Genomic DNA, 57,671 nt, shown 5'->3' on the forward strand with positions numbered 1-57,671 from the left:
CAATCTCGAGCGGATGGGGGAAAAATCGACCGACAACTTATTGAAGTCGATTGAAAAATCGAAGGAGAATTCATTGGAACGGCTTCTCTTCGGACTCGGCATCCGCTTCATCGGCGCCAAAGCGGCCAAGACACTGGCGATGCATTTTGAAACGCTTGACAGACTCAAAAAAGCGACAAAAGAAGAATTGGTGGAAGTCGATGAAATCGGCGAGAAGATGGCGGACGCCCTCGTCACTTATTTTGAAAAAGAAGAGATTTTAAAGCTGTTGGATGAGCTTGAAGAACTCGGGGTGAACACCGAGTATAAGGGCCCGAAAAAAGCGGCCGCTGAAGCGAGCGATTCGTATTTTGCGGGAAAAACGATCGTCCTGACCGGGAAGCTCAACGAAATGTCGCGGAACGACGCGAAAGCGGAAATCGAAGCGCTCGGCGGAAAAATCACAGGCAGTGTAAGCAAAAAAACCGATCTCGTCATTGCCGGCGAAGCGGCAGGCAGCAAACTGGCGAAAGCTGAAGAGCTGAACATCGAAGTATGGGATGAAGCAAGACTGATCAGTGAGCTAAAGAAATAAGAGGAGTGTTTTCTATTGAAAAAGATATTATGTTTGGCGGCTGCTGCGGGTATGCTCATGCTCTCAGCCTGTGCGCCGAATTTTGGGGGAGAAGAAGAGCAGGAGATGGTGCAGAAAACGGATAAGTCGAAAGAAAAAGCCATCATTCCGAAATACAACATCTCCGATTCTTATTATAAAATGGTTCTTCCTTTCAAGGCGGGGAAAGCCCGCGGCTTGACGACCGAACGCCTGAATACGCGGCTGGATATCGATGAATTTGAGACAGGCATGATGCGCCTTGCGCAAGATTCATTTTCTACTGACGATTACCTTTTTCAAGAAGGACAATACCTGGATGAGGATACAGTTACGAGCTGGCTCGCCCGCAAAAAAACGGGAGACGACCTGAAAAAAGCGGAGAAAGACGATAAAAACTTCAAAAACCTCGGACTGAACCCCGCCCTTTCCGGAAGCGGGTCAACAGAGAAGCAAAACGAAGAAAGCCCGGTATACCTCGCCCATATGCTTGAGCATGACTACCTCGTCCGCAAAGACAAGGATACGATTGAGCTCGGCGGCGTCGTGATCGGCCTTGCGCTGAACTCTGTCTACTACTACCGCGAAAATGTCGGCGACCCGCAAAAAGAAGTGACCATCAGCGACAAAAAGCTGAGGCAGGAAGGCGAAAAAATCGCCGAGGAAGTGGCGAAACGGATCAGAAACATGGATGATTTGAAAAACATTCCGCTGACCATCATGCTCTACAAGCAGGCGCCTAAGTCATCGATCGTCCCTGGAAACTTTATCGCCAAAACCGATGTGAAATCAGGGACAAGCGAGCTCGGCGGCTGGGATAAAATCAATGAAGAGTACACGTTCTTCCCTTCAACAGAAGGTTCAGAGAAACATCCGGATGACGCGGAGCTTTTCAAACGCTTTAAAAACAAAGTCGATACGTATTTTCCAAACTACACAGGGGTTGTCGGCACGGCTCTCTATAAAGACGACCAAATGCAGGACATGAAAATCAACATCCCGATGCAGTTTTACGGCAAAAGCGAAGTCATCGCCTTTACCCAGTTCTTGACCGGTGAAGTAATGGATTACTACGGCAAAAGCGGACTGAACGTTGAGATCAACATTAATTCGTCAGCCGGGCAGGAAGCCGTTATCCTGAAAAAGCCGGGAGACAAGGAACCGACTGTTCATATTTATGATTCATAAAAAAGAAGCAGCCTTCTCGGCTGCTTCTTTTTGTCACGCGGAAAAAGGAATAAGGAGACCTATCATTCATTCACGGTGCGCCAACAAAATATTTTTTTATAGTATTCTGAATAAAATACTATTGCAAAATTAGGATACAACTCTTATAATTGATTATACAGAATATAGTATATTGTTTTGAGGAAGATGAATTATGTGGGAAAAATTTTACTCTAAAAATGGTTTGGCTGCTAAAAATATTGCTAAAGAATTGATGAATATCAAAGCAGGTGAAAAAATTCCCCGCATCTCAGACTACTGTCATAAGTTATCCATCGGCAGGGGGACTGTCCAAAGTGCGCTGAATTTATTGGTTGATATGAAAGCGATTCATTTGGAGGCTAGAGGCCATTTAGGAACGTTTTTGGTAAGTAAGGATAACAATTTATTACTTGAGATTGCAGGTATTGCACCATTAATCGGCTCAATGCCACTTCCGTATTCAAGGAAATATGAAGGGCTGGCAACAGGGATTGTGGAAGGGTTTGAATCAACCGGAAAAACAGTTAACTTGATCTACATGCGTGGCGGAGTGAATCGAATTGAAGCAGTCCGAACAAAAAGAAGTGATTTTGCAATTGTTTCTAAGATGACGGCAGATCATATCATAGCAGAATATCCAAATTTGAAAATTTTCAAGAAATTCGGGGAAAGCAGTTATGTATCTTCCCATAAAATCTTCTTAGCTCATCCAGATGAGGAAATAGGTAAGGATGTCATAAGAGTAGGTGTTGATTTGGAGTCCCTAGATCAGAAACAATTAACATTGGCTGAATTTGAAAATAAAAATGCTGAGTTTGTCAATATGAATTATATGCAGCTTTTCGATATGCTTCTTTCAAAACAAATTGATGCAGCAGTTTGGAATGCCGATGACAAAAGAATGATTCAAACGTTTAAAGCAATCGATTTTTTTTCACCGAAAGCCAAGAAAATTTCCAAGGATACAACTGAAGCCGTTATTGTTATTGAAGGAGACAGAGAAAAAGAAATAGCAGAAAAGTGGCATTTGGTTAATGAGAAACAAATATTAGACACTCAAAAAAGTGTAGAAAAAGGAGAGAAAATACCGCGCTACTAAAATGCCGGCCCATCCGACTTGTCATTCAATACATGAGGCGATGGGTCAGCATTTGAAATTTAAAATACTAAATACAGTATATTGGAGGAACTGGCGTGAACCAAATACAGCTGGAAGAAAAGTTGTCTATTTTACTAACGAGTCGAGTGATTACAAAAAATGCTTTCAACACAACTTTGAACACATTTGTTTTCTTATCAAAAAAGCTGAAAAAGGAGGTGATCAAAGACTCTGAAATGTTTTGGACGCACATGGCGATGGCTTTAACTAGAATTGAGAGGGGAGAAAGCGAAGAAAGTCCTGCAATTGCCATCATCAATGAAGTGTACGAAACACCATATAAAAATGCTATAGAAGAAGTGATAGATTTTATACATTCACTGGCAGGTTTAGAACTTCCAGAAGGTGAGCGTGTCTATTTTTATCTTCATCTTCATAAAGTCATAGAATCTAATGAATAGGAGGGTTTTATTATGGTGAGAATCGTAATAGGCGGACAGTTGAAAAAACAAGCGATTGAAAAACTTGTTAAAGAAATTGGGGGAAGCAATGTAGAAGTTTTGGTTAAAGGTGATTTGGACGCTGTTATGGCTGTGAAAAACAATAAGGTAGATTATTATATTGGCGCCTGTGAAACAGGATCCGGTGGTGCGCTTGCAATGGCAATTGCATTATTAGGCAAAGATAAATGCGTCACCTTGGCTTCGCCAAGTACCATAAAAAACAAGGAAGAGATCGAGAAGGAAGTAGAAAGCGGCAAAATTGCCTTTGGTTTTACAGCTTCGTCTTCACAAAATATATTAAACATTTTAATTCCTTATTTATTAAAATAAATGAATTTTTTTCTTTATATTTTGTTACACCGGCTTCAACTGTATACATTTTTTTCAGTTAAAGAAAGCGCTTTCTTGAATGATTTAAGAAGCACGGATGACATGATGTACAGAAGATGAGAAAAATCATAGAGGTGAATAATGAATGGACCTTTCTTTAATTCAATGTCTTGTCATAGCGGCTGTTGGTGCATTAGGTTCTATACTAGTAAATCGCGGAGTAGCTGTGTTTAATGATGGTTTGCGACCGATTATGCCCGAATACCTTGAGGGGAGAATGACAAGAGGGGAGCTTGCTGCAACAAGTTTTGCATTAAGTTTTGGCTTAATCATAGGGTTTGGTATTCCGCTTTCAATAGGAGCAACAATCATTATTGGACACAGCATTTTATTGGCGTGTGACATTATTGGCATTTGGACTCCGGAAAACAAAATAGGCATGGTAACTGCAGGGGTTATTGGAGCCGTTTATAGTATTGGAATCGTTTTAGGACTGCAATTTGTAGTAGATTTATTTGGCATGTTTCCCGTAAATTTTATAGATTCTTTAAGTCTTATTGGTCAGCCTATTATTATTGCATTTACAGTATTTCCAGCTGTAGCGGTTGGATATCAGCACGGTTTAAAAAAAGCCGCCGTCACTGCAATCGTCACTTTGGCTTCTTATCTCTTATTCGAGAAGTTTGGAACATTTCAAGCGGCAGGATATAAAATTTCGCTCAGTCCTGAAGGAATGGCTTTATTAGCAGGAATGTTAATGATGATTTATTATGCAGCGAGAATTAGAGGCGGAGATGAATCTACTAATGCAAATTTAGTGAATATATTTAATGAGCGTGTAAATCGAATTAAGAAAAACCGCTGGTTATTAGCTCTTATGGGAGGACTTGTTTCTTTAACATCATCCATGCTGATTTTAGCAGTGGATGCAATGCCTCAAGCATTGATTAATAAAGAGCTTTACACAGAGGCGGCAATCGCTACATTTGCACGTGGAATTGGCTTCATCCCTTTAGTTTTTTCAACTGCGATCGTAACAGGAGTTTATGGTTTAGCTGGTACCACTTTGGTATTTGCAATCGGTCTTATTTTCAGGGATATACCGATTTTAGCATTTCTGTTGGGCTTTTTAGTCATGTATTTAGAGGTCGTATCATTATCCGCAGTATCAAAAAGTATGGACAAACTGCCTGGTGTAAGGGAGATGGGGGAGCATATTCGCACTTCGCTGTCAGATGTTCTAGGAATGGCTATATTAATTGGCAGTGCGATGGCAGGGGAAAAAATTGCTCCCGGTATTGGCTTCTTCTGGGTGATTGGATTTTATTTAATAAACCGAATTGCATCAAAACCACTTGTTGAATTGGCTGTCGGCCCTATTGCAGTTATATTGTTGGGGATTGTTGCCAATCTTCTCTATGCAGTCGGTTTATGGCAGGTTGGCTAAATCATCGAAAGAGGGGAAGTTTCCGAATGTTGAAAGACGGAATGACCTATATGCATGAACATACAACGATAGACCTTTCCGAAGTAAAAAACAATGAGGATTGTAAGTTGGATGTATTTTCTGAAACCGTTAGAGAATTTAAAAGTTTATACGAAAAGGGCGTACGCAATATTGTGGATGTCACGAATATTGGAATGGGGAGAAATATTACATACGTTCAAAAAGTAGCAGAAGAAACAGGCATTAATATTGTCTTTTCAACTGGTTTCTACCAAGATTCTTTTTACCCGATCCATGTGTTTCGCGAACCAAAAGAAAAGTTGGCAGAAAGAATGGTAATGGAGATTGTTGAAGGAATTAGAGGAACAGATGCTAAAGCCGAGCTGATCGGTGAAATTGGAACAAGTTACAATAAATGGACGGAAACCGAACAAAAAGTATTTGAAGCGGTTGTTGTGGCGCATAAGAAAACAAAAAAACCAATATCAACCCATACTTCCATAGGAACATTAGGGCATGAACAAGTAGAATTTTTCAAAAAACATGAAGTTGATTTAAACCGAGTGGTGATAGGGCATGTTGATTTATCAGGAGATGCCGATTATATATTGAAAATGCTGAGAGAAGGTGTGTATGTAGAATTCGATACAATAGGTAAAGAAAATTATATGCCTGATCGTGTTCGGGCAGAAATGTTGAAAAAGATACAGGCTAAAGGGTATATAGACAAGGTTCTGCTGTCTATGGACATCACCAGAAAATCACATTTGGTATATAAAGGCGGGGTGGGCTATTCATATTTGATAGACACGTTTATCCCTCTCTTGCAAACCTATGGAATAACTGGTGAATCAATTGATAAGATGTTGATTAAAAATCCTCGCGCTTTTATGAAAGGGGAGAGTGAATGAGCATGGAAACTTATCCTCTATATAGTCTATCTATTGAAGAAGCCATGCATAGACAATTTAAGTTGGTGGATGTCATCACAAGACATTTTCGAGGAGAAGAATTGCTTTCACTTGGCGATTTAGGCGTTGTAAAAGGAATGAATAAACCGCGGTTCACAAAAAAAATAGAAGAGACACTAGCCGATTTCTTTGGCACAGAGAAAGCAATGTTAGTTCGTGGTGCAGGAACAGGGGCATTGAGATTTGGTTTTATGAGTTTTTTAAAGCCAGGTGACGAGATCCTAGTCCATGACGCACCTATATATCCAACAAGTAAAACAACGTTAGAGTCGATGGGGGTCTTGCCAATATACGCGGATTTTCACGATTCTGAACAAATAAAAGAAGCCATCCTCAAACACCCGAAGTTAAAAGGTGTATTGATTCAGCATACGAGGCAAAAAATAGATGACCATTACGATTTGGCTGAAACAATAAAAAAAATACGTTCCATTCATTCTAGTCTAGTCATTATTACGGATGACAACTATGCTGCGATGAAAGCAGAAAAGATTGGAGCGCAAGTCAAAGCCGATTTGTCCACCTTTTCATTGTTCAAGCTACTAGGTCCGGAAGGTATTGGAGTCATTTTAGGCAAAAATGATTTAATACAAAGAATAGAAAATTTAAACTATTCAGGTGGAAGCCAAGTTCAAGGTTATGAAGCTTTAGAAGCTTTAAGGGGTCTGATATATGCGCCGGTTATGCTGGCAATTCAAGCAAGTGTCAATGATCAGTTAGTTCACTCGCTTAATAATGGAGCCATTAAAGGTGTTAAAAAGGCTTATTTGGCAAATGCACAATCAAAAGTCTTACTTGTAGAGTTTGTTAATCCAATTGCCGAAAAAGTGCTTCATCATGCTAATGAATTGGGAGCGGCACCCCATCCGGTAGGTGCTGAATCAAAATACGAGTTTGCACCAATGTTTTATAGAGTGTCTGGTACTTTTTTATCTGCAGATCCATCACTGGCCAGAAAAATGATCCGCATTAATCCATTAAGAAGCGGTTCTGAGACCATTTTAAGAATTCTAAACATATCCGTTCACCGAGCCACAGAAAATCTTAGTGTAAATCCTTCAAGAGGGGATGATATAAATGAATAAAAGAGTCATTATCATAATATTAGACAGCTTAGGAGTCGGTTATATGGAAGATGCAAGCGATTATCACCCTTTAGACGTTGGCGCTAATACTTTCTATCACATACTTGATACGGTGCCTTCTTTAAACATTCCAAATCTCGAAAAATTGGGTATAAACAAAATCTTGCACCATCCTAAATTGAAAAATGTAGACCATATTGCCAGCTATGGTGTTTTGAACCTGATGCATCAAGGAGCAGACAGTTTTGAAGGGCATAATGAAATCATGGGGACAAAGCCAAAAAAGACATATTTAGCTCCTTTTGCAGAACATATCAATCATGTTAAACTCGCTTTGGAAGATCAGGGTTATAAAGTTAACATACCAAATTCAGATTTGCCGTATCTATTAGTAAACGATTTAGTAGTCGTGGCCGATAATATCGAAACAGATTACGGGCAAATTTATAATGTAAGCGCTCCGCTGGATTATATTCCGTTTGATGAAGTGTTGAAAATAGGAAGATGTGTCCGTCATCATGTTAAAGTAAATCGTGTGATTGTTCTTGGAGGAGAAAATGTAACACCCGAACACTTGCAGAGGTCAGTTGAAAGAAGAGAAGACGGATTAGTAGGAGTGAATTCGCCTAAATCTAATGTATACAAGCAGGGGTATCAAGTCCGTCACTTAGGTTTTGGTATCTCTCCCGAGAAGCAGTTGCCAACATTGGCGAAAAATGGGGGAATGGAAGTTTCTCTTATCGGAAAAATGCAGGACATCATTTATTGTAAAGGTGCAAATAGGTTTCCGGGTGTAGATACGGAACAAGTTATGAAGGATATTATACAGGAGATGGACCGTGTCAAAAAAGGCGTGATTGCTGCCACAGTACAAGAAACCGATTTAGCCGGACATGCACAGAATCCTGTGCGTTATGCGAATCGGATTGAAATGGTAGATCAATATTTGCCGGAAATTCTCCGGAAAATGACAGATCAGGATCTGCTGATGATTAGTGCAGATCACGGGAATGACCCTACGATCGGCCATAACCAACACACACGGGAAAAAACGTATTTGCTGGCTTATCACAAAAAGTTATCCCCCGCAAATATCGGGGAAAGAAAAACGCTATCCGACATTGCTGCAACTTCTGCTGATTATCTAGGGCTTCGCAATACTGAAAACGGCAGTTCATTCCTTCATTTAATGCAAAAAGGAAAAGAGGAGACAGACTGATGTTTTTGGAATCTACATTAAAATATAATAAAAAATTAATAGAAGCTGCATTGGATTTTCATCAGCGGGGAATCATTTCACCTAACACTTATGTATTAGATTTGGACACTGTCAAGAAAAATACAAAAGTTTTAAGCGAAAAAGCCAGAAAACAGGATATTGAACTATTTTTTATGACAAAGCAATTTGGCCGTAATCCGTTGGTAGCACAAGCTATCGCCGAAAGCGGAATTGACAAAGCGGTTGCTGTAGACCCGTGGGAGGCAATCACACTCAGCCAAAATGGAATCAAGATTGGGCATGTCGGACATCTTGTTCAAATACCTATTCATATGATTCCGGCTATATTAAAGCTTCATCCTGACTATGTTACGGTTTTCAGTCTTGCAAATGCTCGAAACATTAGTAGAGCAGCTAAGGAAATGGGAAGAAAACAAAAAGTGTTTTTACGTATCGCAAACAAAGAGGATTATATATATAAAGGTCAAGAGGGAGGGTTCACTTTTGAACAAATCGTTAAGGATATCGAATCGATTGAACAGTTAGAAGGAATTGAAATTGCAGGTTTAACAAGCTTTCCTTGTATATTGATTAAAGACGGCCTTCCAACAGTTACTCCGAATGTAACATCCATGCAAACCGTAAAATCTTTTTTAATGGAAAGAGGGTATAAAAGGCTTGAGATGAATATGCCAAGTGCAACATCTTGTGGAACAATCAAATTGTTGAAGGAAAATGGTGCAACTCAAGGCGAACCCGGTCATGCTTTAATTGGAACGACGCCCATTCATGCAACGAAAAAACTCGCAGAAAGACCTGCAATGGTATATGTAACTGAAGTATCCCACATATCTAATCATCATGCTTATGTTTTCGGCGGTGGATTCTATCCGCGTTCACATATGAAAGCGGCGCTGGTTGGAACAAACAAAAATCATCTTAAGAAGGTTCAAGCTATTGAAATGACACCTGATCATATTGATTATTATGGCGCATTAAACACAGTTGAAGCAAAAGTCGGCGATACGGCAATATTTGCTTTTCGTACACAAGTCTTTGTCACGAATGCGCATATTGCAATCTTAAAAAACGTTTCTGAAGATCCTGAACTTATCGGTGTATTTGATTCTAAAGGAAATGTAATCGAGTAAATGATCGTTATCAGCGGAATATCGGAGTTCTTGAATAATGGATTGTCTTACTGAGGTGTAGCGAAGATGCCTTGTCTTTTTGAAGTGCAGTTTAATACAGTAGTCCGTCTTGGACATGTTATTTTGCGGAAAGGAGAACGACGTGAAAATTATTCATGTATCAGGTTATGAAGAAATGAGTGAAAAATCAGCTGATTTAATGACTGAGCTCATTAACAATTCAAAAAATCCTGTTATCGGTTTTGCAACAGGTTCGACACCGCTAGGTTTGTATAAATGCCTGATCAAAAAGTATCGGCAAAAGGAAATATCATTTAAGAATGTTACTGCTTTTAATTTAGACGAGTACGTTGGACTGGCTAAAGAAAATAAAAACAGCTACCATTATTATATGAATGAAATATTATTCAAACATCTGGATATTAGGCAAAGGAATATCAATATCCCAAATGGGATGGCGGAAGATTTGGAACAAGAATGCATCAGTTACGACAGACTTGTTTCCGAAAAAGCAATTGACATACAAATATTAGGGATGGGATTGAATGGTCATATCGGTTTTAATGAACCGGGGACAAGCTTTAAAAGCAGAACCCATATCGTTGATTTGGATAAATCAACCCGGCAGGCAAATTCCCGGTTCTTTCGTTCCTTGGACGAAGTACCGACAAAGGCATTGACCATGGGAATTGAAACAATAATGGAAAGTAAGCGGATCCTTCTGCTCGTGTCTGGAAATGAAAAATCTGAAGCATTGGCACGGCTGCTGAACAGCACCCGTGTCTCCCAAGAGTTCCCTGCTTCAATTTTAAGGAAACATAATGATGTGATTGTGATGGCAGATGATGCGGCCTTAAATAAAACTCAATAACAGACATCGGCTGATGACATTTAAAAATTTCAAGAGATCTCCTAGTGATCAATCAGTAAAAAACGACTGAATATAGCAAATTTCCACCCTGCTGGTAAGGACTTACATATACAGGTTTTGCTTGTCTCATATTGTTTACTCGAACAGTTGAAAAGGGGAGAATGGAGGAAAATGAATAACTCCTCTAGGCGAGAGAAAGCCATCATCCTATAGAACCGACTGTCCATATTTATGATCCACAAAAAAAGCAGCCAAAGGGCTGCTTTTTTTAAAGCGTATCGCATTTTACGCCGACGACGCCGTCGATCGCTTTGATATCGTAATAGACATCGGTGACATACCGTTTCTTATGAACCATGATTTTCGTTTCCATGACCGGAAATTCATTATCGCGCATATCATCGATCCGGACGGAATGAATCCGGATTTTTTTCGCTTTCATTTCCTTGAGGATATCCGTCAGTTTATCCTTGTCATTCAGAGACATGCGGACGCGGATTTCTTTTTCCTGCAAGCGGTTCGGGCCGATTTTGCCGACGATCCACGGCAAAAACTCGACGCTGATTAAAATGAAAATGAGACTGACAAATGCTTCTTTATAAAAGCCCGCTCCGATGGCGACGCCGAGGCCGGCTGCTCCCCAGATCATCGCTGAAGTGGTCAGGCCGGAAATGACGTCGTTGCTTTTGCGTAAGATCACGCCCGCTCCGATGAAGCCGATCCCCGATATGATTTGTGCGGGAAGCCGCAAAGGGTCCATCATAATTCTGTTCGACTTTGGAAAATGGTATGCCGCATCAATGCTGATCATTGTCAGAACACAGGAACTGATCGCAATCACGATGCACGTTTTTAAGCCGAGCGGCTTGTTTTTCAGCTCCCTTTCGAGACCGATGACCATTCCGATTAATGTTGCGATGCCAAGCTTCAACAGTGTTTCTGTTTCAATATGCCAATCCATGCCCATAATCTCCTTTCCGACAATATCTTATATGATTGATATGATTTTCTCACAGACGCTATGGATCGACAACTGTTTTTGAAGGGGATGTCGCGGAACCATTCATCAGCAAGAAAGCCCAATACTCCTACCATTATATTGCCGGTGTGGCATCAAAAGAATTCCGTCTGAGCAAAAAAGCCGCCGGATATCGCCCGGCGGCTTTCATTGCCTGATCATTTAAGAATGTTCTTCCTCATGCGTCTGTTCCATTTCTTCAAACATATCTCTTGCTGCTTTTGCCGGCTTGTTCGTGATCATGCTGACAGCGTAAACGACAATCAAGCTCAGGAAGAAACCAGGGATCATTTCATAGATTCCCGTCTTCTCCTGCAGACCGGTCAGAATGCAAATCAGCACGGTCACGGCTCCTGTGATCATACCGGCCAATGCGCCCCACTGGTTCATCCGCTTCCAGTACAAGCTGAGAAGGATGGCGGGGCCGAATGCGGAACCAAACCCGGCCCACGCATAGCCGACCAAATCAAGGATCGTGTTGTTCGGTGTCAGAGACAGAAGGATCGCGATGACGGCGACAAGCAGAACGCTCAGACGTCCGACAAGAACGAGTTCCTTATCCGTTGCTTTGCGCCGGAAAAACGTCCGGTAAAAATCTTCCGTCATGGCGCTTGATGTGACAAGCAGCTGGGAAGACACCGTACTCATAATCGCCGCGAGCAAAGCGGAAAGCAAAAATCCGGTAATCAGCGGATGGAATAATACTTTTGAGAACACGATAAAAATCGTTTCCGGATCTTTAAGCGCTGTACCCGTTTCATGGACATACGCCACACCGATCAGTCCGACAAGCAGTGCGCCGATTACGGAGATGATCATCCAGCCCATTGCGATGCGGCGCGCAGGCTTCAGCTCTTTTACGGATGAAATCGCCATAAAGCGGACGATAATATGCGGCTGACCGAAATAGCCCAGTCCCCAGGCGAGAAATGAAATAATGCTAATGACGGTCGTTCCTTTGAAGAAATCGAGCAAGCTTGGATTGATTTCTTCGATCACATTGAAAGTCGGCGTAATTCCGCCTAATTGAGTAAAGGCAACGATCGGCACGAGCACTAAAGCGATAAACATAATCAAACCTTGCACAAAGTCAGTCAGACTGACGGCCAAAAACCCTCCGAACAGCGTATAAGCAATCACGACTGCTGCCGTTAAGAAAAGACCCATTTTATAATCGAGGCCGAACGCCGTTTCAAACAGTCTTCCTCCGGACACCATACCCGCCGACGTGTACAGTGTGAAAAACACCATGATGACGATGGCTGATGCCAGGCGCAAGATTCTCGTCGTATCATTAAACCGATTTTCGAAAAAATCCGGAATTGTAATCGCATCGTTTGCTACTTCTGTATATGTGCGCAGCCGGGGAGCGACAACCAAGTAGTTCACATAAGCTCCGATTGTTAAACCGACGGCAAGCCAGGCGCTCGAAAGTCCTGTCACATACATGGCTCCGGGCAGTCCCATCAGCATCCAGCCGCTCATGTCCGACGCGCCGGCCGATAAAGCCGTAACAGCAGGCCCAAGACCTCTGCCGCCGAGCATGTAGTCATTCAAATTGGATGTCTTTCTGTAGGAATACCAGCCGATTAAGAGCATCGCGGCAAAATAAATCCCTAACGAAATAAATATTTCAACACTCACGTTTCATATCTCTCCTCTTTAAAAATAATGTGGCATCACCTCTTTAAAATTTTCGACAATACTGACTTGCGGTACGAAGAAAATTGCAGGGCCCCCTCTTTGAAAAATCAAGTATTGGAATTAAGGCGCTGCCGATTAGATCGTACTTAGTTACCTAACCTATCAAACTATTCCCCATCAATCAACCGTGAAAAACATCCGATTTTATTGAAAAAGAGCGCGATGGTTCTGATAAGCATCATAATGAAAACGCTTACAAATATTATATAAAGTAAAAATATTCTGAATATTAGTACGGGCTATTTTACTGAATTTTTCATGTGCGATAAAATAAAAGCCGCCTAATGGGGCGAAGATCGTGGTTTTGTTGATTTAGAAGGCTAAAATTTGATATGATCAGTATTATGACTAAGCGAGAATAACCTTGGAGGTGTTTTTAGTATGTCGCGTATTTCTATAGAAGAAGTAAAGCATGTCGCCCATCTTGCCAGACTGGCGATTACGGACGAAGAAGCGGCGATGTTTACCGAACAGCTTGACAGCATTATTTCATTTGCAGAAGAGCTGAACGAAGTCGATACAGAGAATGTTAAACCAACAACGCACGTATTGCAAATGAAGAATATCATGAGGGAAGATGTCCCTGATAAAGGCCTTCCGGTTGAAGACGTCGTCAAAAACGCGCCTGATCATAAAGACGGCTACATCCGCGTGCCGTCAATCTTGGACTGAATAAAGGAGGGAGCGAGAAAACATGTCACTGTTTGACCATAAAATATCTGAATTAAAACGTCTCATACATAATAAAGAGATCAGCATATCAGATTTAGTCGATGAATCTTACAAACGGATTCACGAAGTTGACGGAAAGGTACAAGCCTTTTTGCAGCTTGATGAAGAAAAAGCCCGCGCATACGCCAAAGAATTGGACGAAGCGCTAGATACCCGTGATGAGCACGGCCTTCTTTTCGGGATGCCGATCGGTATTAAGGACAATATCGTAACAAAGGATCTGCGGACAACGTGCGCAAGCAAAATTCTTGAGAACTTTGATCCGATCTATGATGCAACCGTTGTTGAGCGTCTTCACGAAGCTGAAGCGGTCACCATCGGAAAGCTGAATATGGATGAATTCGCGATGGGTTCTTCCACAGAAAACTCAGGCTTTAAAAAGACAAAAAACCCGTGGAATCTCGAAACTGTTCCGGGCGGATCAAGCGGAGGCTCTGCGGCTGCGGTTGCGGCCGGGGAAGTGCCGTTTTCACTTGGATCTGACACGGGCGGATCGATTCGCCAGCCGGCATCTTTCTGCGGCGTCGTCGGCTTAAAGCCTACATATGGACGCGTTTCCAGATACGGCCTTGTCGCATTTGCTTCTTCGTTGGATCAAATCGGCCCGATCACAAGATCTGTCGAAGACAACGCCTACCTTCTTCAGGCGATTTCAGGCGTCGACAAAATGGATTCGACGAGCGCCAATGTGGACGTGCCCGACTATCTGTCAGCGTTAACCGGCGACATTAAAGGACTTAAAATCGCCGTGCCGAAAGAATACCTCGGCGAAGGAGTGGGAGAAGAAGCGAGAAATTCCGTGCTTGAAGCGCTGAAAGTGCTCGAAAGCCTTGGCGCGACATGGGAAGAAGTATCGCTTCCGCACAGCAAATACGCGCTGGCGACTTACTACCTGCTTTCTTCATCTGAAGCGTCGGCAAACCTGGCGCGCTTCGACGGCATCCGCTACGGTTACCGCACGGACAATGCCGACAACCTGATCGACCTGTACAAACAAACGCGTTCCGAAGGATTCGGAAACGAAGTGAAACGCCGCATCATGCTCGGTACGTTCGCGCTCAGCTCAGGCTACTATGATGCGTACTATAAAAAAGCGCAAAAAGTCAGAACGCTGATCAAAAAGGACTTTGAAGACGTATTTGCAAACTATGACGTCATCATCGGACCGACAACGCCGACGCCGGCATTTAAAATCGGCGAAAAAACGAGCGATCCGCTGACCATGTACGCCAATGACATTCTGACGATTCCTGTCAACCTTGCGGGCGTACCGGGAATCAGCGTACCGTGCGGCTTGGCGAACGGCTTGCCGCTCGGCCTGCAAATCATCGGCAAACACTTTGACGAAAGCACAGTATACCGCGTCGCCCATGCATTCGAACAGGCGACAGACCACCATAAAGCAAAACCTGAACTGTAAGGGGTGAAAAAACATGAACTTTGAAACGGTAATCGGACTTGAAGTCCACGTGGAGCTCAAAACAAAATCGAAAATTTTCTCCAGTTCTCCAACGCCATTCGGCGCGGCGGCCAACACGCAGACAAGCGTTATCGACTTAGGCTATCCGGGTGTACTGCCTGTGTTGAACAAAGAAGCCGTTAATTTCGCGATGAAAGCCGCGATGGCGCTCAACTGCGAAATTGCGACAGAAACGAAATTCGACCGGAAAAACTATTTCTACCCCGACAACCCGAAAGCTTATCAAATTTCTCAATTTGATAAACCGATCGGCGAAAACGGCTGGATCGAAATCGAAGTCGGCGGAAAAACGAAGCGCATCGGCATCACCCGCCTTCATTTGGAAGAGGATGCGGGAAAACTGACGCATACAGGCGACGGCTACTCCCTTGTCGACTATAACCGCCAGGGAACACCGCTCGTTGAAATCGTCTCCGAGCCCGATATCAGAACGCCTGAAGAAGCTTACGCCTACCTTGAAAAACTGAAATCAATCATTCAGTATACAGGCGTTTCTGATTGTAAGATGGAAGAGGGCTCGCTCCGCTGCGACGCCAACATCTCCCTCCGTCCGATCGGACAAGAGGAGTTCGGCACAAAGACAGAGCTGAAAAACCTGAACTCATTTGCCTTTGTTCAAAAAGGCCTTGAGCACGAAGAAAAACGCCAGGCGCAAGTTCTTTTGTCAGGCGGTGTCATTCAGCAGGAGACGCGCCGCTATGATGAAGCGTCCAAAACGACGATTTTGATGAGGGTCAAAGAGGGATCTGACGACTACCGCTACTTCCCTGAGCCTGATCTTGTCGAGCTTTACATTGACGATGAGTGGAAACAGCGCGTGAAAGACAGCATCCCTGAGCTTCCGGACGAGCGCCGCAAGCGCTACATCGAAGAGCTTGGCCTGCCTGCCTATGACGCGAAAGTGCTCACTTTGACAAAAGAAATGTCCGACTTCTTCGAAGCAGCCGTAGAAAAAGGCGCAGACGCGAAGCTGGCGTCGAACTGGCTGATGGGTGAAGTGTCGGCTTACTTGAACGCTCAGCAACAAGAGCTTGCGGATGTTGCGCTCACGCCTGAAGGCCTTGCCGGATTGGTCAAGCTGATCGAAAAAGGCACGATTTCATCGAAAATCGCGAAAAAGGTCTTCAAAGAATTGATCGAAAAAGGCGGAGACGCAGAAAAAATCGTCAAAGAAAAAGGCCTTGTGCAAATTTCTGACGAAGCGACGCTCAGAAAGCTTGTCACAGAAGCGCTCGACAACAATCCGCAATCGATCGAAGACTTCAAAAACGGAAAAGACCGTGCGATCGGCTTCCTTGTCGGCCAAATCATGAAAGCCTCAAAAGGACAAGCGAACCCGCCGATGGTCAACAAGCTTCTTCTTGAAGAGATTAATAAACGATAAAAAAACAGACTTATGCTACTTAAATGGAGGTCCTCATATTGGGGACCTTTTTTTATTTGTGTAAAGATGTAAATAAATAAAATTAAAATTTATTTGAACTTTATTTAGAGATATATTATCATTAATTTAAGTTTTGTTTTTAAATTTATTGATAAGAGGGGCTGTCTATGGAAAGAAAAGATGTACCCGAGTGGATATTGGCTTTAGAAGAAGAGGATGTAGAATTTATTAAAAACTTTACGCTGAAATCTGGTTCGTTAAAAGAAATTGCAAAGAGTTATCAAGTATCTTATCCAACAGTTAGGGTTAGGTTGGATCGATTAATACAAAAAATTCAACTCATTGATGAATTGGAAAATGAGACTTTTGTTCATTTTATTAAACAGTTAGCCATCGATGATCAGATAAGTCTGGAAAATGCAAAGTTAATCATTGAGAAATATAAAAAAGAGCGGGGTGTTCATAAATGAATACTATATATATACTACTGATCGGATTTGCAATACTGGGAATTCAATATTTTTTATCGACCAGAAATCGTACTTTTTGGGGAGCTATACTGCCAACAGCTTATATCATTTTTCTCGTTGCATTATCCATTCATGAAGGAAAATCTTTCGCATCATTCTATCTTCCTCTTATTGGCGGACTGGCTTTATTGCTGGGGGAATGGATTAAAGGCAGAGAAGCTTTGAAAAAAAAGCAGGAAAGAGAAATGAGAGTTATGAAAGCCATGGATATTAAATAACAGGACCAGCCTCAAAAGGACAGAACAAGCTGCTTAAAAAACCTTGGAGAATAATTCTCCAAGGTTTTTTCGTTATTCCACAACAGGCGTCAAAGAACCGCCGTCCCAGATGTCTCCCTTATTCAGCATCCATGGATGAAGATAGAGGGTGTCCGCTCCCTTATTCACAGCAGGGCTCCACCCATCGTTCCACGCCAGGAAGTACGTCGTATTCGGGTATTTCTCTTTGATTGCATGGATAAACCGCGCGTAATCCAGCCCGCCGTTTGTCGTCTGTGGCCCGACCTCTGTAAAGGCAAACGGCTTGTTCAGAGATGTGAGCTGATCGTAGCCATCAATGGCGTGCGGGTCATCAAAATAAGCGTCAAGCCCGACGATGTCAACATATGATGCGCCCGGATAAAAGTCTGTTTTAAAGTCTCTGTTGGCATCAGGCGCATACACCCACAACAGATGATCCAAGCCTCTTGTCTTTGTCATATAGTCATAGATTTTCACATAGAGCCGTTTGTACAAGGAGATTCTCGCGCTGTCTTTTTGATTATATTGCGTCAGTCCCCACCAGAACCATTCGCCGTTCATTTCGTGAAGGGGTCTGAACAGAACGGGCACACCTTCATTTTCAAGCTCCTGAAGGCCATCGGCGATTTTGCTCAGCATCGCCTCAAGCCGTTTTCCTTCGGGTGTGGAAGAATCTAAAATTCTCTCATACTGGCTGTTCGAAATCTGAGTTTTATAATGACCCGAAGTAAACGCGGGGTTTGCGAGGTGCAGGCTGATTTGCGGTATGCCTCCGCTTTTCCAGTATGCGATCAAATCGCTGTTGCAGCTGTAGTCAATCGTATCGGCGATCTCCTCCGGCTCCAGCCATCCTCTTGCATAATCGCAGCCGTATACGGCTGGCAGCTGTCCTGTTGCCTGTTTGATCCGGTCGGCTTCAGCCAGCGAGAATGTGTCAAGGCTGTATCCTCCGAATGCCCCGGACATTACCCGATTTTCCGTCCGATTGGGCAGGTGGGCAAGCCAGTTCATCACCGCTTTCGTCGTCGGCTGGGCATTCGGGTTTACCGGAGAAACGGTGTGTGCGTAGCTCGGTTGCGAAACGGCAAAAGCAAGGAGCAGCGCGAAGATGGAGCAAACGATGCTTTTTTTCACTAAGGTAAAACCCCCTAAAAATCTAGATTGTCTTAAGCGATCTTATTATACATGCTGTTTCCAAAATATTCATGGTCAGATCGTCGTATTGTAAGGAAATAAAAAAACAGCCATCAGGCTGTTTTATGAATGAAGGAAACGGGTGATCATTCCATATAGATGCTGGACATTGTCCTGATGCTCCAAATTTGTCAGCATGCCCTGGAGCACGGGGACGCGGGGCGAATCTTTTCTCAGCTCTTCCTCGATCACATCCAGTGTAATGAGAATGTCTTCCGGCAGCGCCGGCTGACGTTTGGCATCTTCAAGCTCCCGCAAAATCGTATGTTTATCGGCCGTACTGCCGGCGTTCCGGTAATAGCTGTACGTCCGTCCGGCCAGGATCGGCTGCTCCCCGTTTTGAACCATGCCATCAATCATGTCATCGATTCTTCTCATAATAAAATCCGCAAGTTCGTAAAAATCGATATCCAGTTCATTAAAGATAAACAAATTTTGATAAGACTGCACGATGCCTTGAACGATCACGGACAAGTCTGACAGATAGGGCTTCACAATGTCCCCGTAGGCTGCTGACAGCGCGTTTTTATACGTCTCGTGGAATTTTTGGCTGACATTTTTAAAATATTCTTCGATTTTGCTGTTTTCCGGGATGCTGTGTTCGCTGATCATCACGAGAATAAAGTCGCGGTGCTCCTTGCTCTCACTGAATTGATAAGCAATCTGCTCCTTGAACGTTTCCTTCGGAGGAAAATTCTTTTGCTGAATGATCTTCATATTTTCCATCGTTCGATCGATATAATACTTAATGATCGCAAGCAAAAGCGCTTCTTTCGACTTGAAATGCAGGTAGAAAGCTCCTTTTGAGATGTTGCATTCATTGGCGATGTCCTGAATCGTTGTGGAAGCAAACCCGTTTTTCGCGAACAGGTGCAGACCTGCTTTAATGATTTTTTCTTCTTTTTCTGTCATGAATGTACCCCTTTAACACTTCTTTAAAATTGAATAAATTTTAACATATATAAGTTGACGCTGTTTACTTTTGAAGTTTATTATTGTATAGAATGACCAGTCAGTCAATCTGTATTCTGAAAATGATATACACAATGGAGGTCGTAATGAATTCTATCATTAATTTTGTACTAAAGAACAAGTTCGCTGTGTGGCTGATGACGATTATTGTTACGGTTGCCGGCATTTATGCGGGTTTAAATATGAAGCAGGAATCAATTCCTGATGTGAACATGCCTTATTTGACCGTCAGCACGACATACCCCGGAGCCACTCCGAGCCAGGTAGCTGATGAAGTCACAAAGCCTGTTGAACAAGCCGTGCAAAACCTGGACGGCGTCAGCGTTGTGACGTCCACTTCGTATGAAAACGCATCATCGGTGATGATTGAATACGATTATGAAAAGGATATGGACAAAGCGAAGACGGAAGCCGCTGAAGCATTGGCGAATCTCGATCTGCCGGACAATGCGAAAGAGCCGAGCATTTCGCGCTACAGCATGAATTCCTTCCCGATCCTCGCGCTCAGCGTGTCCAGTGATAAAGACGATCTTCAAAGCTTGACGAAAAAAGTGGAAGACAGCCTCCTGACGAAGCTTGAAGGCCTTGAAGGCGTAGCTTCCGTTCAGCTTTCCGGACAGCAGGTTGAAGAAGTCGAATTTTCATTTAAAAAAGACAAATTGAAGCAATATGGGCTTGACGAGGATACAGTCAAGCAAGTGATTCAAGGATCTGATGTGACGACTCCGCTTGGGTTGTACACATTCGGGAAAGAAGAAAAATCGGTCGTCGTGAGCGGCGATATCGAAACAATTAAAGACTTGAAAAATATGAGAATTCCAGCGGCGTCTGCCGGAGGCGCGAGCGCGCAAGCCGGAGCGCAAAGTGCGCAAGCGGCCCAGGGCGCGCAGGCTCAAGCCGGAGCACAGAGCGCCGGACAAGCTCAGCAAAGCGCGGGAATCCCGACGGTTAAGCTGTCTGACATCGCAACGATTAAAGATGTCAAAAAAGCCGAATCCATTTCACGAACCAATGGTAAAGACAGCATCGGCATCAGCGTCATTAAAGCAAACGACGCCAATACCGTCGAGGTAGCCGACAACGTAAAAGCTGAACTCGAACAATTCAAAAAAGACCACAAAGGCTTCAAATACAGCTCGACATACGATCAAGCCGAACCGATCACCGAGTCGGTCGAGACGATGCTGAGCAAAGCGATTTTCGGAGCGATCTTTGCGGTTGTGATCATTCTCTTATTCCTAAGGGATATTAAATCAACATTAATCTCGGTCATTTCGATTCCATTGTCATTGTTAATCGCACTGCTCGTCTTGAACCAGCTTGATATCACGCTCAATATCATGACGCTCGGCGCCATGACGGTCGCCATCGGACGGGTTGTCGACGACTCGATCGTCGTCATTGAAAACATTTACCGCCGCATGAGGCTGAAAGATGAGCCGCTGCGCGGAAAAGCGCTCGTGCGCGAAGCGACGAAGGAAATGTTCATGCCGATCATGTCATCAACGATCGTGACGATCGCGGTATTCCTGCCGCTCGCACTCGTCGGCGGTCAAATCGGCGAATTGTTCCTGCCGTTTGCCTTAACGATTGTATTCGCGCTTGCCGCATCCCTGCTGATCGCGATCACGCTCGTGCCGATGCTTGCGCACACCCTCTTCAAAAAGTCGTTGACAGGTGCGCCGGTGAAGGCGAAAGAACACAAGCCTGGGGTACTGGCCAACTTCTACAAAAAAGTGTTGAATTGGTCGCTCAGCCATAAATGGATCACTTCGATCATCGCGGTTCTAATGCTGGTCGGAAGCTTGTTCCTCGTGCCGCTAATCGGAGCGAGCTACTTGCCTGCTACAAAAGATAAAATGGTGCAAATCACATACACTCCTGAACCGGGAGAAACGAAAAAAGAAGCGGAAAAAGAAGCGCAAAAAGCTGAAAAAGTCCTATTGGACCGCAAACACGTCGATACGGTTCAATATACGTTAGGAGCGGGAAATCCGCTGATGGGCGGAAGCTCAAACGGCGCGTTGTTCTATATCAAATATGAGGAAGACACACCTGATTTTGATAAAGAAAAAGACAACGTCCTAAAAGACATTCAGAAGCAATCCAAACGCGGAGAATGGAAAACCCAGGATTTCAGCTCTTCAGGCAATAACAATCAGTTAACGTATTATGTGTACGGAGATTCAGAAAAAGAGATTAAAGGCACTGTAAAAGAGATCGAAAAGATTATGAAAGACCAAAAAGACCTGAAGAACGTAAACTCAGGCCTGTCCAGCACATATGACGAATTTACTTTTGTCGCTGACCAGGAGAAATTAAGCAAACTCGGGTTAACGGCATCACAGATTTCTCAGGCGCTCATGAAAGAAACATCGCAGGCGCCGCTTACAACCGTGAAAAAAGACGGAAAAGATCTTGATGTCACGATTAAAACAGAAGAAGAAACTTATAAGAGTGTCAAAGATTTAGAAAACAAGAAAATCACAACTCCGACCGGCCAGGAAGTAAAAATCGGCGATGTCGCGAAAGTGAAAGAAGGCACGACATCTGACACGATTTCAAAACGCGACGGCAAAATCTATGCCGATGTCACGGCGGAAGTCACATCTGACAACGTCACAGCCGTATCAGTCGACGTACAGAAAAACATCGACAAGATCGAGCTGCATGACAACGTCACAATCGATACAGGCGGCGTATCCGCTGATATCGAAGATTCCTTTACAAAACTCGGACTCGCGATGCTTGCGGCGGTCGCGATCGTCTACCTCGTGCTTGTGATTACCTTCGGCGGAGCACTGGCGCCATTTGCGATCCTGTTCTCGCTGCCGTTTACGATTATCGGCGCCTTGGTGGGACTATACGTATCAGGAGAAACGATCAGCCTGAACGCAATGATCGGAATGCTGATGCTGATCGGAATCGTCGTCACAAACGCAATTGTCTTAATCGACCGCGTCATCCATAAGGAAGCGGAAGGGCTCTCAACGAGAGAAGCGCTCCTTGAAGCCGGCTCTACAAGGCTCCGTCCGATCCTGATGACGGCCATCGCCACAATCGGCGCCCTGATTCCATTGGCGCTCGGATTTGAAGGCGGCAGCCAGGTCATTTCAAAAGGACTCGGCGTCACCGTTATCGGCGGTTTGATCAGTTCGACGCTCCTTACCCTTCTGATCGTACCGATCGTATACGAAGTACTGGCGAAATTCCGCCGGAAAAAACCGGGTATGAAAGAAGAGTAAGTCGATAAAACAAAAACCCCTTGGAATGGTCCTTTCCAAGGGGTTTTTTCTTTGATGAGACGATCGTCGGTGTTTAACAAATATATCCTGTGTTATGCTTTGTTTAGAAAAGGCAACAGAGGAGGCAGTGAATGGAATCGAAAGGAAACAACGAACCAAGCCCCAAAGCCGTAAAGCGGCTCACCTGGATCATACCGATCGTGTTGATCGGAGTCATTTTTCTCTTGAAAAATATAAGAAATCCTGTGACTGATGTTTTATTTTATATTGTATGTGCAGGTGTTATCGCCTTAGTCATTTTCAGCATCATGAAAGAGACAAAAAGCAGATGAAAGCATGTTATGAGCTTGTCGATAAAGGTTGAAATGATCTTCATCGACAAGCTTTTTTAATGCTGCTGATTTCGTTTTCCAGCCCCGCAAAGAAGCAGTTAATCATTCGGATTGATTACCGCCAGCAGCTGATGGTCTTCCCATTTTCCGTTGATCTTAACGTTTTTCCGGGCGATGCCTTCTTTGTGAAAGCCCGCCTTCTTCAGCACCCGGATCGAGGCAAGATTACGGGGCATGACGCCGGCTTCGATGCGATGGAGCTTGAGATCTTGAAAGGCGAACTCGACCATCAGCTTGACGGCTTCTGTCGTGTAGCCTTTGCCGTTGTGTTTCTGATCCAAAAAATAGCCGATGAAGGCGCTTTGCAAGGAGCCGCGCAGTACCTGGAAAAGGTTGATCGTTCCGATCAGCGTATCGTTTGCAGGATCAAAGATGCCAAAATAATAATCTACATCGTTCTGCATATTTTCATATAAACTTTGAAGCCTCTTCTGTTGTCCTTCGATTGTATAAAACTCTTCGTTCCGCTCCATTGAAAACTGTTCAAAAAACGGGCGGTTTGCGTTCTGCAATTCGAGGCAAGCCTCGGCGTCTTCAGCCGTGAGCGGCCTGATGTAAATGTTTGTCCCTTTTTTGATCATGGAAAGTCTCCTTTTATAAAGATGGAATGCGGTCGGCTTTTTTCATCAACTCTTCAAAATACGCAAAAAATTGATCCCTGTCGACTTGATCGACGACTTCGACCATTCTGCCGTGAGGATGCTCTTCTGTCGTTCCTTGGCGCGGGCTTTCCGTATGGACAACCGCCTTGACGCTGCGCGAGCGTGTCATATCGACTGTGCCGAGTGTCAGCGTCGTCAGCACATCCCAAAGGTAGTATGTCGAATTCGTCTCGTTATGGACAAGCGGCGGACACATCGCATAGCACTGGCCGATAAAATCGATCCCGACATGCTTTCTGAGGCTCGCCCAATGGGAGCGGATATCATTTGTCAATGGCACCTGGTTCGTGCTTTCAAGCGCGACCATTTCGATCTGAATATCGCGTTCGAACACCGTCTTGACGCTGTAAGGGTCCCAAAAGGCGTTCCATTCCGCCGTCCCGTCGTGCTCAGGCTCTTCCACATTTCCTTTCTCAAGGAAGGTGCCGCCCATCCAGACAAGCTTTGCAATATGCTTGATGATCTCAGGCTCTTCCTCAAGCGCCCTCGCCAAGTCTGTCAGCGGGCCGGTGAACAGCAGCGTCACCGGTTCCGGGCTCTGTTTGACGCATTCAATGAGATGGAGGTGAGCGGGCAGGTCTGACACAGGGGTCCGGACTTCGCCTTTTTCATTTAAAAGCGGCAGGGCGTCGACATAAAAAGCGTGCATGCGCCACTCCTTCGGGAACGGATGCACCCCTCTCGAATCGGATGCCGCAGTCTCGACCTGGTACGAACCGAAGCGGTCAATGATTTTTCGGCTGGCACTGAGAGCCGGCTCCAAATAGCAATCCGCCGGTATGACGGATGCTCCGATCAATTTGACATCTTCCATCTGCAATAGCAGAAATAAAGAGACGAGATCATCGACGCCTCCGTCATGGTTAAAATAAACGGGCTTTTTCACAGCAACATCTCCTTTTTCTTAATATTAATTATTTTACATCAATTAGATCCCGAAGTCTTTTTTACCATGAATTAGGGCATTTTATCTAAAATTAAACAAATAATAAAACCCATTTTGTTGCGATTTTTTCAACAACTAGTATAATTAAAGGTTGTTGGTAAAGAAATGATACGGATACTCTAATAGGATGATGAAAACATGAAACGTGCACGAATCATATACAATCCGACTTCCGGACGCGAAATTTTCAAAAAAAACCTTGCCCAAGTTCTGCAGAAGTTCGAGCAGGCAGGCTATGAAACGTCTTGCCATGCGACAACAGGGGAAGGGGATGCCGTACAGGCCGCCAGAAACGCCGCTGAGCGGGAATTTGACTTGATTGTTGCGGCCGGAGGAGACGGCACATTAAATGAAGTCATCAACGGACTGGCGCCGTTGGAACACCGTCCCAAGCTCGGAGTCATTCCGGTCGGAACGACGAATGACTTTGCGAGAGCGCTCGGCATTCCGCGCGAGGATATTTTAAAGGCGGTAAACACAATACTAGAGGGAGAAGCCCGTCCGATTGACATCGGCCGCGTCAACGGCCAATATTTCATCAATATTGCCGGCGGCGGACGCCTCACCGAACTGACATATGACGTACCAAGCAAATTGAAGACGATGCTCGGCCATCTTGCCTATTATTTAAAAGGAATGGAAATGCTCCTTCCTTCGCTAAGGCCGACCGAGGTCGAAATCGAATACGACGGCAAGCTGTTTGAAGGAGAAGTGATGCTGTTTCTCGTCATGCTGACGAACTCCGTCGGCGGCTTTGAGAAGCTTGCTCCAGACTCAAGCTTGAACGATGGCATGTTTGACCTCGTTATTTTAAAACGGGCAAACCTCGCCGAATTCATCAGACTTGTCGGACTTGCCCTCCGCGGCGAACATATCAATGACGAGCATATCATCTACACGAAAGCGAACCGCGTCAAAGTAACGGTCAAAGACAAAATGCTCCTCAACCTTGACGGCGAATACGGCGGCGAACTGCCGGGCGAATTCGAAAACCTCTACCGCCATATCGATGTCGTCATGTCAAAAGAAAAAGCGAGAAAATTGGATGATTGAACTTGGTCTAAAGAGCTGGCCAAGTTTTTCTTATAGCAGGTGAAAAAGATGAAACAAAAAGCCCCCGTTCAAAAAAATGAATATTACAATGTCGTATTTGAAGATTTAACACACGAAGGAGCCGGCGTCGCCAAAGTCGACGGCTTCCCGATTTTCGTGCCGAACGCGCTCCCTGACGAAAAGGCGCAGATCAAAGTGACCCGGGTCAAAAAAGGCTTCGCCTTCGGCCGCCTCATCGACTTGAAAGAAGAAAGCCGCTTTCGTACAGACGCGCCGTGCCCGATCTACAAGCAGTGCGGCGGCTGCCAGCTTCAGCACATCAACTATGAAGGCCAGCTTCTCTACAAGCAGAAGCAAGTCAAAGACGTGCTTGAGCGCATCGGCAAGCTCGATTTAAGCCGGATCACCGTCCACCCGACCCTCGGCATGGAAGACCCGTGGAACTACCGAAACAAAGCGCAGGTCCCTGTCGGCGAAAGAGAAGGCGGTCTGATCGCAGGTTTCTACCAGCAGCGCAGCCATGAAATCATCGACATGAACGAATGCCTGATCCAGCAGTCGGAAAACGACCGCGTCGTTCAGGCGATTAAAGAGATCTGCGGCAAATACGGCATCAAAGCGTACAACGAAGAACGCCACAAAGGCTGGCTCAGACACATCATGGTCAGATACGGCGCCGTCACAGGCGAAATGATGGTCGTCTTCATCACAAGGACAAACGACTTCCCGCACAAAGCGAAAATCGTCGAGGAGATCACCGCGGCATTCCCGCACGTCAAATCGATCGTCCAAAACATCAACCCGAAAAAAACAAACGTCATCTTCGGCGACGAAACAACCGTCATCTGGGGAGAAGAATACATTTACGACACCATCGGCGGCATCAAATTCGCCATCTCCGCCAGATCGTTCTACCAAGTCAACCCTCAGCAAACGAAAGTGCTCTACGACAAAGCGCTTGAATACGCCGAATTGAACGGCGAAGAAACAGTCATTGACGCCTACTGCGGCATCGGCACGATCTCGCTGTTTCTGGCGAAGCAGGCGAAAAAAGTATACGGCGTCGAAATTGTACCGGAAGCGATTGAGGACGCGAAGCGGAATGCCGAGTTGAACGGTATTGAGAACGCTGAGTTTGAAGTTGGCGAAGCTGAGGTCGTGATTCCGAAGTGGTATAAGGAAGGTATCAAGGCTGATACGCTTGTGGTTGACCCGCCGCGCAAAGGCTGCGATGAGGCATTGCTGCGGACGATTTTGGAGATGAAGCCGAAGCGTGTGGTTTATGTGTCTTGCAACCCGGGAACCTTGGCGCGCGATTTGCGGGTGCTTGAGGATGGCGGGTATGAGACGCTTGAAGTGCAGCCTGTTGATATGTTTCCGCATACTAGCCATGTGGAGTGTGTGGCGAAGTTGGTTTTAAAAGGTGATTGAGGGCAAAAGTTATAACCCCTCAACCTGTGTAAACTTATAGCAAATCTTAACTTCGATCTTATCAACGAAACGTAATAACATTTTAGAAGTTAAGGTGTTGAAGTTTAGAAAGTCCTTTAATTGTTCTATGATGGTAGAGATTTTACTTGTTGCGTCATTCTCTGCCATCTCTTTTTTTATTTCTGCTCGTTCTAACTCAAATTGTTGTATTTTTTCTTGAACCAAACTTATAAAATCATCATAATCCTGTTTTTAATATAGATTTAATTTTAAAGAGGTGAGGGAAATGAGTGAGTTAACTTATGAAAAGTTAAAGAAGGATATTAAAAATACAGATTTAGAGAGTGCTGCTACAACAATGCTAGGGCTGTATATATTTGATGAAGAAAAATTTGGAAAAAACTTATTGTTGAGCGGTTGTTTAACTGATCCTTTAAGCAGAAATTTTAAAGAAGAAGAATTAGTCTTTTTTTTAAAGGTATGTGGATTAGTGCTTAAATGTTTTGAGGATAGTGAAGGTGAATATGTAGAGGGGTTTAAAAATACGGTAGCTAAATTATATTGCACCATAAAGGATATCAACAAGGCTTCAAAAAGTAATGAAGCGAGGTTATTTAAGAATGACTTTTTAAAGTATCCATTTACAAAACAAATTCAAATGTTATGTACGTTTATAGAAAGTCAATCTTTTTATTCTAATAGAGATATGGGGAAGAGGATCCAAGCTCAAGGGTATGTAACCGGAATGGAACATGAGTTGCCAGTGTCTGAAAAAGAAGTTTCAGTTGCTGATATAATGGAAGCGAATTTAGAAATTTTTGACACGTTAGTTCGGTTACTTCACTATAAAGCAAATGGGAAAATTGATAATCAGGAAATTAAGTCTTATAATGACATATCTCCTTTTGGGATACCTAGTATTGAAGAGATAATGCATTTAGCTTTGCATAGAGGTTTTTTAGAAGAACTATGGTCAAGGATCAAGTATCAAAATTGGGAATTTAAACGATTTAAATTAGATGAAAGTAATCATGTGCATTATTATTGTCCTCCCAGTGATGACGATTACAAAAAAGAGAGAGTAGCCGTCATAAGGTATAAATATCGGGACTTTATCAATTATTCAAAACTAGTAAATTACAAAAAAATGTCTGAAACAATTAATGAACTTGAAAGAGCATCAATTTTTTCTTTATCCTCTCCTTCTTCAGTTTTTAAGTTAGATAAAGATGTATTTATTCTAGGGGAAAAAATAGCTGAAAGTGCTATAAGTGTAGCTTGGGATCAAATGGAAGACGATTTAGGTTCTTTAGTAGACCGTATAAAGATAGGGAAAGATAAGGATATAAATTTAAACGAACTATATGATGGAATAAAATATTTATTATCTTTAGCATATGTATATCGTACAAATGCACATTCAAAATTTGATGATAAGGACTTTACTTATTTATCACCAATATTTGAATTGAAAGATATAAAAAGGCATTTTTCAAAGTTATCTGGAATTAATATTGAAAAAGCTAATAATATAATTGACTTATTTGTTTTTAGACCAAAACCATTACTAGATATTTTTTCTCAGCCTCTTGTTTATATTGGGGATGAAAGAATAGTATTTACTCCCCACATTGTTATTCAGATGAACATTAATAGAATTGTTGGTAAACATTTATCTTGTTGGGGTGTAGATATTGCAAGTAAAGGGACTGAACTGGAGGATGAAATAAAAGCTTTATTAAGTTTTTCATCCCATTTTTCTATTAATAGATCACAGGTTAAGTTTTTAGCATACGATGGTAAGGATGTTGAATATGATCTAATTGCTACATTTGGCGGCAAAATAATATTGATAGAATTTAAATGTCTAAATCATCCCTTTTCTCCAAAAGAAGTTAAACAGAGGTACGATGATATACTTTACGGTGTAAGTCAGGTTAAAAGAAGAGAGAATATATTAATCCGTCAGTGGGAGGAAGTTCAAAAATATATAGATATTCCTTTACCTAAAACTCCTCCTAAAGCAGACGATATAGTAAAAATAGTTTGTACTAATATCTTTGAGTTTACAGGCAGAATAGAAGAAGATGTATATATTACAGATGTATCCTCTTTTATCAAGTTCTTTTTAGACCCTAAAATTGAAGAAATAAAGTTAGAATTAAATACAACTAGTGTTATTAGTGAGGCTAAACTGTGGAGTGGAGAACCAACACTGGAAGGTCTTCTAGAGTATTTACAATCTCCTATTGCAGTTGGTGGAGTATTGGAAAAGCTTAAAGAAGTGCCAAGAGAGATACCGCTTATTGATAAGGACGACCCCCACTTAGCATTTAAAGATTATGTATTAGAGGAAAATCCTTATGACTTTGCAGTTTTATCTAAATACAAAGATAGTTATCAAGGTGAAAAAGTTGGTCGAAACAAACCGTGTCCTTGTGGAAGTGGGAAAAAATTCAAAAAATGTCATGGGGAATAATTTTCAGATAATGTATTTAAGTCTGAAGTAGGTATAGTTGCCAAATTAAATTATAACTGTGAAATGTATTCAACACATGTGGAATTTGTGGCTGTACTTGTTAAAAAAGATAAATACAAGCTTGAAAAAATAAGCTCTCCAACCCAGGAGAGGCTTATAATGTTATAAGAAGGTTCCATTTCTTGCATAAAGTCCTACTTAATAAAGAGGTGTAACAAAATAGAACACAAAATCTCGAATCAACTAACGATTAGTGAACAAATGAAGCGCGTTTTATCAACATATCAACAAGCAAAAAATGAGAATTTTAAGGGACACCTTTTGTCACACCTTATTTGTCATGAAATAAAGGATACTCTTTTTAAAGTTGTTGACTTAGATCCTAATATATATCATGTAGCAGGTTCAGTTGGAAAAGGCCGTTGGGCTGAGATTCCTTGGGTTTCAATTTTTATAAAGAATTTAACGACTTCGGCGACAAGAGGCTACTATATTGTTTACTTATTTAGAGCAGATGGAAGTGGTGTTTATGTTAGTTTGTATCAGGGGTGGACATATTTCAAGGAGAAGTATGGTACAAAGATAGGTAGGGCCAAAATCCAAAAAACAGCTTCTATTATTAGAGAAAAACTAAATACCATACCTCAAAATATGAGTCTTTCAAATATCAATTTAAAGGGTGAAGGTAATCTTGCGAGGGGATATGAGTTAGGACATGTATGTGGTCGTTTTTATGATATAAGCGATTTTCCGAGTTCAGAAGACATTATAAGCGATTTACAAGCACTATTAGTTACATACAAAGAAATAGAAGGTCTTATCGGAAATCGATCGATAGAACAGTTTAATGATTTTATTTTGTTGCAGGAAGACGGCCAATTTTTAGAAGACCGGGTTAACGAAGAGGAGTATCAGATAGCGGCTCAAACCTTCATCATATCCGAGAATTCGAATGTGGCATATGAAGTCAGTCAAAAGAGAGAACGTCCGCAACCAATCATTAATCAAGGTGGTCAAAGGCAATGGACAAGAAATGCAAGTCTTGCCTCAAAATCTATGATGCTTTCGAACTACACTTGTGAAATTGATCATTCCCACAAAACTTTTATCTCTAAATCTACCAACAAGCCTTATGTTGAATGTCATCATCTTGTCCCTATCGCTAAGCAAGTGGAGTTCAAATATGACTTAGATCAACTAGCAAACTTGGTAAGCCTATGTCCACACTGTCATCGTCTGATTCATTATGGTCAAGATGAGGAGAAAGAAAAACTGTTGAAAAAATTGTATGATCAGCGGAAGGATCACTTAAAAAAGATAGGAATTGAAATTACCTTTTCAGAACTTAAACGAATATATGAAATATCGAATATTTAGATTCAGATTAAAAGCTTTGGGCAAGCGTACCAAGGCTTTTTGCTATTTAACCAATATACGCTATCATAGTGCCACTTCACTAATTGACAAAAGACCATTACAAAAATTCACACGTATAATAAGATCATTTTAAAATAGATAACAATCTTAAAGAGAAAGAGTGGCTCGGCATGAGCAAGGTCGGTTTAGAAGTGGTTGCGGGGGTGTTAAACGAACTCCTTTTGGCAATTAAAAAGCATAAATATTGCACACGCGAAGTCAATGTTTTTCGAAATGGAAGAGAATTAGAATCTCCTTCTCGCTGCTTGAGGAGTGATGTCGGATGATGTTTTGCTGTGGACGATGATTGAGATAAAGCCGAGGCTTGCAGTTTATGTGTCTTGTAACCCTGTAACCTGGGCACACGATTTGCGGATACTTGAAGATGTTTATGATCGCCATTGAGAATAAAATGTAGGCCATTTGGCCAGGATATTGGCCTCTTTTCGAAAAAACAAAATAAATGTTGACGCTTTCATAAAACCGATATATACTTTAATCAAATCCAATATTGATAAATTAGACATGTGACTGGTCATGCAGGCAGGATCTAAAACCGATAAATTTTTTAATTTGTCGGTTTAGGTCCTTTTTTTATTGCCTAAATATAGGTCTCATGTTTCAGAAAAGGGGGAGAAACAATGAATTATACACAAACAGCAAGAGACGTATTGCAGCATGTAGGCGGTAAAGAGAATATTGCCCACTTGGAGCATTGTTCGACACGACTCCGTTTTACATTGATTGATCAAAACAAGGCGGATGTACCGGCGCTTGAGAAAACACCGGGTGTCATCGCTGTCCGTATGTCGGGCCAATGCCAGGTTGTAATTGGAAACGATGTCATTGAAGTCTATGAGAAATTGACCGGCCTTCTCGGCGGATCACCTTCTGGACAAAATGGGTCTAGCAATCAGCCAAAGGAAAAGCGAAAAGTGGGGACTGTACTATTAGACTTCATTGTTGGTGTTTTCCAACCGCTTGTTCCAGCCATTGCGGGCGGAGGGATTTTAAAATCGTTTCTCCTCCTCTTCTCGTTATTCGGATTAATGGATGCCAAAGGGCAAACGTATCAGATTTTAAATATGGTTGGCGATGCGCCGCTTTACTTCCTGCCATTGCTGGTAGCCGTGACGACAGCCAATAAGCTAAAAGTGAATCCGCTTGTTGCATTATCGGCAGTCGGCGCTCTTATTCTGCCAAACATGACGGCTATGCTGACAGAAGGCGCTCAATTATTTTCATTCGATGTGAAAAATATTGCGTATGCCTATCAAGTGTTTCCGGCGATTTTATCTGTTCTGTTGTATGCACAGATGGAAAAATGGTTTACTCGTATTTCGCCAAAACCCATTCGTATCTTCTTCGTACCGATGATGTCTTTGGTTATGACAGTTCCGATCACTCTCCTGTTGCTGGGACCAATCGGTTTTACAGCTGGGCAAGGCTTCACAGCAATCATCCTTGCTATGTTTGACAAAGTGGGCTGGGTTGCGGTTGCGATTCTGGCAGCAGTCCTTCCATTTATGGTCGCATCAGGGATGCACAAAGCGATGGTGCCGTACGCTGTAACAACAATGGGCAATCTCGGAAAAGAAGCACTTTACTTGCCTGCTTCACTTGCACACAATCTCGCTGAAAGCGGAGCGTGTTTCGCAATTGCCCTTCGCACAAAAGATAAAGTGCTTCGTTCAACTGCCATTTCTGCAGGGATTTCCGCATTCTTTGGGATTACCGAACCGGCATTATACGGGGTGACACTGCAAAATAAACGTGTGCTTAGCAGTGTCATGATCGGTTCTTTCATCGGCGGAATCTTCATTGGACTTGTCGGACTTCAAGCGTTTGTTCTTGTTGGACCTGGGCTTGCAAGTATGTCGATGTTCATATCTGACGAGCTTCCACGCAACTTCATGTTTGCAGTTATCGGTTTTGCCATCTCATTTGTTGTTGCTTTTGCTGCCGCCTTTATTTTAGGAAAAGATCGAAAGACAGAAGAAACGGAAAAAGAAGCAGAGCAAGGTGTTTTCGCTGAAAAACTTGGCGCAGATGAGACATTCAAAAGTCCAGTCATCGGTCAAATGATTTCACTATCTGATGTAGAAGATGACATATTTTCTTCAAAGGTAATGGGAGAAGGAATTGCCATTATTCCTTCAAAGGGTGAACTATATGCACCGGTAGATGGCGAGATTTCACTTCTCTTTGAAACAAACCATGCGCTCGGCATGAAAACAGCAAACGGAGTTGAGGTTCTTTTCCATATTGGGATTGACACCGTTCAGCTAGAGGGCAAGTTCTTTAAACCATGGGTGCAAGCAGGGGATCAAGTCAAAGCGGGTGATTTGCTCATTCAATTTGACCTGGAAAAAATTAAGGAAGCAGGTTATGATCCAGTTACACTAGCAGTTATTACGAATACGGATCAATATGATATAAAAGTAACGCAATTAAAAGAGGTCAATCGTCAAGATACATTGATGGTTGTCACACAATTAGGAGGGTAATCATGATGACAAAGACAAAAGGATTTCCGAAAGACTTTTTATGGGGCGGTGCGATTGCCGCAAACCAGGCAGAAGGAGCTTGGAATGTTGATGGAAAAGGACCGTCTGTTGCAGATATTGCCATGTACCGTTCGAATTTGAGTGTAGAAGATTACGAAGGACACCTTGCTGTTACTTCTGAAAACATTGAACGCGCAATGAAAGACCCGGACGTAAAAAAATATCCGAAGCGCAGAGGGATTGATTTCTATCATCACTATAAAGAAGATTTGGCTCTCTTTGCAGAAATGGGTTTTAAAACATTGCGTATATCGATTGCATGGAGCCGAATTTTCCCGACAGGGGAAGAAGCTGAGCCGAACGAGAAAGGTCTTCAGTTTTATGACCGTCTGTTTCAAGAAATGAAAAAACATAACATTGAACCGATCGTGACTCTGTCACATTATGAAATGCCATTAGCACTTAGTGTGAAATACAACGGATGGGTTGAAAGAAAAGTGATCGACCTCTTTGTGAAGTTCGCCAATGTGTGTTTTGAACGCTATAAAGATGTTGTGAAATATTGGCTTACCTTTAATGAAATTGACAGTATACATCGCCATTCTTTCATTACAGCGGGAATCATTCCTGACCGCTGTCCAGAGGGGAAGGTAGAAGAAACCGTTTATCAAGCATTGCACCATCAATTTGTAGCTTCTGCTCTTGTGACTGCAGATTGTCATCGCATCATTCCCGGAAGTCAAGTGGGATGTATGCTAACGAAACTTACGACTTACCCGCACACTTGTCATCCGAATGATGTCGAACGCGCACTGAAGCAAAACCTTGATAACTATTTCTATGCAGATGTTCAAGTGTTTGGCGAATATCCGCCATTGATCAAACGCATGCTGGAACGAAAAAATATCAATATTAAGATGGAAGCGGACGATCTTGCCATTTTGAAAGAACATACGGTAGACTTCGTTTCATTTAGCTACTATATGTCCCTGACAGAATCTGCACAAGAAGGGCTGGAAAAAACAGATGGCAATACGATTCGCGGTGTGAAAAACCCTTATTTGCCTTCAACAGATTGGGGTTGGCAAATCGATCCGGTCGGTTTAAAAATTTCGCTCATTGAATTGTATGATCGCTATCAAAAACCTCTCATTATTGTGGAGAACGGCATGGGTGCGAAAGATGTTGTTGAAAGCGATGGATCGATCCATGATGATTATCGTATTAACTATTTCAGAGAACATTTCCGTCAGATGAAAGAAGCCATTGAAGAAGGTGTAGATCTCTTCGGATATACCAGCTGGGGATCCATTGACATTATTAGTGCGGGAACATCTCAAATGTCCAAACGATATGGATTTATCCATGTTGATCAAGATGACGATGGCAACGGGACATTGAAGCGCTCACGTAAAGATTCATTCTACTGGTATAAGAAAGTGATCGAGTCAAATGGAGAAGTATTAGACTAAAAAACCGCATTCATGAAAAGGTGATGGCGATGTTTAAAATAAAAAAGGTTTTAAACTCGAGTGTGGTACTGGCTGAAGATCAGAACCGACAGGAGCTGGTTTTATGCGGCAGAGGCATCGGTTACGGACGAAAACCTGGGCATATGATTGAAGAAAAACAAGCTGATCAAGTGTTTATGCCAGTAGACAATATGAAGGCAAAAGAATTTCTTCAACTGTTGGATTCAATACCGCAAGAATTTATTGAATTGACACAGCAAATTGTTCATTATGCAGAAGAAAAATTAAAAACAAAGCTAAATTCCGGCGTTTACTTCACATTAATGGATCACTTAAATTTTGCAGTAGAGCGTTATAAAAAGAACATCAATATTACGAATCGCGTCTACTGGGAAATTAAAAACTACTATACGGAAGAGTTTGAGGCAGGGAATTATGCGCTGCAGCTCATCAATGAAACACTGGGGATCCAATTGCCGAAAGAGGAAGCGGCAAATATTGCGTTCCACTTAATTAATGCATTAGGTGAAGAAACAGAATCTAAAAATGGAATGAAGTATGCAAAAATGATCGGGAGCATTGTCAATCTTGTCCGTTACACATTAAACATGAAATTAGATCAAGAAAATATTCATTACAGCCGATTTATCACACATGTTAAATTTTTCGTTGAAAGATTTTACGCTGATAAATTGTTGGCAGATCAGGAGAATGAATTGTTTGAGCAAATTGCTAATTTATATCCGCAAGCAATGGATGTAGCTTTCAAAATCAAAGATTATATCAAACAGGTACACGGAATCGTCATTCCGAACGATGAACTAACATACTTGGGAGTCCATATTCATCGCTTGATTTCTTATCAGCAATTAAAATAAATGAAGAACCACTTGCCTTTGTGGAAGGCGAGTGGTTTCTTGTTTTTGAAAAAGAAGGAGCATTTCTGTTTATAGGCCAGATGAGTTGATTGATCTATACCAACAGTTAAAATTGACAACAAAAGGCTTTTTCAATTGTTGACAAAAACATAACACTAATTGACAAAAGGTCATTACAAAAATTTACACATGTGATAAGATCATTTTACAGATAGAGAACAATCCTAAAGAGAAAGAGGGGGTTCGGCATGAGCAAGGTCGCTTCAGAAGTGGTTGCGGGGGTGTTGAACGAATTCCATTTGGCAATTAAAAAGCATGATATTGAGCAGGCAAAGCATCTTTTTGAAGAGGCAAAGTCGATGTTTTCCGGGATGGAAGAGGATCAGAATGTGCTGGCTTATTTTTCGCTTCTTGAGGAGCGGTATCGGATGATGCTTTATGATGCGAGGGGAGAGCGGCTGCCGCGGGAGTCTTACTTTAATGATTCGCAAATCGAGTGCATCGAGCAGACGGATCATATGATCGATTACTATTTCTACTTTTTTGAGGCGATGCATGAAGCGTACAACAAGAATGTTGAGCGGGCGATCAGCCTGTACAAGGTTGCCGAGAAAAAACTGGCGAAGGTGCCCGATCAGATCGAAGCGGCCGAGTTTTATTTTAAAGTGTCCTGGCTGTATATGTCTCTTCGGCAAAATGCGGTTTCTCTCAATTATGCGAGAGACGCGATGAATATTTACAAAATGCATGACGGGTACGAAAAAAAGCTGGCGATATCCCAGGTTGTGATGGGGACAAATTACATGCAGATGCAGCGCTTTAAAGATGCGGAGAAGTATTTCGAAGAATCGATTGAAATTTCCAAAAAGATCGACGATTCGTTTTTAGAGGCGATGCTTCATCACAATATCAGCATTCTGTATTCCAATTCCGGCCGGTCTCAGGAATGCATTCTCGCCGTCCAGCATGCGTTGAGCAATGCCGAATGGTGCGAGTCAAGCTACTATATCAACTCGCTTTACATGCTGATCAGAGAGTTTTTCAAAATCGGCGAAACAGAAGCGGCCCTGTTCTATTATAAAAAAGGACAGGAGGAATTAGAGAAAAACGGGAATAAGCATTATGAAAAGAAAATAAATATTATGTATGAGCTTTATTGCCATGAAAACGTTAAAAGCATCAAAGACGACATCGATTCCTTGGACGAGATGAATGATTTAGACGGTGTCTGTGACCTTTCATTGCTCATCTCAAGCTATTTTGAGAAAAAAGGAGATTTCAAGGAAGCGCTGGAATTTGTTAAAATATTCATGAAAGCCGAAAACAAAATGAGATCATTAGGGAGTGAGGTATTGTCATGAAAAAATTGATTCTTTGCTTATCGTTAACTGCTATGGTCTTAGGCGGAGCTGCTTTATCCCAAAGCCACAATCAGGCGTCAGGCGGCGTTCAAACAGCTGAGCTGCCGGTTGGAGGTTAATATTTGCTGAAGTCCTTTTACAGGCTTCTTTTTTAAAGCCATGAAATGGGGTGCGATTACAGTGAATCTACAAGAGCATGAAATATAAAAACCTTCCAAATTCGCGAGAGGCCCTCCAATCGTTTAAAACATATTTAAACATTAAAATTGGAGGGGGATACTATGAATGACAAAACATTTCTTTCATATTTAAAACACGCAGATAAGCCTTTCAGCGGCTGGGATTTTTCTTTCATTGACGATACGGGAAGAATGAAAAGCGACCTGCTTTCATGGTCATACGGAAGCATGGCTCTGTCTCTTATTCAAGATTCCAAATCCATGCTCGATATGGGGACAGGCGGCGGAGAATTTTTATCGAAATTGGGGCCGTTTCCTTCGTCAGCATACGCTACTGAATGCTATTTGCCCAATGTGCCAGTTGCAAAGGAACGATTGACGCCTTTAGGGGTTCAGGTCGTCCAAATTGATGATGATGAAGATCTTCCATTTGAATCCGGCCAATTTGACCTGGTCATCAATAAACACGAGTCATATTCAGCACAAGAGGTGAGGAGAATCCTTTCAAAAGGAGGACTGTTTCTCACTCAGCAAGTCGGCGGGCATGATTGCGAAGAAATCAATGAAAAACTTGGTGTGCCGCTAAATGAAGAATTTAAGGACTGGAACTTGGAAAAAGCGTTAAAAGAAATAGAAAAACATGATTTTAAGGTTTTAAAAAGCAGGGAAGAGTGTCCGACTCAAAGGTTTTATGATATTGGAGCTCTGGTCTATTACTTAAAAGCCATTCCCTGGCAGGCGCCCGGTTTTGAAGTGGATCAATACACGGATGAATTGTACGCGATTCATAAAATGATTGAAGAAAAGGGTTATTTTGATGTCACACAGTACCGGTTTATGATTTTAGCGGAAGCGATTTAGAGTTTGATCAAAGATTTGCCTATGAAGGGTGTCTCATATTATATGGTGACATCCTTTTTTATTTTCCTATATTTTTGTAAAGCCAGTTATTTATCCATATATTCATTTAGGATATAATTGTTACTACTTAATGTTATTACCAGTATTATGTTTTTTTCATACATCAGGAGGAAAAGCGATGGCATCCCAAACTGTAACCAAGTATTTTCGCGATAGTGTCGCTGCGAAACTAAAAATCAACTTTAAAAACAGTCGTTTTATGATTTCAGATTTGAATAGCCTTATACAAGGAAAGATAGACAGTAAGTACTACGCGGTTCTTTCAGACCACAAAAATGTCTCCGGTAAACTCGATGTTATCGTTGTGGCAAAGACGATCAAGACGAAATTCGACGTGCAGCAAAGGGTTGAGACAAATATTGAAGATATGACCGGCATTCTTTATATCCCGGCAGTTTTGACTGCCAATGGTATGTTGTTGCCTTCAGAAGACAAATATCCATGGATTCCGAGAGAGCATCTTCATCCAATCATTGACGAAGAGCTTGCGATCGGCTATGTCAATGACTTTGATGAATATATGAGCAACAATTATCAGAGGTTGGAAAGCAACCTCACTTGGAAAAGCTATTTTGAGTTTGCAAAAGATATGTATGAGTCAGTTACAGAAACCGAAATAACTTCAAATACAGTTAAAGAAATAGAATTAGAGAAAAATGTTTATATCTTTAAGGATGATTCCATCAATGCAACCAGAAATATATTAAAGTTATATGATCACCTTTTATCCAGCCAGCCGAATCATCTGCAGCTTTATCAAAATTTTATCAACCAAAAATTCACTTCTTTATCGCCGCTTATTCCAAACCGGATGTCAGAAATGCAGAAGCATGTCGGACAAATGGGCGGGGAATATCCTTTGTCGCCATCGCAAAGGGAGTGCCTGAACCATTTCAACAATATGGAAGATGGAGAAATTCTTGCAGTCAACGGTCCGCCGGGTACGGGGAAAACGACGTTATTGCAGTCGCTCGTTGCCAATCTTTATGTCGAACGAGCATTAAAAAAGGAAGATCCTCCTGTCATTGTCGCTTCATCAACAAACAATCAGGCAGTAACCAATATTATTGAATCATTCGGAAAGATTAAACCAAAATGGGAAAACAATCATTTAGAGCAGCGATGGATCGAAGGAGTCGACAGCTTTGCTGTTTATTTTCCGTCCGGCAGCAAGGAGAAAGAGGCGCAAGAAAAAGGATTTCAATATACGAACCCTCGGGGAGAAAACTTTTTTGACGAAGTTGAAAGCAACGAGAACATTGAGCGATCAACCGAAAAGATGCTCAAAGAATGCAGTCGATATTTTGAAACAAACCATACTGATATTAAGCAATGTGAGCATACGATTTCAAATCGGTTAACAGCGCTTGAAGAAATCAGACAAAAAGTTTTATCCTTATTCTCCGAATATGATCAAATAGCTCCCAAAGGCGTTTCTTTAGATACATACATGACGCAATTGACCGAGGAAAAAACCGAGTGGGAAAGCACGTTTCAATCGATACAACAAAGAATAAAAGAGTGGCAGACGCACTTTTCAAACTTGCCGTTCTTTGTTCGCTTATTCAAGTTTCTGCCGTTCTTCAAGAGCAAATTAGTCAGTCGTGTCAGATATTTTATTCAGCCGGATGAAGAATTTATTGATGAGTCAATGAATCTCGATAAAATTCTCTCTCTGTATAGCGAAAAAGCAAAAGAGACGAGAGAAAAAATAAAGCAGATCGATGCGACATACCAACAAGTCAGCAAATTGAACACAAAATATAAACAATTAATGGTGGAACTTATATCACTGAACATTCTTGAGAAATATCCTGGTTCATTTTCTTCTTTAGATAAGGCGAATGAATTTTTAGATACAACCATAAAATACGCCTCTTTTTGGCTAGCAGTTCATTACTATGAGTGCAGATGGCTTTTAGAGAAAAGACTGTCGGAAAAACAAAGAGGCACAAATTTCGATAATGTGTTAAATCAGTTTTATACAAATTTAAGTATGTTGACCCCTTGTTTTGTGATGACTTTTTATCAGCTTCCGCGAATGCTGCTGGCCTATAACAATGGGAAGGAGCATTTTCTCTACAATTATATTGATTTACTAATCGTAGATGAAGCAGGACAGGTGACTCCTGAGATTGCGGCATGTTCATTTTCGCTTGCGAAACGGGCAGTTGTTGTCGGAGATGTTTATCAGATTGAACCGGTGTGGAATATCAACGAAACGTTGGATATTTCATTAGCGCTTTCCAATAAAGTCATCGCTTCGATCGAACAGTTTGAGAAGCTTCGCGAACTCGGCTTGAATACGTCAGAATCTAGTGTGATGAGGGTAGCGTGCAAAAGCTGTAAATACGAAAAACATCAGCAACGCGGTTTGTTTTTGAGCGAACATAGGCGCTGTTATGATGAAATTATTGAATACTGCAACAATCTGGTGTATAGAGGAAAACTTGAGCCAATGAGAGGTAAAGCGGCAGAGGATAAGAAAAATCCGCTTGTTCAATTATCGATTCCACCTCTTGGTCATATGCAGGTTGACTCATACCAGTCAAGCAAAAAAGCGGGCAGCCGATATAATGAAATAGAGGCAAGGGCCATCGCCACATGGATCAATGAGCATTTCTACAACATCCGAAATGCATATCATGAAGATGATCCAAAAAGTCTCATTGGCATTATCACCCCTTTTAAAATGCAAGTCGGCATAATCAAGCGTGCGCTATCACCCGATGTTAAACCGTTTATCGACGTAGGAACGGTCCATACCTTTCAAGGCGGCGAAAGAAAGGTCATCATCATGTCGACGGTGTACGGGAAAAATGACGGCTGCTTTTTTATAGACGCCAATAAAAGCCTTCTAAACGTCGCGGTTTCAAGGGCAAAGGACAGCTTCCTTGTCATGGGTGATATGAATTGTTTATCAGACAGCGCGAATAAACCGAGTGGATTGTTGAAGAGGATGCTTTTAGAAAATGACGTTGTTCATTCTTAATGAAGGTAAGGAGCGCAGCCATGAATCTCTTTCAATTACACCATCAAGATATGAAAGAAATCCGGGAAATACCGTTTGAGAAAGAAAAAGACATACAGCACCTATGTGAAAAAAATTTAAAGCAATTATTAGGCCTCAAGTTCATTGCCTCTGAGTTTCGAGTCGCCGGATTTCGGATTGATACGCTAGCATTTGATGACCAGACACAATCGTTTGTTATTATTGAATATAAAAACAAGAAATATTCAAGTGTAATAGATCAAGGCTATGCTTATCTGTCCATCATGCTTAATAATAAAGCTGACTTTATTCTTGAATATAATGAAAATCAAGAGAAGCTTTTAAAAAGGAACAGTGTCGATTGGTCGCAATCAAGGGTCATCTTTATTTCGCCTGAGTTTACTACACACCAAAAGGAATCCATTAATTTTAGAGATTTGCCGATGGAATTGTGGGAAATCAAAAGGTATGAAAATGACCTGCTACAAATGAATCCTATCAGACCAAATGGGGCATCAGGGTCGATAAACACAATTTCGAATCAAAGTGAAGCAATTGAACAAGTGAGCAGGGAAATCAAAGTTTTCACAGAAGAAGATCATCTAGTCCGTAAGCCTGGTGAGGTGATTGATCTATACCAGCAGTTAAAAGAAGAGATTTTAAATGTGGGTGACAACATATCTGTCAAAGTAACAAAGCTATATATCGCATTTACTGTTCATAAGCGTAACATGGTAGACGTTCTTCTCTTAAAAAAGGGCTTAAAAATTTGGATAAATGCCAAAAGAGGCGAGTTAGATGATCCCATGGATTTATTTAGGGATGTCGCAAACACCGGCCACTGGGGGAACGGTGATTATGAAATTCAAATCGATGATGAAAAACATATCGAATATATTGTTGATTTGGTTAAACAAGTTTATGAGAAAAATAAAGTTTAAGAGCCTTTTCCATATAAAAAGGCTTTTTTCTAATGTGAAACCATTCTTTGCCTGACAACTGATCGATTAAAAAATAAAACGAGATTGCAGCATCCATTGGGAAATTTTCGTTTTCGCAAGCGGCGCCCATTCCATTGAAAAAGGATGCCCCCGGGTCCGGACATCCTTTCTAGTTTTCTTGGAGATAAGCAGAATTAAATTATTCGAGTTTGTAAATGCTATTTTTCGTTCCTCTGTATGTAAACAGTACACCGCCTATCGTTATGATTCCCCCGGCAAGTGATAGGAAAGCGGGAATTTCGCCTATCCATACCCATGATATGAAAAGTGTTGCGGCTGGCGTTAAATAAAGCGAAATCGCGGCCTCTGAAGATCCTCTGTACGAGGTGATATAAGCAAGCGCAAAATATGGGACAACTGTAGGGAGCAATCCTAAATAAACAACACTTGCAGTAGATTGAATGGAAGCATGAGAAAGCTCTTCTAATAGCCCGGGCAAAAAGAACAGCATGGGGATCGTTCCTCCCCAAATCGCATATGAAACAAATGGGATAAAACCGTATTTTTGAATGTAGCGCTCTTGAAAAACGAAATAGATGCTTTCACATATGGCGGCCAGTAAAATGGACAACACCCCAGCCGCCGTGTTTTCAAAGTTTCCGACGCCGAGTGATATAAGCATGACGCCTAAAAAGCTGATCCCTGATCCGAGCCATTTCGCTGCACCAAATCGTTCTGCGAAAAACAGCCTCGCTAACAATGCTGAAAAAATAGGCGTTGTCGTGACCAGGAGGCTTGCCATTCCAGCGCTGACCGTTTCCTCGCCTTGATTGAGCAATGTGTGGTAAGCGGAAAATCCTAAAAAACCGAGCAGCAAAATGATGGGGATGTCCTTTGCTTCCGGCAGGCGCATCCGGACGGCAGCAGCCAGCAATATTAGAGCCGAAGAACCTGACAGCAGCCGAAGCAATGTGAGGTGCTGAGGCGTATAATCCTCCAGCCCGACTCGAATCCCCGGAAAAGCCGAAGCCCAAAAGCCGATCATCAGGCAGTATGACAACATGATGTACATCCTCTGTTTCTTCATCATTTTTCAATCTCCTTTTTAAAAAAACCAACCGGTTTAAATGTGTGTATCCATCTTAATGGACGTTTGGTAAAATGGCTTCAACCAGTTTTGAGAATATAAACCCAACCACTTATCGATAAAAGGAGATCCATTTATGCCCCGCGTGCCAAAATACAAACAAATCATTCAATTTATAAAAGAGAAGATTGCAAATGGAGAATGGCCGATCGGCACCAAAATTCCGAGTCAGCGTTCATTGGCCAAACATTTCGCTGTGAACAGAAGCACGGTGATTACAGCTTTGGAAGAATTAATAGCCGATGGATTAATAGAAGGCAGAATGGGGAAAGGCACGATCGTTATAAACAATACATGGACATTGTTGGCCAAACATTCGACCCCTGATTGGGATAAATACGTGGCAGCCGGATTCCAGCAGCCCAGCCGGAAAACGGTTCAGGAGATTAATCAATCTGAATCGAATTCAACATTGATACAGCTCAGCAAAGGCGAACTTTCAAATGAATTGTTTCCGCTGGACATTATGAAGGAGATGATGGAGAAGGTTGCTCATAACATGGATGCCTTTGGGTATGAGGAGCCAAAAGGTTATCTTCCTTTAAGAGAGGCGTTGAGCAGCTATTTACAAACGGTCGGCATCCACGCTTCCCCGTCTTCCATCTTAATCGTTTCCGGCGCGCTGCAAGCATTGCAGTTAATCGCCATGGGGCTTTTGCAAAGCGGATCAACCGTTTTTCTTGATCAGCCGTCTTACCTTTATTCGCTGCATGTCTTTCAATCTGCGGGAATGAGGATGGCCGGATTGCAAATGGATGAAGAAGGCCTCATGCCAGAAAGCATCAAGATGACGCCAAACATGCGGACGAGAGCCATTTTGTACACCAACCCTTGTTTTCAAAATCCGACCGGAGTGTTAATGTCCAAAAAGCGGAGGGAAGAGATTCTGGCTTTCAGCGAACAACACCACCTGCCTATCATTGAAGATGATATATACCGCGAATTATGGATTGATGCACCGCCGCCTGCTCCAATGAAAGCGTTGGACAAAAACGGCCGCGTCTTATACATTGGCAGTTTTTCGAAAACGTTGAGCCCGGGATTAAGAATCGGCTGGATCGTCGGCCCGGAGCCGGTCATTGAACGTTTATCAGATATTAAAATGCAGACGGACTACGGCTCGAGTTCACTGTCTCAGAGAGTCGCAGCCGAATGGCTGACATCTGGGCTTTATCAGAAACATTTGGAAAACGTCAGAGAACAGCTAAAAATAAGAAGAAACTTTGTGTTGCATGTGTTAAAAACAGAGTTGGAAGGACTCGCGGAATGGAGCGTTCCAGCAGGCGGCTTCTTTATTTGGCTGAAGATATTGCCGCCGGTATCCATGAAAACTCTTTATGCCAAATCACTTTCAAAAGGAATTCTCTTTAATTCCGGCGCCATATACGGGCAGGAAAGAGGCGATTACATGAGGCTGTCATATGCATTTGCTTCCTGTGAAGACCTGAAGAAAGGGATTACGCAATTAAGCGGACTGATTAAAATGCTGTCTGGTTGATGTGCATGAGTTGAAAATATTTATTCCAAAAGAAATAAATTTTACCTTATTTTTGTTAAACTTAAAAAGGATTTTAAATACATCATGACAGGAGAAACCTTATGCGGAACCCAATTTCAGTTTATTTTTCTTTAGCTCTCGCCATGGCGATCGTCGGGAGTTCGGTTGTTGTCGGCAAGCTGATGGTGAAGACGATTCCGGTGTTTTTGTCGTCAGGCATTCGTTTTTTTATCGCGGCTGCCGTTTTAATGATCTTGCTTTTTTGGATTGAGAAAGGCATTCCCGCTCTATCGAAAAAAGATGTCTTTGTTCTTTTGCTGCAGTCTTTTACGGGTGTCTTTCTGTTCAGCATCTGCATGCTTTACGGGGTTAAGCTGACGACGGGGATGGAAAGCGGCATTATTACGAGCACGACGCCGATGGCTGTCGGTATTTTGGCTTTCTTTTTATTAAAAGAAAAAATAGAAAAGAGAATGGCCGCTGGCATCGTGCTGGCCGTTATCGGCGTGATGGCGATCAACCTGTTCGGGGCCGGCGGCGAAGCAGGGAGCCCTTATGCATTGATGGGAAATCTGTTAATCGCGGCCGCAGTGATCGGTGAAGCGATGTTTACGCTAATGGCAAAATTGCTGTCGCCTCATATTTCCGCATTGGCGATTTCGGCGTTTGTTTCCTTGTTCGGTTTTTTGTTTTTTCTGCCGTTTGCGGTCATTGAGGCTGTCTCGTTTGATTTTAGCGGTCCCGGACTTCTTGATTGGTCATATGTCCTTTATTACGCGCTGATTGTTACGGTGCTTGCTTTTTACTTATGGTACAATGGCGTGACGAAAGTGCCGGCGAGCGTTTCCGGGATTTTCACTTCGGTTCTCCCCGTATCGGCCGTTGTGCTCTCAGGCGTCATTTTGAAGGAGCAATTCTCACTGGTTCATTTGACCGGAATCGTGTTTGTAATTGCAGGAATTTTCATTACTGTTTTGAAAAAAGAGCAGAAGAAAGACAGCGGAAAACTCGCATCTTAAGACGGATTTCCAAAAAAATGTCGTAAATTCGATGCATCAATTTGATGAAATCGCCTGGCCCTGCGGTATAATAGATTTTGTGAATGAAAGATTCAATGTTGAAAGAGAGTGGTTACATCATGGGCCGTAAATGGAACAATATAAAAGAGAAGAAAGCGTCCAAGGATGCGAATACGAGCCGAATCTACGCCAAGTTCGGCCGCGAAATCTATGTGGCGGCAAAGCAGGGAGAGCCCGACCCCGAACTGAACCAGAACCTGAAATTCGTGCTAGAGCGCGCCAAAACATACAATGTCCCGAAAGCGATTATTGAGCGGGCGATTGAAAAAGCGAAGGGCGGTTCTGAAGAAAATTATGACGAACTGCGCTATGAAGGCTTCGGGCCGAACGGAGCGATGGTGATCGTTGACGCGTTGACAAACAACGTCAACCGCACGGCTGCCGATGTGCGCTCCACATTTGGCAAAAACGGCGGAAACATGGGTGTGAGCGGATCTGTCGCTTACATGTTTGATCCGACGGCCGTCATCGGCTTTGAAGGGAAAACGGCTGATGAGACGCTCGAATTATTGATGGAAGCGGATATTGATGTCCGTGATATTTTAGAAGAAGACGATGCGGTGATCGTCTATGCCGAGCCCGATCAGTTCCACGCCGTACAGGAGGCGCTGCAAAACGCCGGCATCACAGAGTTCACGGTGGCCGAGCTGACCATGCTCGCGCAAAATGACGTCGCCCTTCCTGAGGATGCGCGCGCGCAGTTTGAAAAACTGATTGACGCGCTGGAAGATTTGGAAGACGTTCAGCAAGTTTACCATAATGTCGATTTAGGGGCGTAAAAAGAAATCGTGAAGTAAAAAGATAGATGAACAGGCGAAAGTCTGTTTTGTCTATCTTTTTTTATTTGTAAAGTTAACTTGACACCTGATTTTTTGTTAAGTATACTTTACGTATAGTAAACTTTACATTCCGATGGAGGAAAGATGAAAACGTTAATAAAGGAAAAGCGCACTTCGCTGAACATGACACAAGAAGAACTGGCTAAAAGGCTCGATGTGTCAAGGCAAACGGTGATTTCCCTTGAAAAGGGGAAGTATAAACCTTCACTTGTTCTGGCGCATAAACTGGCTCAAATTTTTGAATGTCTGATTGAAGATTTATTTATTTTTGAGGGGGATGAAAATATTGACTGAAACGATGACAAACACACTGATCGCTTTAGCAGGTTTAGGAATAGGCGTGCTCGGGATCGTAATTATATACAGTGTGAACAAACGGATTGGAAAAAAAGAGAGGCTGTTCGATGAACGCCAGCAGAAAATTAATTATCAGGCTAAGGCGCTCTCCTGGAACATTACAATGGCGGCTATTTTAATGGCCTGGACATTGGCAATTATTTTCCAAGGGATTTCCTTTTCATTTTTCTTAATAACAGGTTTATATATCCTGCAATGTTTATCAATGCTGATCACAACCGTTTACCTTGCGCAGAAAAACTAAGATGGTGCTGTTCCCCTTTGTATCCGGATTTTACCGATTTATCGGTAAAATCTTTTTTTATATCCAAAAGACCCATAAGATTGAATTTTCTTGAAAGACTGCCGATACATAAGATGTAGTCTAACTTTTCCCAAAACTGTTTGATAGGAGATGGACTGAATGATTCAAATGACTGACCTCAACCGTCAATACATAGGAGGGGAATGGAGAGACGGCCAAAGTGAAAGCGTCTTGGCCGATCTGAATCCTTTTACCCATAAAACGATTACCTCTTTTCGGAAAGCGACGCGGGAGGATGTCGATGCGGCGTACAAAGCTGCGCTTGGGGCGAAAAAGAAATGGGATAACATCAATCCCTATGAAAAAAGAGCGATTTTAGAAAAAGCCGCGGCTTATATTGAAGACAATAAAGAAGCGATCGTGTACCTCATTATGGAGGAACTTGGCGGAACACGGCTGAAAGCGGCTTTTGAAATCGATCTTGTCGTCAATATGATCAAAGAAGCGGCAGGTTTCCCGCTCAAAATGGAAGGTAAAATTCTCCCTTCACCGGTTGATGGGAAAGAAAATCGGATATACCGCATTCCGGCGGGAGTGGTCGGTGTCATCAGTCCGTTCAACTTTCCGTTCTTTTTATCTGTAAAATCGGTTGCACCTGCGCTTGGCGCAGGGAACGGCGTTGTCTTAAAGCCGCATGAAGAAACACCGATTTGCGGCGGCACGCTGATTGCAAAGATTTTTGAAGAAGCCGGTCTTCCGGAGGGACTTCTGAATGTTGTCGTCACGGATATCGGGGAAATCGGCGACAGCTTCGTTGAGCACCCGATTCCGAGAATCATCTCGTTTACCGGATCAACGAAGGTCGGCAGCTATATCGGGCAGCTGGCGATCAAACATTTTAAAAAACCGCTGCTTGAACTCGGCGGAAACAGCGCATTGATCGTTCTTGAGGATGCCGATTTGGAATACGCTGTCAATGCCGCGGCTTTCAGCCGCTTCACACATCAGGGGCAAATCTGCATGTCGGCCAACCGGATTCTCGTTCAAAAAGAAGTGTATCCGGAATTTTTAAAGCTGTTCAGCCAAAAAATCTCCGGGTTTAAAACGGGTGATCCGCTGGATCCTGAAACTGTGATCGGCCCTGTCATTAATGAACGCCAAGCTGAACATTTAAGAAAATCGATTGAGAAAGGCATCGAAGAAGGCGCCACACCGCTTCTGAAAGGCGATATTAAAGGCAATCTCGTCGAGCCGACGATTCTTGCGGATGTCACGTCTGACATGTCTGTCGCCAAGGAAGAGCTGTTCGGCCCGGTTGTGTGCGTCATGCCGTTTGAGACCGAAGCAGAAGCGGTTGAGATCGCGAATGACACTTCGTTCGGACTGAGCGGAGCCGTACACACGGGAAATGTGGAGCGCGGCGTTGCCATCGCGAAGCAAATCGAGACGGGCATGATCCATGTCAATGACACAACGATCAACGACGAGCCACATGTCGCTTTCGGCGGTGAAAAGCAATCTGGAATCGGCAGGCTGAACGGTGAGTGGAGCCTTGACGAATTTACAACGTTAAAATGGATTTCCGTCCAGCACCAGAAAAGGATTTTTCCATATTAAAAGGAGGATTTGATACATGAATGAAGCAGTAAAAACGGACATCCACCCGCTGCTGGATGCTTTTGTGAAAGTGGCGCCGTTTCTGAATCAGCTGATTCAGGACGATGTGACAGTGGGGATTTACGATACTGAAAAGCTGATCGTCAACATTCCGGGAAAGACATTTTCCCTTGATGTCAAAGCGGGTGATCCTTTGCAGGAAGGCGATATTATTACAGACGCCATCCGCCAAAACAAAAAGAAAGTGAGCATGGTGCCTAAGGAGCTGTTCGGCTTTCCTCTTGCGGCGAGAGCGATCCCGCTCCATGACGAGAACGGAAGAGTTATCGGCGGAGTCGGACTCGGCACGAGTCTTGAAAAATCGGATCAGCTTCACCGCGTCGCGGAAAGCCTGTCGGTCATCGTCGAACAGACGGCCTCAGCCATTCAGGATATCGCCGAATCTGTCAGCGGATTTTCCGGACAAATGTCCGACATTTCCAAGCAGGCGAAAGAAGTCAGTGAAAGCGCCGGAGAAATTGAGAAAATTTCGGTTACCGTAAAAGGTATTTCAGATCAAAGCAACCTGCTCGGACTGAACGCGGCGATTGAAGCGGCGAGAGCCGGAGAATCAGGAAAAGGGTTCTCCGTCGTCGCCGACGAAATCCGCAAGCTTGCGACACACTCAAAAGAAAACGTCGGTCAGATTGATCAAATCACGAAGAAAATCCACGCGTTATTGAAAGACCTTGAGCAATCGATCGAAGTCATCAATGAACATACGAGCGGCCAGGCCGCCGGCGTTGAACAAATTTCCGCCACCATGCAGGAGATCAGCAGCAACGCGCAAAACCTCGCCAAGATGGCGGAACACCATTTTGAAGACTAGATATAGAAAAAAACTGCCTGACAATGTGTCGGCAGTTTTTTTACTAACACTACTACACTAGCGATTGAAATGACTGCCGTAAATATGGCCCATGAGTATGCTCTTTCCCGTCACACTGGAATTCCTTCAAACGTGTAAAAGAGACGATATCAAATAACTATATATTGAAAATAACTCCAATAAGAGAATAGATAATGACAGTCGAAAAAAGAATTGTCATATGAATCAGAGAGTAAATAAACATGGATTTTGCCCATTTCTCTGAATCCATTTTTTTGTAACCATACACACTAAGAACCAACCATATGACACCTAATATAAGGGAAACAAGCATAATGCCGAGGCTCAAAGAAATAAAAAGGAGACTTGTCCCGATAAGGATGATTAAATAAATATTAGTTTGTATATATGTTCTTTTAACTCCTTTGATAACAGGGAGCATTGGAACTTTCGCAGCCTTATACTCATCATTTTTTCGAATGGCTATAGCATAGAAATGAGGCATTTGCCATATCACAGATGTCACAAAAAGACCGAGAACAGCAGGATGTGTGATGTCCGGATAGACAGCTGACCATCCAATAAGAGGCGGCATAGCTCCGCCGATACTCCCGACCTCTGTATTGTAAACTGTTCTTCTCTTACTCCACATGGTATACGGGACAATATAAAAAAACAATCCTAGAAACCCTAGGAGTGCTGCCAGAGAGGTGGTGAAACCAAGGATTATTACACCAAAAATCATCATAAAGATACCGAGCCATAGAACTGTTTTAGGCTTTATTTCTCCTGTAACGGTTGGTCTGTTTTTGGTTCTCTCCATAATAGAATCTATATCCCGGTCATATAAGTTGTTAAAAGCTCCTGCCGCTCCCATTACTAAAATAGACCCAATTAATGCAAAAAATATTTCTGGTAATTTCTCAGAAAGGCTGATTTTATAAGTATATAAAGATAATGTTAATCCAGAAAACATCGGAATAAGGTTAGATTTAATAATTCCTGTTTTAATGGTTTTTGACAATATGATGGACACAGGTCGTTTATCCGTTTTGATATTATTTTCAATTTGCATGATTCTTCTCCTCTTTTTAATGGCCACACGTTGATTTAGTGAAGTGCTAGTGATACCTTTTAGAATATACATACTATATGGTATGTTAATTCTGAACAGTATGATTGTCAATAAGAGGAGGAAGAAGAATGCTTAGAAGAAGGCTAACCCAAAAAGAGCGAAAAGAGGAAACACGTCAATTGTTGTTAGAATCGGCTGTTGAGATTTTTTCGGAGCTTGGCTTTCATGGGGCTTCTGTTGAAAAAATTGCTGAACATGCCGGATTTAGCAAAGGAGCGGTTTACTCCAATTTTAAATCTAAGGAAGAGCTCTTTCTGGCCTTATTGGAACAACAAATGAATTTACAAGTGAATAACATCGATCAAATCATAAATAATCAGCATTCACTTTCATATTTTATTGAAACAATGAATGATCATTTTGTCTCAGTGGTGAAAGAAAATCAAAAGTGGATGATTTTAAATATGGAATTTCTTCTTTATGTGATGCGTAATGAGTCAGTGCGCTACAAATGGTCTTGCATGATCAGGGAGTCTGTGGACCGGATCTCCAAGTCTGTCGCGAAACTAATGTTGAAAGAGAATCATGAGGTTACGCTATCTTCGGAAGAAATCGCTTGGACTATTTTTTCACTCGAAAATGGTCTTGCGATATTCAATTTTATTAATGGAGAAAGCGTCCCGATGAATTTATATGGAAAAGCGCTAAAAAATTTGCTTTCAGCCTCTGAGTGACTTTTTAATAGAAAAGTTGTACTTTTCAATTTCTAGGCTCAGTGTGATACATTAATTTAAATTTTATTTTAAATTTTTTAGAGGAATTTTCCCCGGGCGAAGCGAAAGTGAAGAATGGGAAATCGCTTTCAAAGGGGGAAGGGGTAAATGAGAGTATATACACCGACTAAACTGACCGGATTGTTATTGGGGCCGATCAGTTTTTTGCTGATTCTCGGCTTGATACCGGAAGCTGAGTTGGCTTACGCGCCGCGGATCGTTCTTGCGGTTACAGCTTGGACGGCCGTCTGGTGGATTACGGAAGCCGTGCCGATTCCGGCGGCATCGCTCTTGCCAGTCATTTTGCTGCCGACATTGGGCGGTTTAGATATGGAAACGACGGCCAAAGCATACGGCGATCCGATTGTGTTTATGTATATGGGGGGATTTATCATTGCGATCGCCATCGAAAAATGGAATCTTCATAAACGGATGGCCTTGCATATTTTGAAGCGGATCGGGGCTGAAAGCCATCGAATCGTGCTCGGCGTGATGGCGGCGACGGCATTTTTATCGATGTGGATTTCGAATGCTGCCACCGCTTTGATGATGCTTCCCGTAGCGCTTGCAGTTATTAAAGAAGTGCAGGAAAAAGAAATTTTAAAAGGCGAATCGCTGCAGAAGTTCAGCAAAAGCATTTTGCTGGCTGTCGCGTATGCGGCTTCGATCGGCGGACTTGCCACATTGGTCGGTTCCGTCCCGAATGCGGTCTTTGCCGCGATGTCAAAACAGATGCTCAATCACGAAATTATGTTTTTTGAGTGGTTTTTATTCGGGTTCCCGGTTTCCGTTCTGTTTCTTGCTATTTTATATGTTTATTTAACGAAAATAAAATTTAAAGTGAGCGCCTTTCAAGGAAAAAAACCTGATTTTATCGATCATGATTTAAAGGCGCTTGGCGCAATGACGAGGGAGGAAAAATCGGTTTTTGCCGTTTTTTTGTTGACCGCATGTTTGTGGATGTTCAAATTCATCCTGCCGTTTCAAATTTCAGATACGTCGATTGCGATTTTCGGAGCGGTTTTGCTGTTTTTAATTCCGAGTACAAAGGATGAACGGATTTTGGAATGGAAGGATATGCAGACGCTGCCATGGGGGCTTCTTCTGTTGTTTGGAGGCGGCTTGTCGCTTGCGGCCGGTTTTTCGGCGACCAATCTGACGGCATGGATCGGCGGCAAGCTAAAGCTGTTGGAAGGCCATCCTTACTTATTTGTACTGATCATTTTGACGGCTGCGATTTTATTTATGACCGAAATCATGTCTAATACGGCTGTCGCCAATATGGTGATTCCGATGACGATCGGCCTTGGCGCCGCGCTTCAGGTCGAGCCGTACGGGCTGATGGCGGCAGCTGCGCTTGCTTCATCATGCGCCTTTATGCTCCCGATCTCCACCCCGCCGAATGCGGCCGTTTTCAGCTCCAATCTGCTGACGATGAAGGACATGGTCAGGGCGGGCTTTTGGCTCAATATCGCAGGTGTCGTCTTGATCGTGATCAGCGTATATTTCTGGCTTCCGGCCGTCTTCCTGTAATGTCCGTGAAAAAGCTCTCACTAGTTTTCTTGCATCATCTGCATTAAAATAAGGTTATGACATTACGTTAGGATTGGTAGACAGATGAGCATTTTTAAAGCGGAAGGTTTATATAAAACTTACGGAGATAAAACATTATTTGACCATATATCGTTTCATATCGAAGAAAACGAACGGATCGGCTTGATCGGACCGAACGGAACGGGAAAAAGCAGTTTGCTGAAAGTGATCGCTGGCCATGAATCGACCGAAAAAGGAGACATCACCAAGCCTGGCAGCCTCCATATCGAGTACTTGGATCAGGATCCTGATTTGGACGGTCCGGAAACCGTACTTGAGCACATTTATTCGGGAGATTCCGTGATGATGCGGACGATGAGGGCGTATGAGCAGGCGCTTCAGGAGCTGAATGCTTCGCCTGATGATCCGAAGAAGCAGGAAAACCTGCTGGCGGCACAGGGGAAAATGGACGAACACGGCGCCTGGGACGCGAATACAGCGGCAAAAACGATTTTAACGAAGCTTGGCGTCGCGGATGTGGCAAAAGAAGTAAGCTCGCTATCAGGAGGGCAAAAAAAGCGGGTTGCGATTGCGAAAACATTGATTCAGCCTGCTGACCTCCTCATTTTGGATGAGCCGACAAACCACTTGGACAATGAAACGATCGAATGGCTTGAAGGCTATTTGAGCGGGTATCCGGGCTCCGTCGTCCTCGTCACCCATGACCGCTACTTTTTAAACCGGGTGACAAACAGGATCTATGAACTGGATCGCGGGCGCCTATACACATACAAAGGGAACTACGAAGTGTTTTTGGAAAAGCGGGCCGAAAGAGAAGCGCTCGCCGAACAAAGCGAAACGAAGCGGCAAAACCTTCTCCGAAGGGAGCTTGCCTGGCTGAGAAGAGGAGCCAAAGCCCGTTCGACAAAACAAAAAGCAAGAATTCAGCGGGTGGAGGAACTAAAGGAACAAGATGCGCCTGAAACCGGCTCTTCCCTTGATTTCGCCATCGGCTCCCACCGTCTCGGCAAGCAGGTGATTGAAGGGGAAGGTGTTGACATCAGCCGCGGCGGCAATCAGCTTGTCCGTTCATTCGATGAACTGATTGTGCCCGGGGACCGGATCGGCATCATCGGACCGAACGGGATCGGCAAAACAACGCTTTTAAACGCGCTTGCCGGCCGCGTCAAGCCTGATGGAGGGCAGATCACGATCGGCCAGACTGTAAGAATCGGATACTATACACAGGATCACAGCGAAATAAACGATGCGCTGCAGGTCGTCGAATACATTAAGGAGACGGCTGAGGTCGTCAAAACGGCCGACGGACAAGTGGTCACAGCTGAGCAGATGCTGGAAAGGTTCCTTTTTCCGCGGAGCATGCAGCGCAACTTGATTCGCAAGCTGTCAGGCGGAGAAAAGAGGCGCCTTTATCTTTTGAAAGTGCTGATGGAAGAGCCGAACGTCCTGTTCCTTGATGAGCCGACAAACGACCTTGATACCGAGACGCTCGGAGTGCTGGAAGATTATTTGGAACAGTTTCCCGGCGTTGTCGTGACCGTTTCCCATGACCGCTATTTCCTTGACCGTGTCGTCGACAGGCTGCTTGTATTTGAAGGCAGCGGAAACGTTTCGCGTTTTCAAGGTTCATACAGCGAATATATGGAGAAGCAAAAGGAGACCAGCCGTCAAAAGCCGGCGCCTGAAGCCGCAGAACCTGCCAAACCTGAGAAAAAGAAAAGAAAGAAGCTGTCTTATAAAGATCAGCTGGAATGGGACGGCATCGAAGACAGAATCGCCGCTCTGGAAGAAAAGCATAAACGGCTTGAAGAGGAAATCGCCGCCGCCGGCAGCGACTTCGCCAAGATTCAGACATTGATGGAAGAGCAGGCGCAAACAGCCGCAGAGCTTGACGAGGCAATGGAGCGCTGGACCGAGCTGTCGCTGATGATCGAGGAGCTGGAACAATTGTAATGGAAGCTGCCGGGAAATCCCGGCAGTTTTTAATTTGTCGGGCTTTTTTCAGCATCGTTACAAAAATAGCCGATTAATTTTTCCTTTAATAAAGACGCCGCCAGACTCAGCTCTCTGTCTTGATGGACGATGAGCCCGTGGGTGGAGACAATCGGGGCAGTCACAGGCAGCAGTTTGAATTGCTTGGCTTCAAGTTCTTGTTTGACGGCGATTTCAGGAATGAAGGCAAAGCCGATGCCGCATTTTACCGCCTCTTTGATCATGGCGATGCTTGGGTATTCCAGGGCGCTGTTTCCTTCAATCCCGGCATCTTGCAATAATCTGCCCGCTTTTGTGTGGTAGACGCAGCTTGTGCCGAAGCTGATGAATGTTTCACGACTAAGAGCGCCAAGGCTCTCAGTTTCAACCTTTTCAGCGAGATCATTGGAAGCGATGAACACCAGCTTTTCTTCGAGCAAAGGGGTAAAAAGGATGTCGGGCCTATTCGGATTTTGCGGTACGATTCCGAAATCGACGGCATGATTTTGCACCTGCTGAACGATATCGTGTTGAAACCCGTTTTCCAATTGCAATCTGATCTTTGGATATTCTTTAATAAAATCCCGGATCAGGAGAGACGCGCGCGTCAGAAAAAACGATTCCTGCATGCGGATGCGGACGGTTCCTTGCGGCTGATCCAGTTCATTCATCGCTTCTTCCAAGGTGCTGCCTAAATGAATAAATTGATAGGCATATTTACTTAGCTTCAAACCGGCCGGTGTCGGCTTCACACCTCTTGACAGCCGGTGAAACAAACGCTGTCCGCAAGCCTGCTCCAAAAGGTGAATATGGCTGGTGACTGTCGACTGTACATACCCCAGCCGATCAGCGGCGCGGCTGAAGTTTTTTTCTTCCATGACGGCGATGAAGGTTTTAAAAAATTTACCCTCTAAAAGCTCAATCATAGCTTGTCATCTCCTTGATATCGAAAATCAAAATGATTTCTATCGTAATCATTCATAAGTAAAATGTCTCTCCCCATGATATCGTAGGTTTTGCAAGAATAAAAGAAAAATTGAGGAGGAAAACAATGAAAAGAACGAGAGGATTCAGACTTGGCGTGTACATTTTCAAGGATGCTGAAATCATCGACTATGCCGCCCCATACGGAGTGTTTTCAGTGGCGAGGAGGCTCGATCCTGAACTGGACGCCTTTCTTGTGGCGGATGCGATGAAACCGGTTCAGACGCAAGCCGGGCTTACCGTTCATCCGAATTACAGCTTCAATGACCAGCCAGATATGGATGCTTTCTTAATTCCGGGCGGTTTCGGTACACGACAGGAGACCAACAACAAACGGCTGCATCAGTTTATCCGCTCTCTGCCTGAGTCGACGCTTTTGGTGAGCGTATGTACAGGTTCATGGATTTACGGGCGCATGGGGCTCTTAGACGGGCTTTCCGCCACAAGCCGGAAAGAGCCGGATCGGCTTGAGGCGTCAGAGATGGGGCAAGTACCGATCGACCGCTTGGCGGACATCGCGCCGGCCTGCCGCGTCAGCCGGGCGAGAATCGTCGACAGCGGACGGATCATCACCGCCGGGGGAATTGCTTCAGGCATGGAAATGGGCTTTCACTTATTGAGAAGAGCGGGCTATGATGAAAGCTTCATAGAAGAAACGGCGCGTGTTATGGAGTATCAAGAGGGGTACAGCCAGTATCAGGATGATATTGAATACGTGCGGAAAGAGAAATAAGTCGAAGCTGCCGGGGAGAACCCGGCAGTTTACAACGGTTCGTCTGCCTGTAAAACGATTTGAAGCAACCCCGGAAAACGGCTGTCCAAGTCCTCTTGGCGAAGCGAAATAAACCGTTGTGTTCCTTCTATTCTTGTATGAATGACTCCCGATTCCCTAAGGACTTTAAAGTGATGAGACAGGGTTGATTTTGGAATGGGAACGTTAACAGCGCTGCACGATTGTTCGCCGGCTTCTGCAAGATTTTTTATGATTTGAAGTCTGATTTGATCACTGAGGGCGTAAAGAACAGCGGATAAACTGATGTCAGGGCGGTTTGTCTGTTTG

The 57,671-nt window shown here is 43.2% G+C and carries 51 protein-coding genes (1 of these 51 cut by a window edge); 41 read left to right on the plus strand and 10 right to left on the minus strand.

Translation table 11 applies throughout. The features are described 5' to 3' along the window. The 11 genes from ligA to nagB form a co-directional block, all read left to right on the plus strand. Window positions 1–574, plus strand: the 3' end of a protein-coding gene (ligA, locus tag MHH76_RS03845; protein WP_023855597.1) for an NAD-dependent DNA ligase LigA. The gene continues 1,430 nt to the left of window position 1, outside the view; the window shows 574 of its 2,004 coding nt (coding positions 1,431–2,004); its start codon lies off the left edge, out of view; its stop codon occupies window positions 572–574. A gap of 15 nt (window positions 575–589) precedes the next feature. After that, entirely contained in the window at window positions 590–1,780 is a 1,191-nt protein-coding gene (locus MHH76_RS03850; protein ID WP_023855598.1) for a CamS family sex pheromone protein, read from the plus strand. 193 nt (window positions 1,781–1,973) lie between these two features. After that, window positions 1,974–2,900 carry a GntR family transcriptional regulator YhfZ gene (gene yhfZ / locus MHH76_RS03855; protein WP_043054153.1) on the plus strand — a complete coding sequence of 309 codons (927 nt, stop codon included), beginning with the start codon at window positions 1,974–1,976 and terminating at the stop codon, window positions 2,898–2,900. Window positions 2,901–2,995: 95 nt separating this feature from the next. Beyond that, window positions 2,996–3,361, plus strand: a complete 366-nt coding sequence (locus tag MHH76_RS03860; RefSeq protein ID WP_020450456.1) for a PRD domain-containing protein — start codon at window positions 2,996–2,998, stop codon at window positions 3,359–3,361. Window positions 3,362–3,373: 12 nt separating this feature from the next. Next, a complete protein-coding gene (locus MHH76_RS03865) occupies window positions 3,374–3,733 on the plus strand; it encodes a DUF2620 domain-containing protein (protein ID WP_020450457.1) in 360 nt (119 codons plus the stop codon). A 145-nt stretch (window positions 3,734–3,878) separates the two neighbouring features. Beyond that, on the plus strand, window positions 3,879–5,180 hold the full coding sequence (locus MHH76_RS03870) for a YhfT family protein (protein ID WP_025810329.1): 1,302 nt from the start codon (window positions 3,879–3,881) through the stop codon (window positions 5,178–5,180). A gap of 26 nt (window positions 5,181–5,206) precedes the next feature. After that, window positions 5,207–6,091: a TatD family hydrolase gene (locus tag MHH76_RS03875; RefSeq protein WP_043054154.1), complete on the plus strand. Its 885-nt coding sequence runs from the start codon at window positions 5,207–5,209 to the stop codon at window positions 6,089–6,091. Next, window positions 6,088–7,236, plus strand: coding sequence for an aminotransferase class V-fold PLP-dependent enzyme (locus MHH76_RS03880; protein ID WP_043054155.1), 1,149 nt, complete (start codon window positions 6,088–6,090; stop codon window positions 7,234–7,236). The genes MHH76_RS03875 and MHH76_RS03880 overlap by 4 nt, the downstream gene beginning before the upstream one ends. After that, window positions 7,229–8,455, plus strand: coding sequence for a phosphopentomutase (locus MHH76_RS03885; protein WP_026578932.1), 1,227 nt, complete (start codon window positions 7,229–7,231; stop codon window positions 8,453–8,455). The genes MHH76_RS03880 and MHH76_RS03885 overlap by 8 nt, the downstream gene beginning before the upstream one ends. After that, window positions 8,455–9,606: a YhfX family PLP-dependent enzyme gene (locus MHH76_RS03890; protein WP_026578931.1), complete on the plus strand. Its 1,152-nt coding sequence runs from the start codon at window positions 8,455–8,457 to the stop codon at window positions 9,604–9,606. Before MHH76_RS03885 ends, MHH76_RS03890 begins: the two co-directional genes overlap by 1 nt. 142 nt (window positions 9,607–9,748) lie before the next feature. After that, on the plus strand, window positions 9,749–10,477 hold the full coding sequence (nagB, locus tag MHH76_RS03895; RefSeq protein WP_043054156.1) for a glucosamine-6-phosphate deaminase: 729 nt from the start codon (window positions 9,749–9,751) through the stop codon (window positions 10,475–10,477). Window positions 10,478–10,745: 268 nt separating this feature from the next. On the opposite strand, the gene MHH76_RS03900 is transcribed toward nagB, so the two are convergent. Both MHH76_RS03900 and putP read right to left on the minus strand, forming a co-directional pair. Then, a complete protein-coding gene (locus MHH76_RS03900) occupies window positions 10,746–11,444 on the minus strand; it encodes an MgtC/SapB family protein (RefSeq protein WP_095292955.1) in 699 nt (232 codons plus the stop codon). 213 nt (window positions 11,445–11,657) lie between these two features. Next, window positions 11,658–13,139: a sodium/proline symporter PutP gene (putP, locus tag MHH76_RS03905; protein ID WP_043054157.1), complete on the minus strand. Its 1,482-nt coding sequence runs from the start codon at window positions 13,137–13,139 to the stop codon at window positions 11,658–11,660. A gap of 441 nt (window positions 13,140–13,580) precedes the next feature. Here putP and gatC point away from each other — a divergent pair, with 441 nt between their 5' ends. The 5 genes from gatC (at window position 13,581) to MHH76_RS03930 (ending at window position 17,543) form a co-directional block, all read left to right on the plus strand. Continuing rightward, the gene (gene gatC / locus MHH76_RS03910) at window positions 13,581–13,871 is read left to right on the plus strand and encodes an Asp-tRNA(Asn)/Glu-tRNA(Gln) amidotransferase subunit GatC (protein ID WP_003179590.1); all 291 of its coding nucleotides are present in this window, start codon (window positions 13,581–13,583) and stop codon (window positions 13,869–13,871) included. Window positions 13,872–13,893: 22 nt separating this feature from the next. After that, window positions 13,894–15,351, plus strand: coding sequence for an Asp-tRNA(Asn)/Glu-tRNA(Gln) amidotransferase subunit GatA (gene gatA, locus MHH76_RS03915; RefSeq protein WP_023855604.1), 1,458 nt, complete (start codon window positions 13,894–13,896; stop codon window positions 15,349–15,351). Window positions 15,352–15,364: 13 nt separating this feature from the next. Then, complete coding sequence (gene gatB, locus MHH76_RS03920) at window positions 15,365–16,795, plus strand: Asp-tRNA(Asn)/Glu-tRNA(Gln) amidotransferase subunit GatB (RefSeq protein WP_020450467.1); 1,431 nt, start codon at window positions 15,365–15,367, stop codon at window positions 16,793–16,795. A gap of 167 nt (window positions 16,796–16,962) precedes the next feature. Next, complete coding sequence (locus MHH76_RS03925; RefSeq protein WP_020450468.1) at window positions 16,963–17,265, plus strand: DUF2089 family protein; 303 nt, start codon at window positions 16,963–16,965, stop codon at window positions 17,263–17,265. Continuing rightward, entirely contained in the window at window positions 17,262–17,543 is a 282-nt protein-coding gene (locus MHH76_RS03930; RefSeq protein WP_020450469.1) for a hypothetical protein, read from the plus strand. Before MHH76_RS03925 ends, MHH76_RS03930 begins: the two co-directional genes overlap by 4 nt. A 72-nt stretch (window positions 17,544–17,615) precedes the next feature. Here MHH76_RS03930 and MHH76_RS03935 read toward each other — a convergent pair whose 3' ends face one another. Both MHH76_RS03935 and MHH76_RS03940 read right to left on the minus strand, forming a co-directional pair. Further along, on the minus strand, window positions 17,616–18,698 hold the full coding sequence (locus MHH76_RS03935; protein ID WP_043054158.1) for a glycoside hydrolase family 26 protein: 1,083 nt from the start codon (window positions 18,696–18,698) through the stop codon (window positions 17,616–17,618). A gap of 123 nt (window positions 18,699–18,821) precedes the next feature. Further along, on the minus strand, window positions 18,822–19,670 hold the full coding sequence (locus tag MHH76_RS03940) for a TetR/AcrR family transcriptional regulator (RefSeq protein ID WP_020450471.1): 849 nt from the start codon (window positions 19,668–19,670) through the stop codon (window positions 18,822–18,824). A 146-nt stretch (window positions 19,671–19,816) separates the two neighbouring features. Here MHH76_RS03940 and MHH76_RS03945 point away from each other — a divergent pair, with 146 nt between their 5' ends. Next, the gene (locus tag MHH76_RS03945; RefSeq protein ID WP_035337022.1) at window positions 19,817–22,975 is read left to right on the plus strand and encodes an efflux RND transporter permease subunit; all 3,159 of its coding nucleotides are present in this window, start codon (window positions 19,817–19,819) and stop codon (window positions 22,973–22,975) included. 131 nt (window positions 22,976–23,106) lie between these two features. Next, entirely contained in the window at window positions 23,107–23,307 is a 201-nt protein-coding gene (locus tag MHH76_RS03950; RefSeq protein WP_020450473.1) for a hypothetical protein, read from the plus strand. A 98-nt stretch (window positions 23,308–23,405) separates the two neighbouring features. On the opposite strand, the gene MHH76_RS03955 is transcribed toward MHH76_RS03950, so the two are convergent. Both MHH76_RS03955 and MHH76_RS03960 read right to left on the minus strand, forming a co-directional pair. Next, entirely contained in the window at window positions 23,406–23,948 is a 543-nt protein-coding gene (locus MHH76_RS03955; RefSeq protein WP_043054159.1) for a GNAT family protein, read from the minus strand. Between the two features lie 13 nt (window positions 23,949–23,961). Next, window positions 23,962–24,915 (minus strand): nucleoside hydrolase, encoded by a 954-nt coding sequence (locus MHH76_RS03960; RefSeq protein ID WP_043054160.1) that lies wholly within the window; start codon window positions 24,913–24,915, stop codon window positions 23,962–23,964. Window positions 24,916–25,113: 198 nt separating this feature from the next. On the opposite strand from MHH76_RS03960, the gene MHH76_RS03965 reads away from it, so the two are divergent. From MHH76_RS03965 to MHH76_RS04020, 12 genes are all read left to right on the plus strand, one after another. Beyond that, window positions 25,114–26,028, plus strand: a complete 915-nt coding sequence (locus MHH76_RS03965; RefSeq protein WP_023855610.1) for a diacylglycerol kinase — start codon at window positions 25,114–25,116, stop codon at window positions 26,026–26,028. Between the two features lie 48 nt (window positions 26,029–26,076). After that, entirely contained in the window at window positions 26,077–27,459 is a 1,383-nt protein-coding gene (gene rlmD, locus MHH76_RS03970) for a 23S rRNA (uracil(1939)-C(5))-methyltransferase RlmD (RefSeq protein WP_043054161.1), read from the plus strand. A gap of 286 nt (window positions 27,460–27,745) precedes the next feature. Then, window positions 27,746–29,938 (plus strand): SEC-C metal-binding domain-containing protein, encoded by a 2,193-nt coding sequence (locus tag MHH76_RS03975; RefSeq protein WP_043054163.1) that lies wholly within the window; start codon window positions 27,746–27,748, stop codon window positions 29,936–29,938. A 261-nt stretch (window positions 29,939–30,199) separates the two neighbouring features. Further along, window positions 30,200–31,315: a DUF3578 domain-containing protein gene (locus MHH76_RS03980; protein ID WP_075213472.1), complete on the plus strand. Its 1,116-nt coding sequence runs from the start codon at window positions 30,200–30,202 to the stop codon at window positions 31,313–31,315. A 680-nt stretch (window positions 31,316–31,995) separates the two neighbouring features. Beyond that, entirely contained in the window at window positions 31,996–33,861 is a 1,866-nt protein-coding gene (locus tag MHH76_RS03985; RefSeq protein ID WP_043054164.1) for a beta-glucoside-specific PTS transporter subunit IIABC, read from the plus strand. Window positions 33,862–33,866: 5 nt separating this feature from the next. Continuing rightward, entirely contained in the window at window positions 33,867–35,333 is a 1,467-nt protein-coding gene (locus MHH76_RS03990; protein WP_031304945.1) for a glycoside hydrolase family 1 protein, read from the plus strand. A 29-nt stretch (window positions 35,334–35,362) separates the two neighbouring features. After that, the gene (locus MHH76_RS03995; RefSeq protein WP_023855797.1) at window positions 35,363–36,211 is read left to right on the plus strand and encodes a PRD domain-containing protein; all 849 of its coding nucleotides are present in this window, start codon (window positions 35,363–35,365) and stop codon (window positions 36,209–36,211) included. 248 nt (window positions 36,212–36,459) lie between these two features. Further along, complete coding sequence (locus MHH76_RS04000) at window positions 36,460–37,572, plus strand: Rap family tetratricopeptide repeat protein (RefSeq protein ID WP_035337001.1); 1,113 nt, start codon at window positions 36,460–36,462, stop codon at window positions 37,570–37,572. After that, on the plus strand, window positions 37,569–37,691 hold the full coding sequence (locus MHH76_RS04005) for a PhrK family phosphatase-inhibitory pheromone (RefSeq protein ID WP_011197633.1): 123 nt from the start codon (window positions 37,569–37,571) through the stop codon (window positions 37,689–37,691). The genes MHH76_RS04000 and MHH76_RS04005 overlap by 4 nt, the downstream gene beginning before the upstream one ends. A 162-nt stretch (window positions 37,692–37,853) precedes the next feature. Beyond that, window positions 37,854–38,612 (plus strand): class I SAM-dependent methyltransferase, encoded by a 759-nt coding sequence (locus MHH76_RS04010; RefSeq protein ID WP_020450486.1) that lies wholly within the window; start codon window positions 37,854–37,856, stop codon window positions 38,610–38,612. Between the two features lie 178 nt (window positions 38,613–38,790). Then, window positions 38,791–41,664, plus strand: a complete 2,874-nt coding sequence (locus tag MHH76_RS04015) for an AAA domain-containing protein (RefSeq protein ID WP_043054165.1) — start codon at window positions 38,791–38,793, stop codon at window positions 41,662–41,664. A 20-nt stretch (window positions 41,665–41,684) separates the two neighbouring features. Further along, window positions 41,685–42,605, plus strand: a complete 921-nt coding sequence (locus MHH76_RS04020) for a DUF5655 domain-containing protein (protein WP_339224031.1) — start codon at window positions 41,685–41,687, stop codon at window positions 42,603–42,605. 199 nt (window positions 42,606–42,804) lie between these two features. Here the strand turns inward: MHH76_RS04020 and MHH76_RS04025 are convergent, their stop codons facing one another. Then, window positions 42,805–43,692: an EamA family transporter gene (locus MHH76_RS04025; protein ID WP_043054559.1), complete on the minus strand. Its 888-nt coding sequence runs from the start codon at window positions 43,690–43,692 to the stop codon at window positions 42,805–42,807. A gap of 136 nt (window positions 43,693–43,828) precedes the next feature. Here MHH76_RS04025 and MHH76_RS04030 point away from each other — a divergent pair, with 136 nt between their 5' ends. The 7 genes from MHH76_RS04030 (at window position 43,829) to MHH76_RS04060 (ending at window position 50,254) form a co-directional block, all read left to right on the plus strand. Continuing rightward, window positions 43,829–45,250 carry a PLP-dependent aminotransferase family protein gene (locus MHH76_RS04030; protein WP_043054166.1) on the plus strand — a complete coding sequence of 474 codons (1,422 nt, stop codon included), beginning with the start codon at window positions 43,829–43,831 and terminating at the stop codon, window positions 45,248–45,250. 101 nt (window positions 45,251–45,351) lie between these two features. Further along, complete coding sequence (locus tag MHH76_RS04035) at window positions 45,352–46,269, plus strand: DMT family transporter (protein ID WP_080781391.1); 918 nt, start codon at window positions 45,352–45,354, stop codon at window positions 46,267–46,269. A 119-nt stretch (window positions 46,270–46,388) separates the two neighbouring features. After that, the gene (locus tag MHH76_RS04040; protein WP_003179658.1) at window positions 46,389–47,108 is read left to right on the plus strand and encodes a YebC/PmpR family DNA-binding transcriptional regulator; all 720 of its coding nucleotides are present in this window, start codon (window positions 46,389–46,391) and stop codon (window positions 47,106–47,108) included. A gap of 144 nt (window positions 47,109–47,252) precedes the next feature. Continuing rightward, window positions 47,253–47,462, plus strand: a complete 210-nt coding sequence (locus MHH76_RS04045) for a helix-turn-helix transcriptional regulator (RefSeq protein ID WP_020450493.1) — start codon at window positions 47,253–47,255, stop codon at window positions 47,460–47,462. After that, the gene (locus tag MHH76_RS04050; RefSeq protein WP_223254874.1) at window positions 47,446–47,769 is read left to right on the plus strand and encodes a DUF2178 domain-containing protein; all 324 of its coding nucleotides are present in this window, start codon (window positions 47,446–47,448) and stop codon (window positions 47,767–47,769) included. The genes MHH76_RS04045 and MHH76_RS04050 overlap by 17 nt, the downstream gene beginning before the upstream one ends. 159 nt (window positions 47,770–47,928) lie before the next feature. Continuing rightward, window positions 47,929–49,386 (plus strand): aldehyde dehydrogenase family protein, encoded by a 1,458-nt coding sequence (locus MHH76_RS04055; protein WP_043054168.1) that lies wholly within the window; start codon window positions 47,929–47,931, stop codon window positions 49,384–49,386. A gap of 16 nt (window positions 49,387–49,402) precedes the next feature. Continuing rightward, window positions 49,403–50,254: a methyl-accepting chemotaxis protein gene (locus MHH76_RS04060; RefSeq protein WP_043054169.1), complete on the plus strand. Its 852-nt coding sequence runs from the start codon at window positions 49,403–49,405 to the stop codon at window positions 50,252–50,254. Window positions 50,255–50,411: 157 nt separating this feature from the next. Here the strand turns inward: MHH76_RS04060 and cyoE are convergent, their stop codons facing one another. Then, a complete protein-coding gene (gene cyoE, locus MHH76_RS04065) occupies window positions 50,412–51,329 on the minus strand; it encodes a heme o synthase (protein WP_023855785.1) in 918 nt (305 codons plus the stop codon). 128 nt (window positions 51,330–51,457) lie between these two features. On the opposite strand from cyoE, the gene MHH76_RS04070 reads away from it, so the two are divergent. The 3 genes from MHH76_RS04070 (at window position 51,458) to MHH76_RS04080 (ending at window position 55,609) form a co-directional block, all read left to right on the plus strand. Continuing rightward, on the plus strand, window positions 51,458–52,063 hold the full coding sequence (locus tag MHH76_RS04070) for a TetR/AcrR family transcriptional regulator (protein ID WP_020450502.1): 606 nt from the start codon (window positions 51,458–51,460) through the stop codon (window positions 52,061–52,063). A 147-nt stretch (window positions 52,064–52,210) separates the two neighbouring features. Then, window positions 52,211–53,635, plus strand: coding sequence for a DASS family sodium-coupled anion symporter (locus MHH76_RS04075; RefSeq protein ID WP_023855784.1), 1,425 nt, complete (start codon window positions 52,211–52,213; stop codon window positions 53,633–53,635). 84 nt (window positions 53,636–53,719) lie between these two features. Continuing rightward, window positions 53,720–55,609 (plus strand): ABC-F family ATP-binding cassette domain-containing protein, encoded by a 1,890-nt coding sequence (locus tag MHH76_RS04080; RefSeq protein WP_043054170.1) that lies wholly within the window; start codon window positions 53,720–53,722, stop codon window positions 55,607–55,609. A gap of 29 nt (window positions 55,610–55,638) precedes the next feature. Here the strand turns inward: MHH76_RS04080 and MHH76_RS04085 are convergent, their stop codons facing one another. Next, window positions 55,639–56,553, minus strand: coding sequence for a LysR family transcriptional regulator (locus MHH76_RS04085; RefSeq protein ID WP_043054171.1), 915 nt, complete (start codon window positions 56,551–56,553; stop codon window positions 55,639–55,641). A gap of 125 nt (window positions 56,554–56,678) precedes the next feature. Here MHH76_RS04085 and MHH76_RS04090 point away from each other — a divergent pair, with 125 nt between their 5' ends. Continuing rightward, window positions 56,679–57,344, plus strand: a complete 666-nt coding sequence (locus tag MHH76_RS04090) for a DJ-1/PfpI family protein (protein ID WP_020450506.1) — start codon at window positions 56,679–56,681, stop codon at window positions 57,342–57,344. Window positions 57,345–57,373: 29 nt separating this feature from the next. On the opposite strand, the gene MHH76_RS04095 is transcribed toward MHH76_RS04090, so the two are convergent. Continuing rightward, window positions 57,374–57,649 carry a helix-turn-helix transcriptional regulator gene (locus tag MHH76_RS04095; RefSeq protein ID WP_075213022.1) on the minus strand — a complete coding sequence of 92 codons (276 nt, stop codon included), beginning with the start codon at window positions 57,647–57,649 and terminating at the stop codon, window positions 57,374–57,376. Between the last annotated feature and the right edge of the window lie 22 nt (window positions 57,650–57,671).

The organism is Bacillus sp. FSL L8-0193, from assembly GCF_037976065.1.
Taxonomy (GTDB): domain Bacteria; phylum Bacillota; class Bacilli; order Bacillales; family Bacillaceae; genus Bacillus; species Bacillus paralicheniformis.

Coding starts and splice junctions, on each gene's coding strand:
- yhfZ (WP_043054153.1), top strand. CDS start 1,974: ATGTGGGAAAAATTTTACTCTAAAAATGGTTTGGCTGCTAAAAATATT.
- MHH76_RS03865 (WP_020450457.1), top strand. CDS start 3,374: ATGGTGAGAATCGTAATAGGCGGACAGTTGAAAAAACAAGCGATTGAA.
- MHH76_RS03870 (WP_025810329.1), top strand. CDS start 3,879: ATGGACCTTTCTTTAATTCAATGTCTTGTCATAGCGGCTGTTGGTGCA.
- MHH76_RS03875 (WP_043054154.1), top strand. CDS start 5,207: ATGTTGAAAGACGGAATGACCTATATGCATGAACATACAACGATAGAC.
- MHH76_RS03880 (WP_043054155.1), top strand. CDS start 6,088: ATGAGCATGGAAACTTATCCTCTATATAGTCTATCTATTGAAGAAGCC.
- MHH76_RS03885 (WP_026578932.1), top strand. CDS start 7,229: ATGAATAAAAGAGTCATTATCATAATATTAGACAGCTTAGGAGTCGGT.
- MHH76_RS03890 (WP_026578931.1), top strand. CDS start 8,455: ATGTTTTTGGAATCTACATTAAAATATAATAAAAAATTAATAGAAGCT.
- MHH76_RS03900 (WP_095292955.1), bottom strand. CDS start 11,444: ATGGGCATGGATTGGCATATTGAAACAGAAACACTGTTGAAGCTTGGC.
- gatC (WP_003179590.1), top strand. CDS start 13,581: ATGTCGCGTATTTCTATAGAAGAAGTAAAGCATGTCGCCCATCTTGCC.
- gatA (WP_023855604.1), top strand. CDS start 13,894: ATGTCACTGTTTGACCATAAAATATCTGAATTAAAACGTCTCATACAT.
- gatB (WP_020450467.1), top strand. CDS start 15,365: ATGAACTTTGAAACGGTAATCGGACTTGAAGTCCACGTGGAGCTCAAA.
- MHH76_RS03925 (WP_020450468.1), top strand. CDS start 16,963: ATGGAAAGAAAAGATGTACCCGAGTGGATATTGGCTTTAGAAGAAGAG.
- MHH76_RS03930 (WP_020450469.1), top strand. CDS start 17,262: ATGAATACTATATATATACTACTGATCGGATTTGCAATACTGGGAATT.
- MHH76_RS03940 (WP_020450471.1), bottom strand. CDS start 19,670: ATGACAGAAAAAGAAGAAAAAATCATTAAAGCAGGTCTGCACCTGTTC.
- MHH76_RS03945 (WP_035337022.1), top strand. CDS start 19,817: ATGAATTCTATCATTAATTTTGTACTAAAGAACAAGTTCGCTGTGTGG.
- MHH76_RS03950 (WP_020450473.1), top strand. CDS start 23,107: ATGGAATCGAAAGGAAACAACGAACCAAGCCCCAAAGCCGTAAAGCGG.
- MHH76_RS03955 (WP_043054159.1), bottom strand. CDS start 23,948: ATGATCAAAAAAGGGACAAACATTTACATCAGGCCGCTCACGGCTGAA.
- MHH76_RS03965 (WP_023855610.1), top strand. CDS start 25,114: ATGAAACGTGCACGAATCATATACAATCCGACTTCCGGACGCGAAATT.
- rlmD (WP_043054161.1), top strand. CDS start 26,077: ATGAAACAAAAAGCCCCCGTTCAAAAAAATGAATATTACAATGTCGTA.
- MHH76_RS03975 (WP_043054163.1), top strand. CDS start 27,746: ATGAGTGAGTTAACTTATGAAAAGTTAAAGAAGGATATTAAAAATACA.
- MHH76_RS03980 (WP_075213472.1), top strand. CDS start 30,200: ATGAAGCGCGTTTTATCAACATATCAACAAGCAAAAAATGAGAATTTT.
- MHH76_RS03985 (WP_043054164.1), top strand. CDS start 31,996: ATGAATTATACACAAACAGCAAGAGACGTATTGCAGCATGTAGGCGGT.
- MHH76_RS03990 (WP_031304945.1), top strand. CDS start 33,867: ATGACAAAGACAAAAGGATTTCCGAAAGACTTTTTATGGGGCGGTGCG.
- MHH76_RS03995 (WP_023855797.1), top strand. CDS start 35,363: ATGTTTAAAATAAAAAAGGTTTTAAACTCGAGTGTGGTACTGGCTGAA.
- MHH76_RS04000 (WP_035337001.1), top strand. CDS start 36,460: ATGAGCAAGGTCGCTTCAGAAGTGGTTGCGGGGGTGTTGAACGAATTC.
- MHH76_RS04005 (WP_011197633.1), top strand. CDS start 37,569: ATGAAAAAATTGATTCTTTGCTTATCGTTAACTGCTATGGTCTTAGGC.
- MHH76_RS04010 (WP_020450486.1), top strand. CDS start 37,854: ATGAATGACAAAACATTTCTTTCATATTTAAAACACGCAGATAAGCCT.
- MHH76_RS04015 (WP_043054165.1), top strand. CDS start 38,791: ATGGCATCCCAAACTGTAACCAAGTATTTTCGCGATAGTGTCGCTGCG.
- MHH76_RS04020 (WP_339224031.1), top strand. CDS start 41,685: ATGAATCTCTTTCAATTACACCATCAAGATATGAAAGAAATCCGGGAA.
- MHH76_RS04025 (WP_043054559.1), bottom strand. CDS start 43,692: ATGAAGAAACAGAGGATGTACATCATGTTGTCATACTGCCTGATGATC.
- MHH76_RS04030 (WP_043054166.1), top strand. CDS start 43,829: ATGCCCCGCGTGCCAAAATACAAACAAATCATTCAATTTATAAAAGAG.
- MHH76_RS04035 (WP_080781391.1), top strand. CDS start 45,352: ATGCGGAACCCAATTTCAGTTTATTTTTCTTTAGCTCTCGCCATGGCG.
- MHH76_RS04040 (WP_003179658.1), top strand. CDS start 46,389: ATGGGCCGTAAATGGAACAATATAAAAGAGAAGAAAGCGTCCAAGGAT.
- MHH76_RS04045 (WP_020450493.1), top strand. CDS start 47,253: ATGAAAACGTTAATAAAGGAAAAGCGCACTTCGCTGAACATGACACAA.
- MHH76_RS04050 (WP_223254874.1), top strand. CDS start 47,446: ATGAAAATATTGACTGAAACGATGACAAACACACTGATCGCTTTAGCA.
- MHH76_RS04055 (WP_043054168.1), top strand. CDS start 47,929: ATGATTCAAATGACTGACCTCAACCGTCAATACATAGGAGGGGAATGG.
- MHH76_RS04060 (WP_043054169.1), top strand. CDS start 49,403: ATGAATGAAGCAGTAAAAACGGACATCCACCCGCTGCTGGATGCTTTT.
- cyoE (WP_023855785.1), bottom strand. CDS start 51,329: ATGCAAATTGAAAATAATATCAAAACGGATAAACGACCTGTGTCCATC.
- MHH76_RS04070 (WP_020450502.1), top strand. CDS start 51,458: ATGCTTAGAAGAAGGCTAACCCAAAAAGAGCGAAAAGAGGAAACACGT.
- MHH76_RS04075 (WP_023855784.1), top strand. CDS start 52,211: ATGAGAGTATATACACCGACTAAACTGACCGGATTGTTATTGGGGCCG.
- MHH76_RS04080 (WP_043054170.1), top strand. CDS start 53,720: ATGAGCATTTTTAAAGCGGAAGGTTTATATAAAACTTACGGAGATAAA.
- MHH76_RS04085 (WP_043054171.1), bottom strand. CDS start 56,553: ATGATTGAGCTTTTAGAGGGTAAATTTTTTAAAACCTTCATCGCCGTC.
- MHH76_RS04090 (WP_020450506.1), top strand. CDS start 56,679: ATGAAAAGAACGAGAGGATTCAGACTTGGCGTGTACATTTTCAAGGAT.